This is a genomic window from Streptomyces sp. T39 (assembly GCF_008042045.1).
Classification (GTDB): domain Bacteria; phylum Actinomycetota; class Actinomycetes; order Streptomycetales; family Streptomycetaceae; genus Streptomyces.
Map to the genome: position 1 here is coordinate 121310 of NZ_RDBP01000050.1, position 57159 is coordinate 178468.

A 57159-nucleotide genomic window follows, 5' to 3' on the forward strand; every position below is an offset into this window, starting at 1 on the left:
CAGAGGTCGCGGTAGAGCCGGTGCACCCACATGTCGGGGTCCGGGCCGTCGGTCGCGTGGCGCGGGGTGTGCGCGTAGCTGAAGAAGAAGTAGGGAACATGTGGGTCCGTCCGCTCCGGTTCCTGGTTCACACCAAGCCCTTCCCCCACATGTCCGGCGGTCACAGTGTCCGCAGGAACAGAGCCAACTCGAGCATGTCCACCCGCTCATAGTCCTCCGGGCGGACCACGATCGTCAGCTCCTTGCACATGACCGACCGCCGGGACCTCGTGACGAAGGAGAGCAGGATCAGCTTGATGAGGCCGGCGTGGTCCATGCTGTCGATGCGGGCCAGGGCCGAGCCGATCACCGGCATGGCCACCGCCTCGCGGCGGCCGTGCAGGTGCACCGCGTCCCACAGGGCCTCCAGGCTGTTCCACACCTGGACGGGTCCCGATTCGACCGTCAGGTCGTTGCGCATGGTGCCGTAGGCGCTGAGGAAGCAGCGGCGCTGCGGGGTCCCGAGCACGGCGACCGTGCCCAGCGGGTAGCGGGCGAGCTTCCCCGCCCGCTTCGCCGCCCGGTCCTCCACGAGGACCGGCGGCACTCCCGCGAGTGCGGCGTCGATGTCGTCGTCGAGCCGGGCGGTCTCGCCCTCGTACAGCCGGTGCAGGAACTGGCCCTGGACGCTGCCGTGGACGATCAGCAGATCGTCCCGCGTGTCGGTGTCGAACACGTCGTTGCTGCCGACGACGAGATGCCCCGGTTGCTCGAAGAGGTCACCGACCTCGATCGTCACCTGGAACTCCGGGTGCCGGAACTCCTGGGTGAGCCGGGTCCGCGGCCAGGACATCAGGATGCCGCCGGCCAGCGAGAGGGCGACGACGGCGAGGAACGTCGTGAGGCGCGGCAGGGAGCTCTGCGGCCAGAACGCGAGGTACAGCTGGACGGCGCCGGACAGCAGACCGAACAGGACCGCGCAGGCGCGACCCGCCGTGGACAGGCCGAGACGGGTGCCGAAGAGCAGCCGCGCCTGGTGTCCCGTCATCCGGCTCATGCATGCCCCTCGTTGTCCATGGCCACGGCCGACGGCGGCGCGGGGCGTGACGCCTCCTCGTAGACGCCGGTGAACCTGGACCGGATCCTCGGCAGGCTGGTCTGTTCCTCGCGCAGCGCGGCGACGGTCTGTTCCAGATCGGTGATCCTGGTGATCTGCTCCCGCATGAGTGAGGTGAGGTCCTCCAGGATCTCCTCCGTGGACCGGCTCGGCAGCGCCTGCTCAGGAGTGTCCGCCGTCAGGTCGATCATGGCAAGGGCGTCGCGCAGTTCGGGCCACACCTTCCTGAAGAGGCCGTCGACCCGGGTGTTGTCGGGGTGCCGGTTGGCCGACTCGCGCAGGACGGAGTTGATGGTCCTCACCATGTTCAGCACGTCCTCCTCGTCGTGTGCCCGGGTCGACTGGAACTGGCGCAGCGGACTGCTCGCCGCCTCCAGGTCGTCGTGGCTGCCCTCCAGCAGGAAGGGCACGAGTTGGCCCTTGCGCTCGTCGACCTCCTTGGACAGGGCGCCCGATTCGAAGGTGATCCACGGGGCGTGCAGGTTCGCCCGGGTCACGCAGGCGATGCCGAAGGAGCTCTCGTCGAGCTGCTTCTTGATCTCGTCCAGTCCGCGGGCGCCCTTCCTGATGCTGTCGGAGGAGACGAAAGGCTCGATCTCGTCGCTGAAGTAGCGCAGCCACGACGCGAGCCGTTCGGCGCAGGTCCGGGACGGCAGTCCGGACCAGCTCAGGAAGATCTTCATATGACGCCCCCGCATCACACTTCACCGTGCGCATCGTCCCGACACAAGCCAACTTCCCATGCCGCGCGCCGACTAGCCCTTCGGCCGCCACGATTTTCCCGCCGCCCCGCGGACGGGCCCGGTCCGCCCCGAGCGGGCCGCCCCGAGGAGGCCGGCGCGACATGTTCAGGGGCGGGGCGCGGCCGGCGGTCCGGAGGTCAGGCGCGGCGGGCTGCCCAGACGGTGCGCTCGGTGCGTACCACCAGGTCGTCGCGGTGCAGGAGGCTGTGCCTGCTGCCGACGTCCAACAGTTCGTCGAGGGCGGCGAGGTCCTCCGGGTCGAGTGCGGGTGCGGCGGCGCCGCGGATGCGTCGCAGTGTGCCGTGGGCGTAACGGCCGATGGCCTCGCTCCGGTTGCCCTCGATGCCGACGGTGACGGTGTACTCGTCCTCGACGGCGAACCCGGCGGCGGTCAGCATCGGCCCCCAGTCGGCACCGCGGTGCGGGACGTGTTCGGCGTGGAAACCGTCGGTCGCCCGGTGGATGCGCTCCTCGAGTCCCGGCCGGCCCTGGGGAGCGTCGGGGGGCAGGAAGCGCGGAAAGCCGTCCAGTTCGACGACGGCGAACAGCCCGCCCGGCACGAGGAGTTCGTGGACCGTGCGCAGCGTGCGGTCGGGGTGGGCCATGTGGTGCATCGACGCGGAGGCCCACACCAGGTCCGGTGTCCCGAGGTCGGGCCAGTCGCCGGCGTCGAGGTCGGCCTGTACGGTGCGCACGCGGTCCGGGACGCCGCGGGCGCACGCCTTCTCGCGCAGGAGCTGCAGGTGACCGGCCGAAGCGTCGACCGCGGTGACGTGTGCCTCGGGGAAGCGCTCGAGGAGCGCGAAGGTGCCCGCACCGGTGCCGCAGCCCAGGTCCACGATCCGGCGTGGTTCGGCATTCAGCGGCAGCCGGGCGGTGATGGACGCGATGTGCTCGGCGAGGACCTCGGCGTCCAGGTCGAGGATCTCCGCCTGTCCGCCGTCGGCGTCCAGCGGATGGCCGCCAGGACCACCGCCGTGGCCGTGCCCGTGGTGGTGGCCACTGTCGCCGTGGGACGTGTGCTGGTGTGCGTGGGTCATGGCTCCACCGTAGAGCCGTCATGCGCCTGGCGCACAGGCGCTTGCGTCTTACGCAAGGAGATGGCCCGGCGCGCTGCCCGCGACGCAAGTCCGCACCGCCGCACGGGACGCTCGCCACCGGAGGGAGCCGCCTACGCGCCGGGCCCCTGGGCGCCGTCGGGTTCGTCGTGGCCGGCGGCCGGGTCACGCCGGTGGCCGCGCCGGGCGTCGCGGTCGAAGATGCCCATGATCTCGCACGGGCCGCCCTCGGCTCCGATCGCGTGCGGCATCATCGTCGGGAACTCGGCGGCCTGATTGGTCTCGATGCGGAACCGGCGGTGGCCGAGCATGAGGATGGCGGTGCCGGAGAGCACGACGAGCCATTCGCGGCCGGGGTGGGCGCGCATCCGGGCGGGATTGTCGGGCGGCGGTTCGGTCATGCGCTGACGCGTGACACTCATACCGGGGTCGCCCTTCACGGGCCAGCGCATCAGGCCGTGGGCGCCGTCGATCACCGGGCTGACGACGACGTCGTCGGCAGCGTTCTCCACGAGCTGGTCCAAGGTGGTGTCCAGAGCGCGGGCGAGGGTGACGAGCTGATCCAGCGCGAGGCGCCGCCGCCCGTTCTCGATCCGGCTCAGCGAGGACTGGCTGAGGTGGGCGCGGGTGGCCAGTTCCTCCAGCGACCAGCCCTGCGCGACGCGCAGCGCGCGGATCCGTTTGCGTACGAGGCTGTCCAGCGCTCCATCGTCTTGCGTCATGAGCATCAGCCTATGTCTGCATCGCAAGGCCGGTCGGCGTCCCGGGCGAGGGGCGCCGCCCTCGTCCACACCCTCGGCCGGCCCCGTCGGCCGGAGCACCCCACCCCGGCGGGCTGTGTACGACGGCGCCGTCGGGCCTCGTGCCAAGCCGACCGCCGACAACCGTACGGAACACCTCTCGCCCGGACGCTTCAGCGCCCGCGCCGGTGGAGCACCCCGACGAGGGCGGCGAGATCGGCGGCGCCGGCGGGGTCGTCGGCGTAGCGGGTGGTCTGGAGAGGACCGACCTCACGCAGCACGACGCCCTCCCGCGCGAGGACATGGACCAGGGTCAACAGCGCGGCGCGGGCGTTGCCGTCGGCGAAGGGGTGGAAGAAGGCCACATCGAGGTAGGCACGGGCAGCGCGGGCGGCCAGGGGGATGTGGGGGTCGGTCGTCTCGCGCAGGCAGGAATCGAAGTCGGCCCGCGTGTGAGGGGTCAGGCCGTAGCGTTCACGCCCGCCCTTGGCGTAGGCGTCGCTCACGCGGAACGGCGCCTCCGTCGCCGCGAGGACTTCGCGCTGCCAACCGGCCAGCACGGCGAAGTCCAGCGGGGTGCGGCGTGCGGCGTCCTCCCGGGCCAGGGCGTGCGCGGCGAGCAGACGCTCGGCGCGCATCGGATCGCGCCGCCGCACCGGCCCCTCGCACCACGCCCGGAACCCGTCGCGGCCGGGCGGGATCCGCCGCAGTACCGGCGCGTCGTGCCAGTCGGCCCGACGGCGCACGCGCAGCCAGACCGAGAGGCTGTCAGCAGCGGTCATGGAGATCCTCCAGAGCCGCCCTGTCGCGGTGATCGCGGTAGGGGGCGTGGCCGGTGAGGCCGACGGCGAGGTCTTCACCGACGGATTCGATCAGCGACGGCTCCGGGGCGACCCAGCTCTCGAACCGGCCACCGATCGCGCTCTCCACCGCTCGTGCGGCGTCGGCCCGGCCCATGCCGGTACTGGTGAGGAACCAGCTCAGGACGATCGAGGCCTGGCCGTGCCAGCCGCCCTCCGCGCCGGAGTCCAGCGCGTGGGTCACGAGGCGGACACAGGCCCGCTCCAGGTGCCAGCTGCGGTCCTCGGGCGAGGCGGCCGGCGGCGGCGCCAGTTCGCCGAAGCGCCGGGCCGTTCGCTCCAGCCACTGCCGCCACTCCAGCAGTGCCGATACGACGCGTCCCGCCGTCTCGTCGGGGGTGGTCACCGAACTCGGCCCGCCGCCCCAGTGACCGATGGGCCCGCCGTCGCGGTAGCACCAGTTCCATCCCCAGGCCCAGGTGCCGTACCGCTCCCGGATGATCCCGTCCACCTGACGTTCGCACCAGTGCTCGCCCTGCCACCAGCCGGCCATGCCGGAGAGCACGGGTGGCACCCACTCGCGGACCAGCGAGCGGAAGTGGGCCTCCTCGACGTCGTCCCAGACGAACGCGTGGCGGGCCGGGTCGAGTTCATCCCAGTTCCGGATGCCCTCGTAGGTGAGGGGCGGCACACGGTTCTCGGGGAAGGACGACGTGTCACGGTTGTACGTCAGCGCAGGTCACTCTTCCTGTCCGATGTGATCGACCCACCAGTGTCGGCTCCCGTCCCCTGGGACCGCGAGCGGTTTTCCCGGCCCGCAGCGTTGCCGGGTGCACCGGATTCAGGCGCCCCCGCGCCCGCTGCGCACGACGGACCGGCCCGAACCGCGGGCGGTCAGCGCCCTCGACGGCGCGGGACGGGGCTCCGTCGTGGGCAGGCACCGGCCGGAGGCCGCCGGCCGGGGCTGTGCGACGAGTGCGGCCGGCTCGTCGAGGTGGGCGGCCGCCGTCCGCCATGCGCTGGTGACGGCGGTACGGGCCAGCGTCGTGGCGACGGCGCTGCCGCCGGTCAGCACGACCGGGGCAGCCACGTGGACGTGGAACTCGGGACGGCGCAGCGGAGACGTGACGAGTCCCGCGATCTGCTTGACGGTGCCGCCCGACGTGACGCGGCGGGCCCCGGCCTGGCCGACGGGCACGACGGGAGCGCCGGTGCGCTCGGCGAGGCGGGCCAGGCCGGTGCGGAAGTCGCCGGGAGGTGCCTCCGCGGCGTCCCTGCGGCGGGGCAGGCCGCCCTCGGCGTAGATGAGCAGGTGCCGGCCCTGCTCGAGGGCGCGAGCGGCCACGTCGAGCGCGGCCGAGGCGTGCCGGTCGCCCCGGTGGACGGGGATGTGTCCTTCGCGGGTGAGGCGGCGGCCGAGCACGGGCACCCGCCACAGGCCGGCGGTGGCCATGACGACCGGTTCGACGCCCAGGCGGTGCAGTGCGGCGATCACGATGGCGGGGTCGGCGAGCGAGGTGTGATTGGCGGCGAGGATGCTGCCCGGTGCGAGGTCGCAGTCGGGATGAGTGGTCACGGTGAGGCGGCCGAAGGCGGGGACCAGGACGTCGGCGAGGCGGCTGAGCACGGGCGTTCTCCAGAGGTCGACGGTGCTGACCTCATCCTTGGCGACGGAGGCCCCCCGGACCTGAGGCCGCGTACTCATCCGCATGGTTCGCCGTACGGGGGTTGCGTCCGGCGGTACGTCGGCGCGCGGCCCGGAAGGTGCCGGTGGCCCCGGCTCGTCGCATCGTTCCGGGCCGGGGCGTGGGGGCCGCCGGCCGGGGCGTGGGGCACCCTCCACGGGGTAGGGCGCCCGGAATGGAGATTCTCTGGCTTTCCGCCCACCCCGAACCCGCTTCCCTCACCGCGCACCTCTCACGAGAGGGTGTCCGTGCGGCCCGCGCGTTGGGACACACGGTCACCGAATCCGATCTCTACGCCATGGGCTGGGATCCCGTCGTCACCGCCGCCGACTACCCGGACCACACCGGCCGCCTCCTCGTCGCCGACGCCTCGCACGAGGCGCTCGTCTCGGGCCGCATCGCCCCGGAGGTCCGCGCCGAGCAGGAGAAGCTGCTCCGTGCCGACGCGCTGGTGGTCCAGTTCCCGCTCTGGTGGTACGGCCCGCCGGCGATCCTCAAGGGCTGGTTCGACCGCGTCCTCGTCAAGGGCCTCGGTTACGGCACGGGGGAACGCTACGGAGCCGGCGCGCTCGCCGGGAAGCGGGCGCTGACCGTGGTCACCGCCGGGGCGCGGGGCACGTCGATGGCGCCCCGGGGCATCCACGGCTCGCTGTCGCAGATCCTCTGGCCGCTGCTGCACGGCACCTACTTCTACACGGGCATGGCGGCTCTGGAGCCCCTGCTCGTCCCCTCCGCCGACCGCGCCGACGAGGGTCACGCGGCCGAGGCGGCGGACCGGCTGGCGGCCCGCCTCGCCACCCTCTTCACCGAGGACCCGCTGCCCTACCGCAGCGAGAGCGGCGGCGACTACGACGAGGACCTGGTCCTGCGTCCGCACATCGCCCCGGGCGAGACGGGTCTGGAGGCGCACGAAGCAGCCCGCCGGGGGTGACGCGGGGCAGAAGGCGCCTCCCGCCGCGATGAGTTCGGGTGCCGGGACCGGTCTGCACCACCGAAGGTCACTCTCGATTCGGCTCCGGAGGAACGGTGAAGTTCTTGCTCACGTCGGGCGGCGTCACGAACCCGAGCATTCACGCGGCGCTGGAGGAACTGCTCGGCAAGCCGGTCGCCGAGTGCCACGCCCTGTGCATTCCGACAGCGCAGTGGGGCCACCCGATGTGCGGTCCGGCGTCGGTGCGGGGCTTCGTCGCCGCCGAGCCGGCGTGGCGGCACTTCTCCGGCCTGGGATGGGCATCGCTCGGTGTACTCGAACTCACCGCACTGCCCTCCATGGGCACCGAGCGGTGGGTGCCCTGGGTCCAGGAGGCCGACGTGCTCCTCGTCGACGGCGGCGACGCCACCTACCTGTGCCACTGGATGCGGGAGTCAGGGCTGGCCGATCTCCTGCCGTCGCTGCCGGACACGGTCTGGGTGGGGGTGAGCGCCGGCAGCATGGTGGTGACCCCGAGGATCGGCCCGTACTTCGTCGAGTGGCCGTCGGCACAGGACGACCGCACCCTCGGGATCGTCGGCTTCTCCCTCTTCCCTCACCTGAACGCGTGGCCGGGGAACATGCCGGCCGATGCGGAGCGGTGGGCGGCCGGTCTCGGTGTCCCGGCCTACGCCATCGACGAGCAGACGGCCGTCAAGGTCGTCGACGGCACGGTCGAGGTGGTCTCCGAAGGACAGTGGACCGGTTTCGGCTGGTAGCCGCCTGGCGTTGCCCCGGTCCGGGCACCGGGGTGTGCGTGGCGGTGCGTCGCGCGTCTTCTCGTCGTCCGGACCGGCGGGATCGGGCTCGCCGTTCGGCCGTCGGTCCGTCGCGGGGAGACCGACGTGTCCGTGCCCCGCGCTGGGAAGGCCCTACGCTGGCCGTCATGGCGATCCGGCTGCCGATCAGCGACGAACTGCGTTCCGCGCTGGGCTCCCCCACCCGGGCCACGCTCCTGGACAGCAGCCCGCGCTCCCGGGTGTGGCGGGTCGAACTGCGCGGCGGCGACCGGGTGATCGTCAAACAGATCGCCGACGGTGGGGGGACCGGACCGGACGGGGACGCGCGCTATGCGCGGGAGGTCGCCGCGCTGCGGCTCGCCGCGCGGGCGACCCGGCCGAGCGTGGCACCCGCACTCCTCGGCACGGACGCGCCCTCGCGCGTGATGGTCCTGGAGCACCTGGACGACCTCGGCGCGGCCGACGACTGGATGCCCGGCTACGCCGAGTCCCTCGCCCGACTGCACGCGCTCACCGGGCCGGGCGACAAGGGAACGCTCCCCGCCTGGTCCGGGCCGGCGGACGCCGACGCCGAGTCCTTCCTCGCACTCGCCGGGGCCCTCGACGTCCCCGTCCCACCCGGGGCGCCGGACGAACTCGCCGCCCTGATCGACCGGCTCGACCCGACGCCCCACCATGCGCTGCTGCACGGGGACCCCTGCCCCGGCAACGACCTGCGCACCGCCGCGGGCGTCCGGTTCGTGGACTTCGAGCAGGCGTCGCTGGGCAACGGCCTGGTCGAACTCGCCTACCTGCGCATCGGTTTCCCGACCTGCTGGTGCGCGATGGCGGCCACGGCCGCGCCGCTCGCGGAGGCCGAGGCCGTCTACCGGGCCACCTGGCGCGGCCTCACCGGCAGGGACGTTCCCGGCGATCTCGCCGACGCCTGCGCCGGCTGGCTGATCCGGGGCGACGCACTCGTCGAGCGCGCCCACCGCGGGTCCGTCGACCACCTCGCCCGGGTACCCGCCGAGGACTTCGCATGGGGCTGCTTCTCCGCCCGGGAACGCCTCGTCCACCGACTGGGCGTGGTCGCCGACCTGACCCGCGACCACGACCGTCTGCACGAACTCGGGCAGCTCAGCGCGGCTCTGGCCGTACGTCTGCTGGAACGATGGCCCGCACTGCGCGCACTGCCCAGTACACGGCCCCGGTACTGACGGCCTGTGTGGTCACCGCGTCTTCGCCGGGGGGCCGCGGTGCGGCCACAGCCGGCACGGGGTGACTGCGTGGCTCGGGCCAGGGGTTCGACGTGCGCCCTCTGCGCGGGGCAGAGGCCGCGGCGCCGCATCGTGAGGATCTCGCGGCGCACCGGATCGGCGGTGGCCGTCGCCACCTCGCTCCGTCCGCCCACACGGTATGCGTGATCCGGAGGTTACGCTTTCGCGGCTGCTCGTGCGGTTGCGGTCGCCCGGCGGCCCGCACCGGTGTGTCGGCCGCAGCTCTCACGGGTGCATGACGATCTTTCCCACGTGTGCCCGGCGGGCGAGTTCCTCCTGCGCCCGGCCGGCCTGGGCCAGGGGGAACGCCGCGGAGACGACCGGCTGGACCTCGCCGCGGCGGGCCAGGTCCATCAGGAGGGCGAAGTGGGCGGGCGTGTGCATCGACGAGCCGATCAGCTGGGCGTTGCGCAGGTAGAGACGGCGCACGTCGAAGGAGACGTCGTAGCCGCCCAGCGCGCCGGCGACGACCCATCGCCCGCTCTCGCGCAGCAGCGGCATCGCCTCGGCCACCAGTTCGCCGGCCACGACGTCGAGCACGACGTCGACGCCGTCGGGGGCGAGGGCGCGGACCTGGCCGGCGACGTCCCCGGCACGGTCGGCGACGTCGTGCGCGCCGGCCTGCCGCACGAGGTCCGCCTTGGTGCCGCTGGTGAGGGCGAGCACCCGCGCTCCACGGGCGCGGGCGATCTGCACCAGCGCGAGTCCGACACCCCCGGACGCTCCGGTGACGAGGGCGGTCTCCCCCCGGCGCAGCCGGCCCCTCTCGACCATGCCCAGGGCGGTGCCGTAGGCCGTCGGCAGCGCGGCGAGCTGATCGTCCGTCAACGGGGACGCCGTCATGTCGTGGACGCGCTCCGCCGGGGCGGTCACGTACTGGGCGTAGCCCCCGTCGCGCTCACTGCCCATCAGCCCCACCGGGTTCGCGTCCGGGCCGTCGGCGTCGTAGACCGCCGGATCGACGACGACGCGGCGCCCGGCGAGCCGCGGGTCCACATCGGTGCCGGCCGCCACGACATGGCCGGCCACGTCGGCCCCCTGGATGCGCGGGAAGGCGACCGGCCCCCGCCAGCCCGACAGCGCCTTCCCGTCCCCGGCCACGCCGTAGGCACCCTCCCGGGTCCACAGGTCCGTGTTGTTCAGCGCCACCGCGGCCACTCGGATCAGCACCTCCCCCGTCGCCGGGACAGGCACCGGCACCTCCGCCGGCTCGAGTACCTCCGGTCCGCCGTGCGCCGTGATGCGCACGGCCCGCATCGTCTCGGGTACGTCCACCGCTGGGCCTCCTCGCAATCGGGGTGCTCTTCAACTGTTCCACACCGGCCCCGACGCCCCGGGCACGGCACGCGCCCGCACGGCACGGCGCGCGGCTGCGAGGCGGCCGGTGCCGACGGCATCGCCTCCCTGACGAACCGCACCCCCGAAAGGTGACGACACTCCTTCCGCCGGCCTCCACGCACCGCCGCGCCCACCGGCGTCACCTGGCGCGGAGACGACGGTCGGTCACCCGGCTCGTGACTCATCTGCCGAACGGGGACATCGTCCCGCCGCGGGCGGCCGGCGGATCCGCGGAGAGGTCGAGGGTGAACGCCACCCGGTCGAGTCCTGGGCCGTCGTAGTCCCTCTGCACGGCCGAGGCCGTGAACCCGAGCCGAGTGTGGAATGCCCGCGACGCGGCGTTCTCCGGGCTGGTGATGCAGTGCACGTGACGGCGCCCGTGGGACTGGGCCAGCGCGAAGAAGGCCCGGTAGAGGGTGCTCCCGATGCCCTGACCGTGCAGTGCCGGGTCGACGCCGACGAAGTGCACATAGGCGGTGTCGGGCTGGGCCGGTGACAGGAAGCCGACCAGGAAGGCGGCCACCTCCCCGCTGTCGTGTTCGACCAGGAAACTGGTGGTGGTGAAATGCTGGAAGTACAGCCGGGGCAGAAGCAGCGCCCGTTCCGTCGACCCCGCCCGCCCTTTCAGGCCGCCCCACCACGTGTCCAGCACGGCGAGCACCCGGAGATGGTCCTCGTCCGCGAGGTGCCGAGCCGTCAGGCCGCCGGGGAGATCGTCGATCATCTCTTCAGTCTGCCATCAGCCCCTGCACGGCGCGGACTTGGCCGACGGTGGCGGCCGCCGCCGGAGGGTCGGGGTGGTCGACCCGCCTGCCGGGCCACGGCAGCGTCCCCGGACACCACCGGTACCGGGCGCCGAACCGGGCACCAGGCGGCAGGCGGCAGGCGGCAGGCGGCAGGCGGCAGGCGGCAGGCCATTGTCACAGCAACGCGGCGATGCCCTCCCGGTCCACGGGAAGCCCGGCCGCGCGGAACCACAAGCCGTTTCCGCCGATGCCGCCCGTCGCCTCGTCCCCGTCCACGAAGGCCCGCAGCAGGTCGCGCTGGGCGGAGGTGAGCGGGCGGGCAGGGTCGTGGCCACCGGGGAAAGCTCTGAGGAGGATCGGCCCGCGTTCGAAGTCGGTGACCGCCCCGCCGCCGGTGGCCACGATGCCGACGGCCACCGGCGCCACCTCCTCGAACGATTCGGCCAGGGCGAGCGCGGAACGCAGCACGGTGAACCGGAACCACCCGTCGAGCCCGGGCAGCGGCTCGGGGAACCAGCCGTCCGTCGTCCGCGGGTCCCGCAGGGCGTCGAGGAGGACGGCGAGAGCGCGCGGCCGGTCGGCGTGCGTGGGGCCGAGCGCGGCGCAGACCCGTACGGCCGGGTCGGAGTCGGAGAGCAGGTCGGAGGTGTCCGCCCCCCACATGCCGAGCGCCCGCGCCACCCCCGCTCGCTCGCGTCGGGCCTGCGCGGCACCCGGGCCGGCCCGCAGCAGGGCGGCGGCCCGCGGCACCCGGTCTGCGAGCTCCGGGGCGGAGAGGAGTGGCATCGCGGCGCCGAGCGCGGCCTCGCGGACGTCGGGTTCGGCGGCGGTGAGGAAAGGCTCGACGGCGTCGTACAGGGCGGGGCGCGCGTCCCGGCACGCCTGCAGTGCGGCGAGCTCGTCCGGGCCGGGCTCGCGGCGCATCTCGCCCTGCCAGGGCTCCCACAGCCAGTGGGTGCGGTCCCTCGCCGGGTCCTCCCCGTGGGCGGCGGACTCGGCCACCTGCCCCAGCCAGGCGAGCAGGGCGGCCCGCAGCCTGCGGGGCGGCCCGTCGTCCCACGGGACATGCCCCTCGTGCGCGGCCAGACCCATGGGGTGGTCGAGGATCGCGGCGACGAACAGCGCCGCGGGCGCGGTGACGGTGTAGAGCGAGCCCTGGTGCAGCACGGCCGTGTCCAGCGCGGCCAGCGCCGCGGACCGCCCCTCGGGATCCTCGTCCACGAGGGAGCACAGGGAGACGGGGACGTCCGCGGCGGACCCGTAGGCGTGGCGGAGGGCATCCCACTCCGTCTCCAGCAGCAGTTCGCGTGCAGCCGCCGGCAACCCGTTCAGGATCCGCGCCACGCGTGCGCTCTCGACCTCCGTGCCGGCAGGGACGGGCGAGGTGGAGTCGTCGGCCGTCACAGCCGCTCGCCCGCGCCGGAGCGGCGATGCACGGGCGGCTCGGGGTGGTGGGCCCCGCGAAGCGGGCAGCTGGGCCCGGGATCACTGATCATGGTGCCGGAGCCTAGTGACACGCTCCCGCGGCCCTTCCGCCGGGAGCCCCGCCCGGCGGGCCTGAAGGGTCGCCCGCGTGACGAGGCGACGCGCAAGGGTGCGACCATCCTCGGATGCGAGGGATCGACGAGTTGGCGGATGTGGACGATCCGGCGTGGCCGGAGCTCCAGGAGATGGTCGCGGCGAGTTCCGTGCATGTCCAGGTGCTGCCCGCCGACGTCGGCGAGGGACGCCGGAGTCTGCTGCAGATGCAGGTCGGTGCGCGATCGATGCTGGGTGCTCTGGCGTTGAACACCGGCGGACTGCTCGTGGACCACGGGTGGGTGCGCGTGTTCGGCGGGGGCTCGGCCGCGCAGCGGGGGCTTCCGAGTCTGGCGCGGGTCAACCGTTTCCCCACGGTCTTCGATCCGGTCTGGCATCCCGCGGCAGGTCTCGTCGTCGGCCTCGACGTCGTCGGTGGGGTGTTCGCGCTGAACGCTGGCGATCCCGCGGCGGCGGGCCGTCCGGGGGCACCCGGGCAGATGACGTACTTCGCTCCCGACACGCTGGCGTGGGAGGCGATGGAGATGGGGCACTCCGGGTGGGTCTCCTGGCTGCTCTCGGGCAGGCTGGAGACGTTCTACGACGGGCTGCGGTGGCCCGGTTGGCGTGAGGACGCGGCGGGCCTGGACCTCTCGCAGGGTGTGTCCGTGTATCCGTTCCTGTGGTCCGAGGAGGCCCATGCCGATCTGGCGGCCACGAGCAGGCAGCCCGTGCCGATGCGCGAGGTCATCGGCGTCGCCGCGGACTTCGCCCGGCAGGCGGGGCCGTCGGATCCCGGGTTCCTCGGCGAGGTGTGACGGGGGCGCCGCCGTTCGTGACCGTGCCGGACGAAGGGGCCCGTGGGCACCCGGAGTTGGGTGACGGCGGGATCCCGAGCGGCAGGTCCGGCGCGGGGTCTCCACCCGCGTACAACCCTCCGGTCGGGACGGACGTCACACAGGACGGCGCCGGCAGGATCCCGCGTCGATCCGATCCCAGGAGGAACCTTTGCTCTGCGTACGCACGGCCCGTGTCTCCGCCGCGATCACCACCGTCCTCGCCGTCACGCTCGGTGCGGGGGCCCTGTCCGTCCCCGCCTCCGCCGCGCCGCCGCCTGTCTCCGGGGCGGCCGAGGCGGGCACGGAGGGCGCCCCCGTCGCCTATCCGGTCGACGGGCACTTCCGCGCGGCCGGGGAGACCGGGTTCCTGACCGGCGGGCCCTACGGTTCCCAGCTGTTCCGGTGGACGCGGTTCGCGGACGGTTCGACGGCCACGATCAATGCCTCCGTGGTCGACTCCACCGCCTCCGACGTGGTCATGTCCGGGCAGGGACGGACCCTCCGCCGCTCCCTGGTCGTCACGCTCCACGACATGGCCGACGGCGGCCGGACCGTGACGATCGACCTCGGCCCGCTGAACGGCGTCTACGTGAAGGCCGTCTCCCGGGACACCGTGCTGGCGGAGGTGACGACGGCGGACGGCTCCGTGGAACTGCGCCTCGTCACGCGCACCGGCGACACCGTCACGCAGCGGACGGTCGACGGCATCCCGCCCGGGGCCTCGTCCATCACCGCCACGCCAGCGCGGGACGGCTCGGTCCTCGTCGACTACTACCTGGCGAGCGGGTCCCCCACGACCTGGCGGACCGAGTACGCCGTGGTGGACCTCGCCGCCGCCGCGGTGGTCTCCACCCACGAGACCGCCGGCTCCTACAGCGGCCAGGGCGAGTACAGCGCGCTCTCCGCCACGCACCTGGCCTGGACGGGGGACGAGGGCACGTACTACACCGTGGACCGTGCCACCGGCGTCGAGTCCGAGATCGGCATCGACTACGACTTCTACGAGGGTGAGCGCGCCGCCGTCGGCCTGCTGGGCTCCTGGGCGATGTACGGCACCCCGGCGACACTCGCGGGCAACGGCACGGGTGACACGCGCAAGCTGGTCCCTTTCACGGCGAAGTCCCTCACCTCGGGCGAGACGGTCGAGCTCCTCGACTACGTCGAATCGGTCAAGCCCGGCCCCCACAACACCCTTCTGGCACGCGGCGGCACCGTGGCGCACGGCGAGGGTCTCTACCGGATCGCCCTCGGCACGGACGGCACGCCGGCCGCCGAAGCGGTCGCCTCCACCGGGGAGCCGACGAAGCTCCTCTACCTCGGCCAACAGTTCCCCCTGACGGTCGACGTCACCTCGCCGATACCGCTGAAGTGGAGACTGTCCCGGGAGAACGCCGACGTCCACCTGAGGATCAGGCACCGAGCCACCGGCGTGACCTTCGCGAAGACACTGCACCTGTACAGCGAGTCCGCCGGCAGCGAGTACTACTACGGCGACGGGGTCTTCGGCATCACCTGGGAGCAGATCGAGGCCGGGACGGGTGTGGCCGCCGAACCCGGGGAGTACGAGTGGTCCTTCGTGGCCTACCCGCAGAACGGCGTCGGGCCGGACGTGGAGGCCACCGGCACCATCGATGCCGCCGAGGGCCTCCCCACCGCGCACGACCTGGACTGGAACGGCACCCCGGACCTGCTGGCACGTGACGCGCAGGGCGTGCTGTGGCAGGTCGACACCACGTACGACGCCGCGAGGAAGACCCTCGTGCCGACGCCCTACGGGCACGAACGGGTCGGCCCCGGCTGGCAGGTCTACGACCGGATCGAGACCGTCGGCGGCATCGGTTCCGGCGCCGCCGACTTCGTCGCCCGGGACCGGAGCGGTGTCCTGTGGCTGTACGACGTGACCGGCAACGGATACGCGGCGAAGTTCGCGGCCCGCAAGTCCCTGGGCGGCGGCTGGAACACCTACACCCAGATCACCGGCGGCAGCGATCTGAACGGTGACGGCCGCTTCGACCTGATCGCCGCCGACAAGGCCGGTGTCCTGTGGCTCCACCCGGGCACCGGCAACCTCGGCGCCCCCTTCGCCAAGCGGCAGAAGATCGGCACCGGCGGCTGGGGCGTCTACAACCAGATCACCGCGACCGGCGACATCGGCGGCGCCGCGGCCGGTGACCTCGTCGCCCGTGACAGGGCCGGTGTGCTCTGGCTCTACCTCGGCAGGGGCGACGGCACCTTCGCCGCCCGCAAGCGGATCGGCGGCGGCTGGCAGGCCTACACCGACACCATCGGGATCGGTGACGCCGACAACGACGGCCGCCCCGATCTGTACGCGTACGGCCCGGGCGGCACCGGCTGGTTCTACAAGGGGACCGGCATGTGGGAACGGCCTTTCGCCGGCCGGGTCTCCAGCCCCGCGCTGACCGGGGACCGCGCGTACAACCACGTCTTCTGATCCGCCCCACCGGCGGGGTCCACCGGGACGCCTCCGGCCGCAGGGGCATCTCCGGCGGCCGGGTGCCGCCGCCCGGCCGCTCCGGCCCCGCCGCCGACCCGGGCAGCTCAGGCGGGGCCGTCGCCGGACCGGCCGGCCCCGGCGCCCCGCTCAGCGGGCGGTGGTCGGTGTCGTGGTGGCGCGGCAGCCGGGGTCGCGTACGGTCCGGGCAACACCGGCCGGCTCCACCCCGGGTGACGACCGTCGCCGAGGCGAGCCTCCGCGCAGAACGGCGGGCCACGACCCGTGCGGTGCACCGAGCCCCGTGCGGGCGGTGAAGCGGTCAAGGGGGGTTCCGGAGTTCCCCGGGGTGGGGGCGAGACCGGTGATTCGCGCGATGCGGGGGCCGTGCGCGGGCTCGACCATGTGGTGACCCTGTCACCAACCCACGCGGAGGCACCGATGCCCGGTCCGGACACGAGGCACATGGCAAGGACGGCGGGAAGCCCGCCGTCGTGGAGGCGCCGTTTACGGGGCGTGCTGGCGAGCGCGCTCCTGCTCTCCGCGGCCGGTCTGGGCACCGTGCCCGCCGCGGCCGCCCCGCGGGCCGACGACACGACCGTCACCACCCGCTACGGGCAGGTGCGGGGCACCGCGGGCGAGAGGGCCGACGACTACCTCGGCATCCCCTACGCCGCGCCTCCGGTCGGCGGCCTGCGGTGGAAGCCGCCCACCGCGCCCGCACGCTGGACGGGCGTCCGGGACGTCAGGACCCCCGGCAACCCCTGCATGCAGACCAACTCGTCGACCCCCTGGGGCGATCTCGCCGGACCCGGCACCCCCAGCGAGGACTGCCTGTACCTCAACGTCCATGTGCCCGCCGAACGCTCCCTGCGCGACCGGCCGGTGATGGTCTGGGTCCACGGCGGCGGCTTCACCATCGGCTCCGGGACCTTCTACGACGGCGGAGAGCTGGCCCACCGGGGAGACGTGGTCGTCGTCACCCTCAACTACCGGCTGGGAGCGTTCGGTTACCTGGCCCACCCGGGGCTGGCAGGCGAGTCGGCGGACGGCGTCTCCGGCAACTACGGCCTCCTCGACCAGCAGGCGGCCCTGCGCTGGGTGCGGCAGAACATCGCCGCCTTCGGCGGCGACCCGGGCAACGTCACGGTCTTCGGCGAGTCGGCCGGCGGCGGCAGCGTGTGCCAGCACCTGGTCTCCCCCGGCGCGACCGGTCTCTTCGACCGGGCCATCGCCCAGTCCGGTTGCGGCTTCCCCCTGCCCACCCAGGAGTCGCAGCAGCGCAACGGCGCGTCCTGGGCCGGCTCACTGGGCTGCACCGACGTCGCCTGCCTGCGCGGCAAGCCGGCGGGCGAGCTGCTCGCCGCCTCGGTGAACCCCACCGCCCGCTGGGTTCCCAACGTCGACGGCCGGGTCGTCCCGCTGCAGATCGCCGACGCGCTGGAGAGCGGCAGGTTCCACCGGGTGCCCGTCCTCCAGGGCACCACCGCCGACGAGGGCCGCCTGACGGTGGCGTCCACCTACGACCTGGCCGGCCGCCCGCTCACCCCGGCCGGCTACCCGGTGGCCGTCCGCGCGCTCTACGGCGACCGGGCCGACGCGATCCTCGCCCGTTACCCGCTGTCGGGCTACGGCACCCCCGCCGAGGCTCTCGGCGCGATCTTCACCGACTCGCAGTTCGCCTGCCTCCAGTCCCGCTCGGCGCGGCTGATGGCCGGCCACACCCGCTCGTACCAGTACGAGTTCGCCGACCCCGGTGCCATGGACCACCTCGATCTGCCGGTGAGCTTCCCCCTGGGCGCCCCGCACGGCTCCGAGATCCGGTACGTCTTCGGCGGCGTCTCGGGCACCCCCGCCCAGAACACCCTCGCGGACCGGATCCTCGGCTACTGGACCACCTTCGCCCGCACCGGCATCCCGTACGCGACCGGCGCCCCCCGCTGGAACCAGTACCCGAAGGTGCAGGTGCTCGCCCCCGACGCGATCACGGCATCGACGACCTTCCCCGAGGACCACAGGTGCGACCTGTGGCTCCCGGGGGCTGCGGCCCGCTCCTGACTCCGGCGGGGTCCTGCCCCTGACCGCCCGACCGGTGCGGGGCCGCCCCGCACGAGGTGCCGCGCCCGCCGCGGCGTCCGCCCGCGTGACCGCCCCGGAGACCGGCAGCGCTCACGCGGGTGGCGTCCGCGCGTCGCCGGCGCGGACGGGCAGCGCCCTGCCGGGCGGCGGCATGGCCGGCGGGCCGAGAGCCCGGCGCTCGCGGCTCAGGGGCGTGGGCCGGCGCCGTGGAGAAGGGTGTCGACGATGCGGGCCGCAAGGGCGTCCGGGTCGGCTTCATCCGGGTCGGCGTCGTCGGTGCCGCCGTGCAGGCATGCGCCGAGGAGCGCGTAGTAGACCCGGCGCACCCAGTCGAGGTCGGCCGCTTCATCGATGAGCTTGTCCGCCTGGGCCCGTCGCAGCACGTCGGTGCAGCGGCGGGCGATGTCCGCGTGGAGGACGGCGGCCTCGCTGTCCGGATCGGCCGGCAGTTCGAGGGCGAACGCCCAGGCGCTCTTCACCTGGAGCACGTTGGCCGTGATCCGGTGCATCGCCACCAGGGGCGGCGCGGTGGCCGGCCTGCCGTCGTCCACCGCTTGGGCGAGCTGCCGTGCCGCCGAGACGGCGAGCGCCTCGATCAGCGCCTGCCGGCTGGCGAACCGCCGGTGGATCGTCGTGCGGGCCACTCCGGCGGCCGCGGCGATCTGTTCCATGGAGGCTCCGGGCTCCTCGGCGAGCACACGCTCGGCCGCCTCCAGGATCGCCCGCACGCTGCGCTCCGCGTCCGCTCGCAGGGATCGTGCCGCCGTCTCACTCATCATGCCTCCCAGCAGACCGGTTGCCCGGGCAAACAATACACCGGTGCAGCACTGCGCAGGTTATCTGCAACAGACCTGTTGCGACTGACGGCATTACTGATACTTTCTGCTTTCAGTTGACGCCCAGTCATGGAGGAAACCCATGAACAGCACTGCCCTTGTCACCGGCGCGTCGTCCGGCCTCGGCGCGGAGTTCGCCGCGCAGCTGGCCGCCCGAGGACATGACGTGATCCTGCTGGCGCGCTCCGCATCCCGGCTGGCCGCCCTGGCCGAGCGCCTGACCGCCGAGCACGGGATCCGCGCCCATGTGGTGGTCCAGGACCTGGCCGAACCGGACGCGGGCCGTCGCGTCGCCGGAGAACTCGCCGACCGCTCCCTGACCGTCGACCTGCTGGTCAACAACGCCGGCTTCGGCACCTGCGGCCGCTTCGAGGAGATAGCCGGGGCCCGCGACCACGACCAGCTGATGGTCAACGTCGTCGCACTCGTGGACCTCACCCACGAGCTGCTGCCCGGCATGCTGGAGCGGGGCGGCGGCTCGGTCGTCAACGTCGCCTCCAACGCCGCCTTCCAGCCGTCTCCGTACTTCGCCGTCTACGGGGCCGCCAAGGCCTTCGTGCTGAACTTCGGACTCGCGCTGCGCGAGGAGTACCGGGGGCGCGGCATCCGCGTGCTCACCCTGTGCCCCGGCCCGGTCGAGACGGCCTTCTTCGACACCATCGGCACCCGCCGGGCGGCCGTCACCGGCTCCATGACCACCCCGGAGCCCGTCGTACGCGCCGCGCTGCGCGCTCTCGAGCGCGACCGCGGCTATGTCGCCCCGGGCCTCGGCAACGCCCTGACGGCCCATCTGGCACCCCGCCGCCCCCGGACCCTGGTCGCCGCCATCGCGGAACGCATCACCCGCAAGGTGCTGGCCGCCCCGGCCGCCGCCGCCCCGAAGCCGGAGAAGCGCGCCGCATGAGCCCCCCCTCCGCGCCCGTCGCCGGGGCCCCGCTGGTGGCGGCCGGCCTGCGGCAGCCCGCGGGGACGTGACACCGCATCACGGCGGCGCCGGGGCGCGCGAGTCCCACCAGGGCGTGCTGCGACCAGCCGGGGGCCCCGCCCGGACACCCGGGGGCGACATCCGGCCGATCCGCCGTCCGCGACGGCGCCGGGCGCCCATCCGCCCTATCGTGTAGGCGACCTGACGAACACTCATGAACGCACGGCCGCGTGACGCGGACGAGCTTGCGCGGTAACCCTCGCGCGACTTAGGTTAGGCTTACTTAACCTAGCGAGGGGGAGCTCATGCCTGCCCGGGATGCTCAGGTCGTGGGCTCGGTGGCGTTGGTTACCGGCGCGGCCAGTGGAATAGGCGCGGCCGTCGTCGACGGACTGGTCCGTACGGGCGCGACCGTCGCCGCCGTCGACATCTCCGCCGAGGGGCTCACGGAACTCGCGCAGCGTTCGCGGGGGCGCGTCGTCCCCTTCGTCGCGGACGTCTCCGACGCCGCCGCGGTCGCCGGCGTGGTCGACCGCGTCGAGCGGGACATGGGTCCGGTCGACATCGGCGTCAGCGCGGCCGGGATCCTGCGGCCGGGATCCCTCACCGACACCACGGACGCGGACTGGGCGGCCACCTTCGCCGTCAACACCGACGGTGTCTTCTTCGTCCTGCGCGCCCTCGCCCGCCGCATGGTGCCCCGGGGGCGCGGCTGTCTGGTGACCGTCGCCTCCAACGCGGCGGGGGTCCCCCGTACCAACATGGGCGCGTACGCGGCCTCCAAGGCCGCCACCACCATGCTGACCCGCTGCCTGGGGCTGGAGGTCGCCGCCCACGGCGTCCGGTGCAACGTGGTCTCCCCCGGCTCGACCGACACGCCGATGCAGCGTCAGCTGTGGACGGGCGAGGACGACCGCGCCCGGGTGATCGCGGGAACCCCCGAGGAGTTCCGGGTGGGTGTGCCGCTCGGCCGCATCGCCGACCCGGAGGACATCGCCGACGCCGTGCTGTTCCTGGTCTCCGACCGGGCCCGGCACATCACGATGCAGAACCTGTTCGTCGACGGCGGCGCAACCCTGCGCGCCTGAGAGAGGAATCGCTGACGTGACCATATCCGCTGTGGAGCGCCCGCGGCCCGTGCACCGGGCCGCCGACCTGCTGGCCGCCTATCTGCCCGGCTCCTTCTACTTCTCCTCACCACGTGGCACTCTCCTGGCCGACGGCGTCCACTCCCGGGTCCTCCCGGCGGACGGGTCCCATGCCCGGGGTGCCGCCGCGGCCCTCGCCGCCGCGGCCGCGGCCGGAGTCCCGGAACCGGTCGTCGCCGGGGCCGTCGGATTCCGTCCCGGGGCGGAATCCGGACTGGTGGTTCCCTCCGTCGTCCGGCGTGCCGGGGCCCCCGGTGCCGTGCGCGCTCCGGACGCGGAGGCGGGAGCGGCCTGGTCCCTCAGACCGAAGCCCGAACCCGACGGCTACACCGACGCGGTGCGCCGCGCGCTGGAGCTCATCGACCGCGGCGAGCTGCGCAAGGTCGTGCTGGCCCGGTGCCTGGAGGCGACCGCCGACGCGCCGGTGTGGGTTCCCGCGCTGCTGGCCCGCCTGGTGCGCGCCGACCCCGCCGCGTACGCCTTCGCCGCCGACGTGACCGCGGCGGGCGACCCGGCCCCGCGCACCCTGGTCGGTGCCAGCCCCGAACTGCTGGTCTCACGGCGCGGGACGACCGTGGTGGCCAACCCGCTGGCCGGCTCCGCGCCCCGGACGGGCGACGAGGCGCTCGACCGTGAACGGATCGCCCGCCTGCGGGAGTCCGCGAAGGATCTGGGCGAGCACGCCCACACCGCCGGGCAGGTGGCCGAGGTGCTGGGCCGCTTCTGCGTCGACCTCGAGGTGCCGGACGGCCCCGAGGTGATCGGGACGCCCACCATGTGGCACCTGTCCACCCGAATCACCGGCCGGCTCGCGGACCCCGCCGAACCCGCGTGCTCGGCGCTCGGACTCGCCGAGGCCCTCCACCCGACGCCCGCCGTCTGCGGCGTTCCCGCCGGCGCCGCGGCCGAGGCCATCGCGCGCCTGGAGCCGGAGGACCGCGGCTACTACGCCGGCATGGTCGGCTGGACCGGCCTCGACGGCGACGGCGAGTGGGCGGTGACGATCCGCAGCGCCGAGGTCTGCGATCGCACCGTGCGGCTGTTCGCCGGCGCGGGCGTCGTCGCCGGCTCCGACCCGCGGGCCGAACTGGCGGAGACCGCCGCCAAGTTCCGCACGCTGCTGCGTGCCGTCGGTCTGGAGGAGCCCGTATGACCGCCGGTCACGTGCCCTGGCCGCCCGAGGCCGCCGCGCGCTACCGTGCGGCCGGCCACTGGCGGGGACAGACCTTCGGCGCCCTGCTGACGTCGCTCGCCGCGGCGTACCCGGACCGGACCGCCGTCGTCGGCGGGGACACCCGGTGGACCTTCGCCGAACTCGACGACCGGGCCCACCGGATCGCGTCGGGCCTCGTCGCGGCGGGCTTCGCCCCGGGGGAACGCGCCGTCCTCCAGCTGCCGAACATCCCCGAGTTCCTGCCCGTGGTGTTCGGCCTGTGGCGCGCCGGGGTGCTGCCCGTCTTCGCCCTGCCGGCGCACCGCGGCAGCGAACTGCGGCACATCGCCGGGCAGAGCGAGGCGGCCGCGATCATCACGGTCGGCGAGCACGAGCGCCACGACCACGCGGCGACCGCCCGCGAGGTCGCCGCGGACACCGGCTCCGTGCGCCGGGTGCTCGTGGTCGGATCCGGGGAGTTCGACGGGCTGGCCGCGACCGCGCCGCGGGAACTGCCCGACCCGGACCCGGCGGGAGTGGCGTTCCTGCAGTTGTCCGGCGGCAGCACCGGCCTGCCGAAGCTGATCCCCCGCACCCATGACGACTACCTGTACAGCGTCCGGGAGAGCGCCAGGATCTGCGCCCTGCGCCCGGACAGCGTGTACATGGCCACGCTGCCCGTGGCCCACAACTTCCCGCTCAGCTCGCCCGGGGTGCTCGGCGCGCTGCACGCGGGCGCGGCGACCGTCATGGCCCCGCGGCCCGACGCCGACACCGCGTTCCGGCTGATCGAGGCCGAGGGGGTGACGATCACCGGTGTGGTGCCGCCGCTCGCCGCCGCCTGGGTCCAGGCCGCGAGCCGCACCGAGCGCGATCTGTCCTCGCTGGAGGTCCTGCTCGTCGGCGGCGCCAAGTGCGGCCGGGAGCTGGCCGAACGGATCGGTCCGGCGCTGGGCTGCCGTCTGCAGCAGGTGTTCGGCATGGCCGAGGGCCTGGTCTGCTACACGCGGCTGGACGACCCCGAGGACATCGTGCTGGAGACCCAGGGCCGCCCGATCTCCCTCGACGACGAGGTCCGCGTGGTCGACCCGGAGACCGGCGCCGACGTGGCCGACGGGGAGGCCGGTGCGCTGCTGACCCGGGGGCCCTACACGATCCGGGGGTACTACCGGGCCGAGGAGCACAACGCCACCGCGTTCACCGAGGACGGCTTCTACCGGACGGGCGACCTGGTGCGCCGCATGCCCGGCGGTCAGCTCGAGGTCGTCGGACGGGCCAAGGAGCAGATCAACCGGGGCGGGGAGAAGGTCGCGGCCGAGGAGGTCGAGAACCACCTGATGGCCCATCCGGGCGTGCTCGACGCCGCCGTCGTCGCCGTGCCGGACCCGTACCTGGGCGAACGGACCTGCGCCTACGTGGTGCCCGTAGCGGGTGCCGGACCGACCGGCCCGGAGCTGCGGGCCTTCGTGCGGCAGCGCGGCGTGGCCGCCTTCAAGGTGCCGGACCTGGTGCAGGTCGTCGAGGCGTTCCCGGTGACCGGTGTCGGCAAGACCAGCAAGCGAGAGCTGAGGGTGGCCCTGGCCGCCCTCGCGCGAGAGGAGTGATGAGAGTGTCCCTGCCCGAAATCCGGCCGTACGCCCTCCCCGGGGCCGGTGAACTGCCCGCCGGCCGGGTGCGGTGGCGGCCGGACCCGGCCCGCGCGGCGGTGCTCGTCCACGACATGCAGCGGTACTTCCTGGCGCCGTACGCCGGGTCGCCCGTGCCCGAGGTGACGGCGAACATCGCGGGGCTGCTCCGGCTCGCCAGGCAGCAGGGCGTCCCGGTGTTCTACACCGCGCAGCCCGGCAGGCAGGACCCGGCGGACCGGGGGCTGCTCACCGAGTTCTGGGGCGACGGGATCGGCAGGGTGATCGACGCGGACCCGCGGGCCGCCGACGTCGTCGACGACCTCGCCCCGGAGGCGGACGACACCGTGCTCGTGAAGTGGCGCTACAGCGCGTTCCAGCGCAGCACGTTCGCCGAACAGCTCGACGGGCTCGGGCGCGACCAGCTGCTGATCACCGGCGTGTACGCGCACATCGGCGTGCAGGCGACCGCCGTCGAGGCGTTCATGCGCGATGTGCAGCCCTTTCTGGTGGCCGACGCGGTCGCCGACTTCTCGCGCGAACGCCACGACCAGGCGTGCGAGTACGTCGCCCAGCGGTGCGGCGTCGTGACCACCACCGCCGACGCGCTGACCGCTCTGTCCGCACCGATCCCCGCAGGAGTCCGCCGATGACCGCCCCGCTCACCTCCGAACGCGTCCGTGCCGACGTCGCCGAGCTGCTCGGCTGCGACCCCGCGGCGATCGCGCCCGACGACAACCTTCTCGACCTCGGGCTGGACTCGATGCGCATCATGACGCTGGTGGAACGGTGGCGTGCGGACGGGGCTCCGGCGCTGGAGTTCCCCGATCTGGCCGAACAGCCGGAGCTGGGCCGCTGGACGGAACTCGTGACGGGTTCGGCCGCGTGACGCGCCTCGACCACCGGCACCGGCATCTGGAGCGGATCGCGGAGGTCCGCGCCGGGCGGGTGCCGGAGAAGGTGGGCTACCCGATCCGTGTCCGGGAGACGGAGGTCGTGCGGACCGCCTGGATCGGTGACGGCCTGCTCCGCGTCACCCTGGGCGGGCCCGGCACCGAGGGCTTCGAGGCGCACGCGCCGGACGAGCACGTGAAGCTCGTCTTCCGGGAGCCGGACGGTTCCCTGCGGCTGCCCGAGCCCAACGGGACGATGCTGAAGTGGCCGCGTCCGGCGCCCACGTCGCGGGAGTACACCGTCCGCCGCTACGACCCGGTCGCCGGGGAGATCGACATCGACGTCGCCGCGCACGAGAGCGGCCTGGCGTCGGACTGGGCGCGCGGGGCGCTGCCGGGTTCCGTCGTGCATGTCGCGGGCCCGCCCGGGGGCCTGATCGTGCCGCACGCGTACGACCGCTATCTGCTGGCCGGTGACATCACGGCCCTGCCGGCGATCGCGCGGTGGCTGGAGGAGCTTCCCCGGGACGCCCGCGGCTGGGTGTTCGCCGAAGTGGCGGGCCCCGGCGAGGAGATCGCGCTGTCGGCGCCGGACGGCTTCGAGGTGCGGTGGCTGCACCGCGGCGACCGGCCGGCGGGCACCGGTGACGAGCTGGCGCGGGCCGTGACGGGGGTGGAGATCCCGGAAGGTGAGCGGGTGTACGTGTGGGCCGCGGGAGAGGCGGGGCAGATCAAGCCGCTGCGCCGCTGGGTGCGGGACGATCTCGGCCTGGACCGGGCCGACCACGACATCACGGGTTACTGGAAGCGCGGCGTCGCCGACTTCGACGAGGACCACTGACCGCCGGCCCCGCGCCTGTCCGACGGGACGACACCTGCCGTCGGTCGCACGGTGGTTGGCGCCCGGACCGGCCGGATGCCGGGGCGTATCAACAGGTGGAACACGGCTCCCGATGGCCGAGAATCTACTAAGGTAAGCCTTACCTATCTACGAGGAGTTGTGCATGTCCATACGCAGACCGTCGGTTCTCGTCGGAGCCCTGGCCCTGGCCGTGGCGCTGACCGGATGTGGTGCGTCGTCCGATGGGGACAAGGGGGAGACGGGCTCGGACTCCGCCAAGTCCGGTGGCGGGACCAGGGTGTTCGAGGCCGACAACGGCAAGATCACCATTCCCTCCGCCCCGAAGCGCGTGGTGGCCACCGGCTACGCCGTCCCCGTGCTGATCGAGGCCGACGCACCGCTGGTGGGCATCTCCTCGTGGAAGCGCGGCGAGCCGCTGATGAGCGAGGAGGACCTCGCCACGTACAAGAAGCTCACCAAGGTCGCCGGTGAGCTCGCCACCGAGACCAACTACGAGGCCATCGCGGCGGCCGAGCCCGACCTCATCGTCATCGGTGTGCCCGCACCGGTCCTCGCCGACGTCGACGTCAAGCGGCTGGAGACCATCGCCCCCGTCGTCGCGATCGGCCCGACCGTGCCGTCCGCCTGGCGCGACCTCTCCCGCAAGCAGGCCGACGCCGCCGGTGCGCTCGGCGAGTTCGACACCCGCAAGGCGGCGTACGAGGCGAGGGCGTCCGAGCTGGCCGCAACCTACAAGGACGTGCTGCCCCAGCTGAAGGCAGGCCACGTCGGCGCGTACGGCGAGGTCGCCAAGGGCAACTTCCACCGCGAGTTCAGCGGTTCCTGGGGCACCAACATCGTGGAGGACATCGGCGCCGTCTACTACGGCAAGGTCAAGGAGCCCGGACCCGGCTCCAAGTCCGTGAGCGAGTACCCGTCCATCGAGGAGCTCCCGGACTCCCTCGGCGAGGCCGACGTCATCACGTACTCCGTACAGGCCGACGGCTCCGTCCCCGAAGCGGTGAAGTACGTCCTGGACTCGAAGCTCTGGGCCAACCTGCCGGCCGTGAAGGCGAAGAAGACCTTCCCGATCCGGTACACCGAGGCCGCCTCCTACGGCCAGGCCATGAAGACGCTGGACGCGATCGACGAGGCGCTCGCGCCGCTGCTGGACCAGTGAGCGCCGCAGGTCACGCGCCCGAGGTGACCGAAGCAGGGCGGTCCGCCCCCAGGGCCGCCCTCCTCGTCGGCGGGCTGGTCCTGCTCGGGGCCGTCGCCGTGCTCAGCATCGGCGTCGGCGCCCGCTCCGTCCCTCCCGGCGAGGTCGTCCGGGCACTGGTGGACTTCCAGGGCACGGACGACCAGGTGATCGTCCGCGACGTCCGGGCGCCCCGCGCGCTGCTGGCCGTCGCGGTCGGCGCGGCGCTCGCCGTGGCGGGCGCGCTGATCCAGACGCTCGCCCGCAACCCGCTGGCCGAACCGGGCATCCTCGGCGTCACCGCGGGTGCCGGGTTCGCGATCACCGTCGGGTCCGCGCTCGGCGTGGTCTCCGGCCAGGCCGGGCAGCTCGCCTTCGCAGTCGCCGGATCGGTGGCCGCAGCGCTCCTGGTCGCCGCCGTCGGACGGCGTTCGCCGCTGCGGCTCGTGCTCACCGGTGTCGCCCTGACCGCGGTGCTCAGCGGTGTCACCCTGGGTCTGCGGCTGATGCTCCCCGACACCTTCGACCTGTACCGGTTCTGGTCCGTCGGCTCGCTCGCCGCCCGTGAACAGGCGCCCCTCGCCCTGCCCCTGACCGCGATCGTGTGCTCGCTGGCCGGGGCGCTCGTGCTCAGCCGCACCCTCGACGTCCTGACGCTCGGCGAGACCGTCGCCCACACCCTCGGCGCCGGGGTCAACCGGGCAAGCGCCGCCGTGCTGGTGCTCATCACCGTGCTCTGCGCCGCGGCCACGGCGATCGCCGGCCCGATTCTCTTCGTAGGACTGATCGTGCCCCACCTCGTCCGCAGGGCCGCCGGAGGGTCGGTGCCCTGGCTGGTCCTCTACAGCACGGTGCTCGGCCCGGTGCTGCTGCTGATCGCCGACGTCGGGTCGCGCGTCCTGCTCCCCACCGGTGAGGTACCGGTCGCCGTCGTCACCGCCTTCCTCGGCGGACCGATGCTGATCTGGGCCGTCCGGCGCTACGGGACGGGGTCGCTGTGACCGCGTACGCCCTGCGGCCCGAACGCCGCACCCTGGTGCTCGCCGCCCTGATGACCGTCCTGCTGCTCGGACTCGGCCTGCTCGGACTCTGCTACGGCGCGACCTGGGCGACGCCCGGCGAGGTGCTCGCCGTGCTGAGCGGCGCCGAGCAGTCCGTGGTGATCCTCGACTGGCGGCTGCCGCGCGTGCTCGCGGCACTCGTCTTCGGCGCCGCGCTCGGCGTCGCCGGCGCGATCTTCCAGAACATCACCCGCAACCCGATGGGCAGCCCGGACGTCATCGGACTCGACGCGGGCGCCTACACCGGTGCCCTGGTCGCCCTCACCGTGCTCTCGGGCACCTCCGCCCAGCTGGCGGCCGGCTCGGTGATCGGCGGACTGGCCGTCGCCGCCGCGATCTACTTCCTCGCGTTCGACCGGGGGTTCTCCGGGATGCGGCTGGTCGTCATCGGCATCGGCATCAACGCCATGGTGACCGCGTTCAACTCCTGGATCGTGCTGCGGGCCGAACTGGAGGTGGCGATCGCCGCCGTCGGCTGGAGCGCCGGCTCCCTCAACGGCGTCGGATGGGACGACCTGACGATCCCCTTCGTGATCATCGGCGCGCTCCTGCTGCTGATGACCCTGAGCGCACACGCCATGCACCAGGCGGCGCTCGGTGACGCGGTCGCCGTGACCACCGGCGTCGGACTCGACCGCCTGCGCCTGCTGATGGTGTTCGTCGGCGTCGGCTGCACCGCCACCGTGACCGCCGTCGCCGGTCCCGTCGTGTTCATCGCGCTCGCCGCCCCGCAGATCGGCCGCCGGCTGGCGGGCGCGGCCGGCGTCCCCCTGCTGCCGGCCGCGCTCACCGGGGCCGTGCTGCTCCTCGGCGCCGACCTGCTCGCCCAGATGCTGCTCGCGCCCGTCGCGCTGCCCGTCGGCGTGGTGAGCACCGCGATCGGCGGCTGCTACCTGATCTGGCTGCTGACCAAGGAAGTGAGGCGAGCGTGACCGCACGCCTGAGAGCGCGGGACATCTCCCTGCGCTACGGAGACCGGGTGGTGTCCACCGCGCTGAGCGTCGACGTCCCGGACGGCGCCTTCACCGCCGTCGTGGGCCCCAACGGCTGCGGCAAGTCCACCCTGTTGCGCGCGTTCGTCCGGCTGCTCGCCCCCGCCTCCGGCAGCGTCGAACTCGACGGCCGCGAGGTCGGCGGCTACCCGAACAAGGAACTCGCCCGTCAGCTGGGTTTTCTTCCCCAGGATCCGCAGGCGCCCGACGACATCAGGGTCCGTCAGCTCGTCGGCCGGGGACGCTTCCCGCACCAGGGCCTGTTCGCCCTGTGGTCGCCCGCCGACGAGAAGGCGGTCACCGGGGCGATGGAGGCCGCGGGCGTCACCGGCCTCGCCGACCGCCATGTCCAGGAGCTCTCCGGCGGCCAGCGCCAGCGCGTGTGGATCGCCATGGTCCTGGCCCAGCAGACGCCCTACCTGCTGCTCGACGAGCCCACCTCGTTCCTGGACATCACCCACCAGTACCAACTGCTCGGCCTGCTGACCCGGTTGCGCGACGAAGGCCGCACCGTCATCGCCGTCCTCCACGACATCAACCAGGCGTGCCGCTTCGCCGACCACCTGGTCGTCATGAAGGACGGACGCGTCGTCGCCGAGGGCCCGCCGGCGGACACCGTCGACGCCGCGCTGATCAAGGACGTGTTCGACCTGCCGAGCGTCGTCGTCCCCGACCCGGTCACGGGCACGCCGATGGTCGTCCCCACACTGCAAGGAGAGTGAGTTGGCCACCGCAAGCGGGTCCTCGCACGGACTGCTCCCCCTCACCGGCGCCCAGACGGGCATCTGGAACGCACAGCGCCTCGAACCGGACTCGCCGTACTACGTGGTCGGCGACGTCGTGGAGATATCCGGCGACGAGCCGGTCGACGCCGAGGCGCTGGCCGAGGCGGTCCGGGCGACCACCGAGGAGGCGGAGACCCTGCGGCTGCGGGTCCACGACACCCCGGACGGGCCGCGCCAGACGGTGTGCGCCGACCCCGTCCCCCGGCCGCGGGTGGTCGATCTGAGCCGCGAGAGCGACCCGGTGGCCGCCGCCCACGCCCTGGTGGCCGCCGAGCGCGCCAGAACCGGCGAGGAATGCCGGGGGATGGTCGACCGGCCGCTCTGCTCGCGCACGGTGGTACGCCTGTCCGACCGCGAGGTCTGGTACACCCAGCTCGGCCACCACCTGGTCTTCGACGGCTACACCGCCGCGATGCTCGCGCGCCGCACGGCCGCCCGCTACACGGCCCTCGTCCGCGGCACCGAGCCCCCGGCACCGTCGTTCGGCGCCTTCGCCGACCTCGTCGCCGCCGACCTCGCCTACCGGGACAGCGAGCGCTTCGCCGAGGACCGCGCGTACTGGGTCGAACGGTTCACCCCGCTGCCCGACCTCGGCGAGACGGGCACCGCCGCCGGTCCGCCCGAGCGGACCGTGACGGCCCGTGCCGTCGTCACCGCCGAGGAGACCGCCCGGCTGCGCGCCTTCGCCGACCGCGAGGGCGTCAGCTGGGGCGAGGCGCTGATCGCCGTCTACGCCGCGTTCCTGCACCGTGCCCTGGGCCGCACGGACGTGGTGTTCGCCCTGCCGCTGATGTGCCGCTCCGGCTCGGCCGAACTGCGCACCCCCTCCATGGCCGTCAACGTGCTCCCGCTGCGGGTGACCGTCGGGTCCGGCGACGGTCTGGGCGACCTGAGCCGCCGCGTCGCGGCCGCCATGCGCGAGATGCGCGCGCACCAGCGCTACCGGGGCGAGGACCTGCCCCGGGACCTCGGCGTGCCGGGTGCCGGCGCGCTGCTGCACGGGCGGGGCATCAACCTCAAGGCCTTCGACCTCGCCATCGACTTCGCCGGCGCCACCGGCATCCTGCGCAACGTGGCGGGCGGCCCGCCCGAGGACATGGGGCTCAGCGTCCTGCCGACCCGCGACGGCGGACTGCTCCTCGGCTTCGAGGTCGACGCCCGTGCCGGCGGCCAGTCCGCCGTCGACGCGAAGCTCGCCGGTCTGCGCGCCCTGCTCACCGGCCTCGTCGACGGGCTTCCGGTCGGCCGGGTCGCCCTCGCCGACGACGTGGACGCGATCCTCGGCGCGTGGTCCCCGCCGGCCCTGCCCGGCGAGCCGGCCCCTGTGCCCGCCGCCCTCGACGCCCTGGCCGCGGCCCACCCCGGGCGCACCGTGCTGGTGTGCGGCGGCGTGCGGCTGACCGCCGCGGAACTCGCCGGACGGGTGCACGGGCTGGCCCGCGCCCTGCGCGCCCGCGGCATCGGCTGCGACGACGTCGTGGCCCTGGCGCTGCCCCGCTCCGCCGACGCGGTCGTGGCCCTGCTCGCCGTCATGGACGCGGGCGCCGCGTTCCTGCCGCTGGACGCCGCGTACCCGGCGCAACGGCTGCGCGAACTGGTCTCGGACACCCGGCCGGTCCTGGTCCTCACCGACGGCGCGGGCGACGCCCCCGTCGGCGGACTGCCCTGGACGGCCCTGCTCGCCGAGGCCGAAGGTCTCTCCCGGGCGCCGCTGACCGAGGCCGAACTCGCCGCCCCCCGGCACCCCGACCACCTGGCCTACGTCATCCACACCTCCGGATCGACCGGCCGCCCCAAGGGCGTGCTCGGCCGCGTGGGCGGCCTCGCGGCGCTCGTGCACCACCAGCGCAACACCGCCGTCGCCTGCGCCGAGTCCACCCGCGAACGGCCGCTCCGTGCCGCCCACACCTACTCGTTCGCCTTCGACTCCGCCTTCGAGCACCTGGTGTGGCTGCTCTGCGGTCACGAACTGCACGTCTACGACGCCGGGACCACCCGTGACGCCGACGCCCTGCTCGCCGTGTTCCGGCGCGACGGCATCGACATCGTGGACACCACCCCCTCCATGGCCGTCCCGCTGCTGGACGGCGGACTCCTGGACCTCGACCCCGCGCTGCTCGTCCTCGGCGGTGAGGCCACCGGGCCCGCGCTGTGGCGGCGCGTCGCCGCGTCGGGTGTCACGGCGCGCAACATGTACGGACCCACCGAGGCCAGCGTCACCAGTACCGCCGGCCTCGTCGCCGGCGACGAGCCGACCATCGGCGTGCCGCTCGCCGGAACCCGCGTCTACGTGCTCGACGCCGCGCTGCAGCCCGTGCCCCACGGGACCCCCGGCGAGTTGTACCTCGCGGGCCCGCACCTGGCGCGCGGCTACCTGGGCATGCCGGGGGCGACCGCCGAGCGGTTCGTCGCCGACCCGTTCGGCGCCCCGGGCGAGCGGATGTACCGCACCGGCGACCGCGCGAGCTGGACACCGGGGAAGGGGCTGACCTACCTGGGCCGCGGCGACGGCCAGGTCAAGGTCCGCGGCCACCGCGTGGAGACCGGCGAGGTGGAGGCGGCGCTCGCCGCCCTGGACGGGCGTGACGGGGCTGGTGGCCGAGGGCGTTCAGGTCGCGCTGCTGGAGGGTACGGTCGCTGCCGCTGTGCCCGGCCTGCGAAGCGGGCGCCCCGCACGCCCCGAAGGTCGGACAACCCGGTGGCCACCATCGTGATGCTCGTTCTCGGCGGACTGGCCGTAGCAATCGCGATCGTGCGGGAGGTGAGGAAAGGAAGACGGCGCTAGGGTCGCCGTGCTTGGCCTCCCCCGACTGCCCGCACCGCCTCAGCCGTGACTCCGGCACCCCGCCTGGGACGCCGTCGGCGGCCCCACCGCCGATGATGTTCGAGGCCGGCCCGAGGATCTACGGCAACAGCACCACTGCTGCCGCACCGGCGGTGCCGTCGAGGACCTCACCGACGGGCAGATCGTGGACGCGATCAAGCTGATGGCCCGCGCCGAGGGCATCTTCACAGAGACTGCGGGCTGTCCGACCTTCGGGGCGTGCGGGGCGCCCGCTTCGCAGGCCGGGCACAGCGGCAGCGACCGTACCCTCCAGCAGCGCGACCTGAACGCCCTCGGCCACCAGCCCCGTCACGCAGGCGACGCCGTCCGCCCACCGCTCGACCCACCAGCGGCGGTGCGTGACGGCGCCCTGCACGAGGGGGCCGGCATCCGCATCCGCTACGGCGGCAAGGACTACGGCACCCGTTGGCGTTGTCGCCGTGCCCCGCCGCGGAGGCAGCGGCGTCGGGTCGGTCCCGTCCAGCCCGCCCGAGGCGGGCGGCTACTGCTGGTGAAGCCCTCGGCCGGCAAGCGTGAGGAAGGCTTCTCCCACCGCCTCCGAGAGCGTCGGGTGGGGATGGACGTAGCGGGCCACGTCGGACGGCTCGGCGTCCCACCCCACGATCAGTTGGCTCTCCGCGATCATCTCCGACACGTGCGGCCCGACCATGTGCACCCCCAGCACCCGTCCGCCCCGCTCCGCGACAACTTTCACCGTGCCGCCCTGCCCGTGCACCATCCCCTTGGCCACCGCGGTCAGCGGCATCGTGTTCACCACCACGTCGTATGCCGCCTCGCGCGCCTGCGCCTCAGTCAACCCCACAGCGGCGGTCTGCGGCGCCGAGTAGGTGACCCGCGGCACCGTCGCGTAATCCACCGGCGCGCTCGCCACCCCGGCCAGTGTCTCGGCGACGAGCAGCCCCTCCGCGAAGGACGCGTGGGCCAGCCCCGGCGAGGGCGCCGGCAGGAGGTCGCCGACCACGTGGACGCCAGGGACGGCGGTCTCCAACCGGGACCAGTCGGCCGGCGCCACGAACCCCCGCTCGTCGGTGGCCAGCCCGGCAGCCGCGAGGTCGAGCCCGTCGGTGACCGGGACCCGGCCGACCGCCACGAGCAGGCGCTCCGCCGTCAGCTCGCGCAGTTCCCCGCGCGCTGTTCGCACGGTTGCGCGGACGACCCCGCCCGCCACCGCCGCGCCCTCCAGCCGGGCGCCCGTCTGCACGTCGATTCCGCGCTTCTTCAGGCCGCGCGCCAGGTGCCGGGACACGTCCGCGTCCTCCAGCGGCACCAGCCCGTCCGCCGCCTCGACCAAGGTGACCTCGGCCCCCATGGAACGGTGGAAGGAGGCGTACTCCACGCCGATGGCTCCGCCGCCCAGCACGATCACCGAAGCCGGCAGACCAGGCGCGAACAGCGCGTCGTCGCTGGTGACCACCGTCTGCCCGGCTGACTCCAGCCCGGGCAGTGTGCGCGGCCGGGACCCGGTGGCCAGCACGAGCCCCCGGGTGGCGGTGTACTCCCGTCCATCCTCGGCCCGGATGGACCGCGGGCCGGTCAACCGGGCGCCGCTGCGCAGCACCCGCACCCCGGCGTGCTCCAAGTGGCTCTCCACACCCCGGTGATTGCGGCCGACGATGTCGTCCCGGGTCGCGCTGAGCACCGCCCAGTCCACCGACTCCACGCTCGCCCGCACACCCCAACGCCCGCGCGCCTCGGCTATGCCGTCGACGAGTTCAGCCGCGTGCAACATGGCCTTGCTGGGGATGCAGCCGCGGTGCAGGCAGGTCCCGCCGACCTTGTCACGCTCGGCGAGCAGCACGGTCAGTCCGAGGGCTGAGGCGCGCAGCGCGGTGCTGTAGCCGCCGGTGCCGCCGCCGACCACGATCACGTCCACGGTGCCGTCGCCGAAGCTGTTGCTGTCGTTGCTCATGTACCAAGCCTGTACCGGCTGTTCCTCGCAGTCCAAGGCAAAGATGTTCTGGACTCCATGCAGGCTCCTTATGCTTGCCGATCATGAGCTTGCGTCAGATGGAGTACTTCCTCGCCGTCGTGGAGGAATCCTCCTTCACCCGGGCCGCCGACGCCCTGCACGTCACCCAGCCCGCCCTCTCCCACCAGGTCAAGGCATTGGAGACAGCCGTGGGCGGCGCGCTGCTGGAGCGCATGCCGCGGGGGGTCCGGCTCACCGCCATGGGCCGCGCCTACCTGCCGCACGCGCAGCTCGCCGTCCGCAGCGCCCGCCAAGCGGAGCGGGCCGCCCGGGCGGCGGCCGGGGTAACCGGCGGCGAACTGCACATCGCCACCGTGCACGCCATCGCAGTCGGCATGCTCCCGGGCATCACCGCCCGCTGGCGGTCCCTGCACCCCGAGGTCTCCCTGGTGCTGCGCGAGTACGGTTCCACAGAAGCCCTGGAGGAGCAGCTGGAGCGCGGGGCCGCCGACCTCGCCGTAGGCCCCGAACCCAAGGACTGGAAGGGCCCCCTGGTGCGGGTGGGCCGTGAGGAGTTGGTCATCGTCGTCCCGTTCGACGACCCCCTCGCCGGGCGCGGGACCGTCCGCCTCACCGAGCTCGCCGACCGCGACTGGATCCGCTGCGCGATGGAACCGCTGGTGGACGGGCAGCCCGTCCTGGACTGGGCCTGCGGGGCGGTGGGATTCACCCCGCGCACGGTGCTGCGTACAGAACACACCTCCACGGCCGTGCGAATGGCGGCCGTAGGGGTGGGCACCGTCATGGCCCCCGCCCACATGGTCCGGGGCGCCGTCGGAGAAGACTGTCTTCTGCTCTCGGTCGACCCGCCGTGGCACCGCCCCCTGGCGGTGTTCTCCCGTGTCCCGCTGACCGGTGCGGGGGCCGTCTTCACCGAACTGACCGCCAACAGCCAGGCTGTCGTCGACTCCGGCACGTCAGACCGGGGGCAGTAACCTCCCGTGGAACCGGCGAGCGTCGTCCCTCGCGGGGGCCCCGGTCCCGGCGGGGGACGGGAAGGTACCGGCTGCTTGTCGACGGCCCGTCGGTGGTGCGGATGGTGCTGTTCCGGGACCGGAGCCTGCTCGACGCCCTCGGCGCCGCCGTGCTGAGCACCCGGACATATGCAGCGGCCCGTGTGCTGGGCGGCAGTCGGTCTCACATGGCGACCCACAGGGAACGGGCTTTCGGTTCGGGGTGGGTGGGCATGCTTCGGCGCGGCCCGGGAGAGAGCTGCCGGTGGAAGCCGCCCGCCAGTAGCTCGACGTCGTACGTGCGGGGCATGTGCACGGCCGTCTCGTCGGGCAGTGGGCTCGTCTGGCAGTGGGCAGGCCTCACGGCCTCACGGCGTGCTGGGACTTGCTGATGCGCCGGGTCCTGAGCAGAACGGTCGGGGACGGCGTCCTCACCGCGGCGGTCGAACGCGAGCGCCGGCACCCCCCAGCCGGCCCGCAGACGTGGTGGTCCTACTGTTTATCGGCCCTGTATCCGCAGGTGCGCGAGAGGATCGCCCACCGCACGGACCCCGACCCCGTCGAGCGCGGCGCCCTCGCCACCAACCCGACCCCGACCCGAAGGTGCGGCTCGCCCTGTCCGTGCACCAACGCTGCAGCGCCTGCCACGGAGAGGGCTGCGTGCCCAAGTGAGGCCACCGGGCGGGAACGGTCAGGGCTGGGCCAGCTTCTGGAAGAGCGTGTCGATCTCTGCCGGGTCGGCGACCAGCGGGAGGGTGTCGAAGTACAGTTCCCACTCACCGCCAGGGCCGAAGCGTTCCACGATCCCGAACGGGATGTTCTCACCCTTCGGTCCGGAGACCGTGCCGTGCCACTCCACGTAGGTCGTGGTCCTGCCGAAGGCGGCTTGGCCGGCCTTGAACCGGACGTCCGCGGTGCCGAAGAACCGCTGGAGGTAGGCCCGCTTGCCGGCGTCCGTCGTGAGCGGCGCGCGCAGACCCGGCCCCGACAGTCGTGCGTTGCCCGTCCGGGCGAGCAGGGCGTCGGTGTTCTCCCCGTTCCATGCCGCCAGCCGATGCGGGATCTCCACAGCCCTCAAGTGCGCAGGCGCCGGGCCCCGGGACGGCGTCCGGCCGGAATCTGCGATCCCGTCGAACAGGCTCGCGGGCACCAACTCGGGCACCGTGTCCTTGAACAGGGCGTAGCGGTCGTAGTAGCGGCGGGCCTGGAGGGTCTTGCCGTCGTCCCCGAGGACATTGCGGGCGATCTGCGGGTAGGCCACCTTGTGGCCCTTCAGCGTGGCCTCGTTCCACTGGCCGAACATCATTACACCGCCGTCGGCCACCACGTCCGTGCCCCGGTAGCGCAGGTCGGGTACCAGCCTCAGGGATCCGGTGATGGAGGTGCCGATCACGGTGTGGCCGCGCTGCGGGGCGCTGCCCGCCTCCCAGAGAGTGGCTTCCTCGTCGAAGATCTCGAGATAGGCCTTCACCCGGGGGTGGCTCAGGTCCCCGACGGCCGGCGGGGTGGCCGTCGGCAGCTCGCCGAAGGCGATCTGCCGACGCATGAAGGCGCAGGCGTTCGGGGTGATCCTGCCCTCCAGTCGTTCGACCTTGGCGCGCACCTCCGGGCAGTCGCCCTCGGCGGTGGTCTCCTTGCCCGCCGGCAGCGCCGCCGCTGAGGTCACCACCCCCGCGACGACCGCCAGCACCGCGACTCCCACCACACCACGCCGACCCGTGAACATCCTGTACCTCGTCTCGTTCCCGCCCGATGCGGCCCGCTGCCGCCCGTGGGAACCAAACTGCCTGTCCGCCGGAGCAGGGTCGATTACGCCGGGGGTAATGGCCCAGGTCACAGGAGGATGGGAGTCTTTTCCGCACGCTTTGGAAGAGTGCCGAAATCGAACCGGCATCGCTCTCTGAACCGCTGAGGCGAACCTTGCGTCATCTCGGAGGAGTACCGAAAGGAACCCGCGCGGTGGGCGCAGGCGGTCGACAGCATCACGGCGTCCCGTCCTGCACGTCGCCCGAGCGTTCTCGACATGCATCGGGCGGGGAGTGGGGGAAGGTGGTCCTGGCAGCGTGGCGGCGCGGTACGCAACTGATGCGCCGGCGACGCCCCGCCGGCAGACGGCATATCAGGTGAAGAAGTTCCCTGTGCGAAAGCAGGGTGTGGAGGGGTTGACGACATGACTGAGCACTCTGGACATCCCGGCCACGACCGGAACATGCGGAGAGAGCCCGCGCATGCCCAGGCCAGTGAGCTCCTGGCCGCCGACGACGACCGTGACCGCGTCGCCGAGAAGGTGCGGATGGCCGTCGCCGCCGGCCGTCTGGAGGTGGACGCTCTCGACGCCCGGCTGACCGAGGTCTACCAGGCCAGGACGCACGGAGAGCTCGACGTGGCCGGGCGCGGTCTGCCGGACATCGGCCCCCGGGACGCCCTCGTGGTGGACCGTGCGCCCACTTCGCGCTTCGCCCTAGGCATGTTCGGCGGGTTCCAACGCCGGGGCGAGTGGGTGGTTCCGCCGCGCTTCACCGCCTGGTCGATGTGGGGCGGCGGCCAACTCGACCTCAGCGAGGCGCGGTACGCCGAGCAGGAGACGGTCATCCGGGCCGTCGCGCTGTTCGGCGGCACCGAGATCGTCCTCCCCGACGACATCGAGGTCGAGGTCAGAGGTTTCGGACTCTTTGGTGTGTTCGGAAAGCGCGGGGCGCGGAAGCACACCAAGCCGGGCACCCCACGCGTGCTCATCAAGGGCCTCGCGATGTTCGGTGGCGTTGTCACCAGGACCAGACGGATGGACCGCTCCATCGAGAAGCAGTCGCGACCGGTGTGAGACCCCATGTACGGTCTCGTCTCGTCGTCGGCCAGGTCCGGCCACGGCACCCGGCCGGGACGGTCGAAGAGCCCGGCAGTGGACGAGGCCGGATCCGACGGGGACGGAACGGGGGACCACCCGGTGCCCGGCGGGCCTGCCACGCACCTTGCTCCGGCCGTCCGACTGCCCCGGCAGGCACCCCCCGCCACGCGCTCGTGCTCAGCCTGCCACGGACTCGATCAGGGAGAAGGGAGCCGCCTCCAGCAGCGGGGTCACCGACACGACGGTCAGCCCCGCGCGGTGGCACACTTCTTCGAAGTCCTTGCGAGTGCGCTCTCTCCCGCCCAGGTTCACCAGCATGTTGAGGTCGCTGAGATAAGTGATCCCGTCGTCCGAGGCGTGAGCAGCGGCACCCGGAGAGACGACCTCAGGAAGCACTGGCTCCACGACCAGCACGCGCCCGCCGGGCGGCAGCACCTCGCGGCAGTGGCCGAGGATCGTGACCGCCTGATCGTCCGACCAGTCGTGCAGGACGCTCTTGATCAGGTACAGGTCCGAGCCGCCGGGAACGGAACGGAAAAAGTCGCCCGCAGCCAGGGAACAACGGTCCGCCACCCCGTGCCGGTCCAGCGTCCCCGGTGCCTGGGCAAGGCCGTCCTCGGTGTCGTGGAGGACACCGGTGAGCGACGGGTGCGCGGCGAGTACGCGGGCCAGGACGCTTCCGTCGCCGCCGCCGACGTCGGTGACCGAGGTGAAGCGGCCGAAGTCATAGGCGTGCGGCAGCACGGAGGCCGTCTCCTCGGATGCCTGGCTCATCGCCGCGTTGAAGTCGGCGGAGAGCCCGGGGTGTCGGCCGAGATGGCTGAAGAAGTCGGTGCCGAAGACGGCGTCGAAGGCGATCTCCCCGGTCCGGACGCTGGTGTCGAGCCCGTCCCACGCCCGCACGATCGCCGGGTCGGTGAACATCCGGACGAAGGAGACGAGCGAGTCGGGGCGGCCGGAATCGAGAAGGGCGCCGGCGGCAGTCACCGAGAACGCGCCGGGTTCGTGCTCCTCCAGAAGGCCCAGACCGGCGAGGGCCCGCAGCAGTCTCGTCATGGGCTGGTTCTCGGCTCCCGCCTCGGCGGCCACCTCAACGGCCGGCCGCCGGCCGCTGCCGATCAGGTCGAAGACACCGAGTCGCACGGCGGTGCGCAGGGTCTGCGAGGCCATGCTGCCGAACGCGAGCCGGACGATCAGACCTCGGTCGGACATGGCTTCTCGGGCGGCGGCTGTGTCCATGGTGCTCACGGATGGTTTCCTTCCTCGTCGGACGGGGGCTGTGGTGTCCGGGGCGGGTCAGAGGCCGGCCAGGGCAGCCGGCGTGCATCCGGCGAAGGCGAGGACGTCGCGGTGGAGGTGGGACTGGTCGGCGAATCCGTGCGCCAGGGCGACGTCCGCGGCGTTTCCGCCGGCGCGCAGCGCCCGGGCGGCACGGTCGAAGCGGACGAGCATGGCGGCGCGCTTGGGCGTGAGGCCGATCTGGGCACTGAACCGCGACCACAGTCGCTTGCGGCTCCACCCGCAGGACGCGGCGAGGTCGTCGACCCGTACCCGGCCTCCGCGCGCCATGATCGTGTCCCATACACCGGCGACCTCCGGTGTCATCGACGCCCCCCGAGCGGCCCGGCGGGCGAGGAACTCGCCGACCAGCAGGAAGCGTTCCTGCCATGCGGTGGCGGCGGCCACCCGTTCCCGGAGCTGCCGTTCCTGCCGCCCCCACAGGTCCTCCAGGCCGACGACCGACCCCCGCAGTTCGTGCGGCGACACACCGAGCAGCGTGTAGGCGGCAACGGGAGACAGGCACATCTCGACGCACTCGACGTTCCTGCCGCGGACCCGCGCGGGACCGGGTGACAACGAAGCGACCAGACTCGGATTCGGTTTCGGGCCCGTCGAGGGCCGCTCCCCGATGCCCGCTTCGACCGTGAACGGGTCGTCCCCGAGACCGATGACGACGACCACGGCGGGCTGGGGCAGCACCCGCAGGTCCAGGGACCGGCCGGCGCGATCCCGGAATCCGGCCATCCGGACACCGCTGACGGCAGTCGCGCTCCCGGGCCGCGTCACTTCCCACCTGCTGCCGGCTCCCTCGCCGCCATCGGGACCGTGTGCCACGGCCACGGCTCCTGCATCCACTGCGTCGCTCTGCATGCCCCCACCCTGACGGACGTGGGCGGCCCCGTCTTGGAAGAATGTTCCGCCGGGGCCGGGTCGCCGTCGCCCCGGCCCCACGAGGCCTGCGGTGCCCGGATAGCGGGCACGGCAGGAGTCTTCCGGGCCGGGTACGAGGCCGCGAGAACCGCGCTCGATTACGCCGCCGCAACGAATCCCGCGCTCTCGACTGCGATCTCTCGGGCTGGAGTTGCCGGCGGCGAGGGTCGGTCGTGTCGGTCCAGGGGAGGGTGTCCAGACCTTGGGTGCCGGTGATGCCCTCAGAATCCGGCGCTTGCCCCATGGCGACGGAGCCGTGCTGACCCGGGACGGGAGGGACTCGCCGAGCGGTTCGCCACCGGTTGCGGTGGAGGAACCGGAGACGGAACAGGTCCCGGCTCCCCGGCCCAGGCTGTCGGCCGAGCTTCACTGCAGACGGCCGGCGCGGGCCGGCACGCCGCTCGCCGCCCCCGCTCGTGCGGCGCCCGGCGTGCGCCGCTGCCCCAGCCTTGCAAGCAGTGGTGGCCTTGCGGGCCGCTCACGAGGGGCCGCGGGTGTGCTGCCTGCGGGGACCACGGCCGCGGAATGCGGCGGGGTGACGGCTCGATGGCCTATTGGATGAGGTCGGTGTGGGGATGCTCGGGAGAGGTCGGGCAGACGTAGATCTGCATGTTGTCGGTGCTGCCGACTTCGACCTTGGTCGGCTGGGAGGGGTTCTGGCCGCAGCAGCGGCTGTTGGCTGCGGCGGCGGTCTCCTGGTCTTCGGGGGGCGCCCAACTGCGCCCCTCGCGGCCGTCCCATTCGAAGGACGCGATGGTCAGCAGCGGGATCATGTGCGCATCACAGGCGGTGCAGTATCGGGGGTAGGGGTCGGTGCGGCCCCAGGGGGGCCAGCCGCCGACCTTCCATCCGGGCGCCTCTGCCAGATGTACGTCGTAATACCCCCGCGGGTAGTCGGCGTAGGAGCTGTCCACGCCGGCGCCGGCGGCCTGCCATCTGCTCCAGTCGTCCACCATGAGCCGCATCTGTGGGCTCAGATCGAGGCTGTTGGGGTAGTCGGTGATCGCTTCCGGTGCCAGAGTGCACGGCTCCGGCAGGTAGCCCTCGTAGTTCACCTCGTACGGCTCTGGCGGGGCGGTGAGGACGTCGGTGACGTCGGTGGCCGACCGCCAGAACAGGGCGGTCGACGGCTTGTTGTCCGGATCGTGGTCGTAGGGGCACCACAGGACCTGGAGCAGGTCGGCTCCCCGTGGAGGTCGCAGGAGCGGTACGTCGCGCAGGTACAGCTGGGCCACGGGCAGCATGGGGACCGGGCAGTCCGCAGGCTCCGCGCAGAGGGCTTCGAGTTGCGCCGCGAGCGCCGCGGCGTCGGGCTCCTGCAGCGCCTCCCCCTCCGGCGCCACCGCGGGGCCGCCGTGAGCAGCGTGCCGCCGAGCCCGCATGCGCCTTTCGAGACGCACTTCGGCGGGTGGTTGGCGGAAGCCACTGTCCAGGTGCAGGTGGGCAGCCTCGCAGTGCGGCCACGGCTCCTCGGCCGGCCACAGCAACGGGCCTCCGACCGAGCTGTCCGCGACCGTGGGCGACCCGGGACGGGGGTGCAGCCGGACAGCAGGACGCGCCAACGGCGCCAGTTCGGGAAAGACCGCGGTCACGTCCACGGGCCGCGGCGGGGTGCGTACGAAAGCCATGCGAGTGATCCTGCCACCGGGCACTGACACCCCTGCCTTCGCCACCAGATGTGATGACACCGGGGGACCGGGGCAGGTCCCACGCCGCCCTCCTGTGCGCCGACGACACTGGAGCTGGAGAGTTGTTTCGTCCATGGAGACGACGGGACGCGCGCTGCGTGTCGATGCTGAGCGGCGGTGCGGACAGTCCTGGAGGCGGCTGAACGCGTGCTGGCCGCCGACCCGGCGGCCGCCATGGAGCAGATCGCGGCGGCGGGGCCGGGGTGGCGCGCACCACCGTGCACCGACGCTTCGCTACCCGTGAACAATTGGACGAGGCGCTGGCGACCTGGACGACTCAGCGCTTCCACCAGGCCTCGCAGGCCGCCCGCCCGCCTACCTTCCCGCCGCTGGTGGCCCTGCATAGGGCGGGCTGGTCGTCTCCACCAGCGCCCGCTTCGGCTTCGAAGCGGCCGACGGTACGACCGACGATGCCCGGATCCGGGCCATTGCCCAGGCCCTGCCGCCCGAGTACGCCGCCCAGCTGTTCACCGCACGCGAGCAGGGCGCCGACGAGGACCAGCTTCGGCAGACCGCCGCCGATGGCCTTGCCCGGATGTACTTCCGCGCCGACAACACCCGCGCCCACGGCCTGGACGTGGAGCTCACCGCTGTGGAGCGACCCGACGTCGAGCTGTAGGCCGGCTCCCGCACGAGCGGCGCGTCCCCGGCATGGGAGCTGCCGGGGACGCGGCGCTGGGCATCCTGCGGAAGATCCGCAGCGGTCAGCCCTTACGCGTGGCATGGCGTCGGCAAGCGAGGGAGGGTCGCCCGTCGGTGCTCTCCATGCCCACAGTCAGTCCGGTCGGCCGTTCGTCACTCTGCCTCACGAGCCCGGGCTCCAGGGCCTGCAGGTTCGGTAAGCGGCAGTGCGCGGCGGAACTCGCCTTCCACCGCGTGGGTGAACCAGGGCGGGCCAACCCGGCCGTTGTCGCGGCCCTGCGGGAGGGTGGATCCGCGCCACAACCAGCCCGTGGAGCGGCAGTCGTGCGGACGGTGCCGCGAGCGCGGTCGAGCGGCAAGTCGGGCCGCACGGGCATCCCGCGGGCTGGACAACCATGCGGAAGGACTCCACACATGAGCTACACGCCCGACGGCTACGGCCAGATCAGCGTCGGTATCTACAACTGTCTCCAGCCCGACCGTCAGGTCGGCTATACCGCACCCGAGGAGATCTATCTCAAGCGGTGCCCGAAGGTCGAGTTTTTCAGGGCGGGCCCCGCGTTCCGGGCAAGCTGGGACTATTCGGTGACGGCGGCCGAGATCGAGGCCGAGTTTCCGCGGTCCGAGGCATACGAGAAGTTCGGGATCGACGAGAGCCAGGTCGCCCAAGTCCACAAGGACTGGACCGAGTGGGCCATCGGAACGGATGAGCGCTACAAGCAGTCTGCATCTTGGGCCGCGCCGTACGGGCCGGTCGCCCTGATGTCGATCGCGAGAGCGGACCTTCTCCACTTTGCTGGGAGGCGTGTGGCGGTCGCGCCGTTCATCTGCGGATCGACCCCGTTCGAGGGGGTGCAGAACAAGTCCTACGTGGATGAGGCGAGCATCACGGTGACCGACTCCACCACGGAAGGATGGGAGTTTGGCCTGTCCGCTGAGGCCGGCATGGAGAAGAAGGACGGTCCAGGCGTCAAGGCGACCGCCTCGTTCCGCTGGTCGAAGACCACCACGCACACCACCGAGGTCCGCAAGAGCCACACTGAGTCCACGACCATCCCGGGCAAGGAAGGGCAGTGGACGAAGCTGGACATGCGTGCCTGCGCCGGCGTCTACTCCGGCTGGCTCAGGTATCCCCTCCCCGGCGGCAACAAGTTCGGCATCTACCCGATGCGGGTCCCCGTCCAGGCCCCCGGCTTCCCCAACCCCGTGGCTGAACATCAGCTCCGCGCCCCCGCCGACTTCTACAGCGATACCGAAGCCACCCTCCTGAGGGCCTACCACCAGGCTGTGGAGGAGTACGCACAGGCGCTGCAGAACACCACCACTGCGGGTCCCTCCGCCAGCGGTGAAGGCATTTTCGCCGGTGCCAACCTGCAGCTGATGGAGGCCGATGCTGAGCGCCGCCGTCTCGAGGCAGCCATCGAGGCCCTCGGAATCTGACCCGCTGCACCCATCAGCCTCATCACACTGCGGCCCGACTCGCCCTCATTGGCGCGCCGGGCCGCTGAGCTGCCGGCACCGAGGGCCCGTCGCCATGTCCAGGGCGTTGAGGGCTTCCTCAGAGGAGTGGCCCACCCCGCCTGGCCCGGGGTGGGCGCGCCCGATGGCGACCTGGCTTCCGTCGGTGGTGACAGGGGCCTGAGGGCGAAGAACGTAAGGATGTCCTTCTGGTCTCCGGGAGCGGTGCAGACGAGACGGCCGTCCTTCGTTGTGACGGTGATCCGGCGGTCCCCGTAGCGGGCGATCAGCGCTTGCTCCACCTGGCGAAGCACCGGTCCGGCTTCTTCGTACGCCCGGGAGCTGCCGCCCGCGCCCGTCACGGCATGGGTGTGCGACAGCCCCGGCCCAAAACCTCCGCGCATTCGGCCAGTCTGCTGAGGTCGCTGCCCCCGCACAGCAGATCGTCGAGGACCTGCGCCTGACCTTCCGCCGTCGTTCCCGGCCGAGTGCACACGGCGGCGGTCCACGGGCGCGTGCGATGGCGTCGTCTGGGGCGGCTACGTCCTGTACCCGCAGCTGCTGACCGCGCGCGGGCCCTGTGGGCGCCGGAGGTGGCGAGAGATCGGAGAGCAGACGCTCCCCAGTCTTCGCGTCATATGCGGCACCGGTAGTCGACAGCCGCATCTCCCGGGAGCGAGATCGTGTCCGCAGGTCCCAGCTGTTGCCCCCGATCGCCACCTGCACGCTCACATCAGCCAGCGCGTCATTGACCGGCGAAACGATCTCACGGTCCTCGGGGAACCACCCATTCCTCCTCTTACTGCTGGCAGTCTCACCGGCAGCCTCCGGGCGACGGTACGGGGCGTTGCGGTCGAAGAACGAGAGCAGCAGCGCGCGACACGAGTCCTGGCGTATCTCCCGCAAGACCCGCTGCTGGCTCAACCGCATGACCGCCGTCGCCGCAGCCGTCCTCGCCTTGCAGCGCCGACGCTGAACATGCTCAGTGTGCCGACGGGCCCAGGCGTTCCCTGGCGTTCCTCAGATCGGCGGTCAGCGCGTCGCTCATCGGATCCCCGGCTCGCTCCAGTATGTCGACGAGACCGGCCGCTCCGGCCAAGGCGCTCTCCTCGGCCTCGCGCAGCGGCACGGTGGCGGTGGAGTCGCCGGTGTTCAAAGTGGCCCAGCGGCGGGCGGCATCGCAGAGGAGCAGTGCCTCCCAGAGTACGCGCAGGGCCGCGGAAAGGCGGTCGGATGCCATCAGCTGGTGACCGACCCGGGCGAGCGAAGTGACCTGGCGTGGCACAGCGTTGACCACGCTCATCCGGCCAGTGGCCGAGAACCTGGCTCCGTCCCCGCCGCAGAGGGACAGTCGCAGCGTCCGGATCTCCAGCGGATCCAGCGGATCCATCGCGCCGGCCCGCACGCCGCCCGCGAGCCTCGTGGACTCCGCCCGCTCCGCTTCCAGCAGTGCCTCCCGCAGACTCGGCGCAAGTACCGACCCGAACTCCCGCTCCATCTCCGCGATCCGATCGTGCGACCCGCGGGCGGCCATGGCCAGATGCCCGGCCGCCTCCGCGTCCCGCCCGGCCTCTCGCAGGTGGACACCGATCCGGGCATGAGCCCCGGAAGTCCCGGCCCGGCCGAGTTCTGCCGCCTCCAGAATCACGCCGTCCACGGCCAGCGCCGCGTCCCACTGCCCACGCGCCGCCTCCAGCATGGAGACGACCGGGGCGGCGAAACCGATCGCGTACGGGATCGCCTCAGGGCCGATCCGGCCCATCTCCTGGTATCGGGCCAAGGACTCGTGGCCGCATTCCAGAGCCAGTTCATGGTCCCCTACGCGCAGTTGAATCGCAGCCCCGACCGCGAGGATCCGCGCCGCGTCCCCGGATCGGTCCGAGAGGGGAGCGAAGGCTCCCGCCCGCATGTACCCACCGATCGACATGTCCAGATCGCTGAGGGCGCTGAAGGGACGGCCCCACTCGGCATAGGCCCGGGCCCTGCGCAGCCGGACATCGGCCGTCAGCAAGACCGCGGGAACGGGACCCGTTTCCTGCCGGTCACCCCGCTGCTCACCCTCCTTCTGGGTGGCGAGCTGCTCCGACTCCATCCGCTGGTACAGCTCCTCGGCCTGGTCCAGGGCTGCGACTGCACCGGTCGCGTCTCCGACATCGGTCCGGGCCCGTCCCATGGCGTAGAGCAGTCCCGCTCTGGCCTGGGGAACCTCAGGCAGGTCCAGGGAGGCGGCGTCCAGACGGTCCAGGGCGTGCTGCGCTCGCGCGAACTCGGCCAGCGCCTGTGCCGGCTCCTGGCTCTGCTCGGCGGCGAGCCCCCGTTCGTAGGCCGTCCGGTACTCCTGGATCGCCTGCTCGGTACGATCCCGGTCCTGAGAGGCTCCACGCCGCCGAAATATTCTCATTTTCCCTGTGTTCCCCTTGAGTTGACTGCATCCGGCCGTCCGGTGAAACGTCGGCATCCTGTCACGGCGTCTCCACCGGACGCCCTCGTTCACTTCGACGGGGTCTCTCACAGGGCCTGTCACAGGTTCCCTGGCAGCAGGACGAACTCCGGATCAAGATCGCGCAGCGAGCCGGGTGTTCACGGCGGTGACCTACGCGTGGGCGGTGCCGACGGATGTCACGAAGCCGGATGCGAGCCGGGTTACGGGTGTCGTGGTGGCGTAGGTGCACCAGAGCGACGAGCGCCCGCTGATGCGGCGGGTACTTGCACCGCTGGTCACTCTCACGGTGACGATGTCCTGGGGTTGGGCTGCGCGGGACGGGAGGACGCCGTCACACGAACACGTCTCGTCGCGTCTCGGCGGCTGCGCGTCGGTTGACGGCCCAGACAAGGAGTGCGCCGAGGGCGAAGGCCGCACCGAGAAGGCTGGATCCTGCCCACCCCGCGGCCGAGTACACCGCGGTGGTGCTGGTTGCTCCGACGGCGGAGCCAACGGAGTAGAAGAGCATGTAGCCGCCGATGACGCTGCTCGTCTGGTGCGAGTACGCGGCCGTGAGCAGGTGCTGACTGCTGACGTGCACTGCCTGCACCGCGAAGTCGAGGACGATCACGCCGACGACGACCGGCCAGAGGGACCAGGACGCTTGTCCGGTCGCCAGCCACGAAGCGGCCAGCAGCGCAAGCGCACCGCCGGTGATGGCGTTGGCGCGGCCGGCGTCGGCCCCCTGCCCGGCTCGGGAAGCGCCCAGCGCCCCGGCGAGCCCGGCGATCCCGAAGAGACCGATCTGGACCGTGCTCAGGTGCCATGGCTCGGCGGAGAGCGGCAGAGCCAGGCCGCTCCACAGCGAGCCGAAGGAAGCGAACAGGAAGAACGCAATCAGTCCGCGTGAGACGAACAGGCGCTCACGGAACAGGTGACGCAGAGAGCTCAGCACCGCGCCATACGTGGCCCGGCGGTCGCACGGGTCGGGTGGCAGGAGCTTCAGGGTGAAGCAGGTGAGGACGAGGAGGAACACGGCGAGTACCACGTAGATGCTTCGCCATCCCCAGAGCCCAGCGAGACCGCCGGCGAGAACGCGCGCTCCAAGGATCCCGACGATGACACCGGAGGTCACGGCGCCGAGCGTGCGGCCGCGTTCCGATGCCGCGGACAGGTCGACGGCGAAGGCGACCGTGGTCTGAACGACGACGGCGAACAGGCCGGCGAGGGCCAGCCCGGCAAGCAGGAGCCACAACTGGGCAGCGACTGCGGCCACAACCATGCCGACCGCGGCGAGGAGAAGATGTCCGGCAATGAGCCTGCGCCGGTCGAACATGTCCCCCAGAGGGACAAGAAGAGCCAAGCCGGCCAGGTAGCCGAGCTGCCCCGTGGTGACGATCCATCCCAAGTCGGCTTCCGGCAGGCCCAGGTCACCACCGATCCGGGTGAGTACGGGCTGCGCCACGTAGATCGTCGCGACCGCGACGGCGCAGATCACGGCGAACAGCGTCCTCCGGCCAGACGTGAGACTCACTGACACACCCCCGATGAGTAGCAGATTGCAACCAAAATGAAGGTACGGCAGAATGGTTGCGATCCGCAACTCTTCAGGAGGAGTCATGGCTCGCACTGCGCCTCGTGCCGAGGGGGTCTCCTGGACCGACCCTCCCTGCCCCGTCGCACGCACGCTCGACCTGGTCGGAGACCGATGGAGCCTGCTGATCATTCGTGACGCGATGGACGGCGCGCGAGCGTTCACCGACTTCCAGCACCGCACCGGCATCGCACGCAACATCCTCACCGACCGCCTGCGACGCTTGATCGAACGAGGAATCCTGGAGCGCCAGACCGCCCCGACTGGACGGCGACAGAACTACGTCCTCACAGATGCGGGCCGAGACCTCTTCGCCGTCATCGTGGCTGCGCGTCAGTGGGGCGAACGGCACGCGTTCTCACCAGGTGAAACCCACTCAGTTCTCGTTGACGACAGCGGTCTCCCGCTCCCAGAGCTCCGTCCTGTCGACGCGCACGGCAGGCCCGTGGACGTCGATACGACCTCTGTGCGGCACGAGCGCTGACGGCAGGGGAAGCCATCCGACACCTCCAGCGGGTGCACTGCCGAGGGGCCTCGTGCCCGCTGATTCCCTGACCGCGACCTGATGCGGCCGGGGCGGGGGAGGGGCGGCGGGCCCGCTCCGGCCTCCGGCTTCGAGGGGTGAGCCCCACGAGCGGTTTGGTCGAACCCCGTTGCCACGTAGCCGTCGGCATCGGTCTTGTCGACGACGGCCGAGGAGAGGGTGACGGAAGTGATTCACAACGTCGCTCACATGACGCCCACCCTGCCCGGGCAGCCATACGAGGAGCGAGGCTGGGCCCCACAAGTACGCCGTGCTGCAACCGCTCCTCCCCGAGCAGGTCGGGCGCTCCCTCACGGCTGTGACCGGCCCGGCGGCACACCTCATCCTCGCCCTCGCCCTCGCGGCGATTCACGCCGCCCGGCCGCCCAGATCGCCACTTTCATGCTCGACGTCGTCGATCTCGGCAACCGTCGACAGACCACCGCGGGACGCGCCCGCCTGCTCGACGAACACCCTGCGGCTCCTGACGGACTGGCTGGACCGCCGGCGTCACCGCTGGCCGAGCTCCGCGAATCTTCACCTGCTGATCAACAACCAGGCCGCCAACACGACCCGCCGGGCCAGTCATCACTGGATCAGGGCACCGAAGCGCGGACAGGACGCCACCCCGGAGCGGCTCCGCGTCGACCGCCAGGTCGAACCGGCCCCTGGCCCACAGGCCCGACCCGCTCCACCTCGTCGAGGTGCTCAACCTCGACGAAAACCGCGATGGCTGAGCGGACTCCGCACGAGCCTTGCTGAAACAGGCCGCTGACCAGCTCCTTCGAGGAAACCGGCTCGACCGCGACGCACCATGAAGGAGATCATGGACACGTGATGTCGACTGAAGCAGCAGCACTCGCCCTGCAGCACCGTGCCCTCCTTTGGAGCATCGGCGAGATCCGGGCAACCGATGTCGTCACCAGCGCCTGTGATGCACTCGTCGCCGGACTCGACAGCCCTGCCCTGCGAACCCTGGCCGCGTGCACACGCGCCGAAGCTGACAACGACATCCTTGAGCTTCTTCCTCCAGCACTCAACGAGCTAGGTCTCGAACCCTTCTACCCGGGCATTGCCGGAAAGGAAGCCGAGGCACGAGCCCTTGCCGCCTGGATGCTGGCCGACGAGCTGACACCACGTGAGCTGGCCTTCCGGATCCACCGACGCTTCGGGCATGAATTGCCCTTGGCCGAGCGTCTCGCCGAACTGGACGACGAGTACGACATGCTCGAATACGGCGACGGAGCAGCCGCACAGGTCGACGCCGACGTTCTGGCGGAAGCTCTTCGGCTCGCACAGCATCCTCGTGTCACTCCCGAACCCACGGATCCACTGACCTGCAGCACACGGGTGGACTCCTCCTGCCTGGAGTGACCTGCGGCCGCCGTTGATCATCAGCGTGTCAGGACAGACGATCATGCGAGGGTCGCACGTAACAGCGTAGGCCCTGCCCGCTGGCAGGAAGCGCTTGATGGCCTGATGGGGCGCATAGCAGGACAGTTCGCGTGGGTGGAGGCCCGGCGCCGGGCGGTTACGGATGGTACGCGGGCTGTTTTCGGACTTGCCGCGCACTGCTGAACGATCGGGCGCCTGAGGCAACTGCCGTTCTGGCATGCGGTATTCGGCACCTGGGCGGAGAATGGAAACAGGGATTTCCGCCCCGTCCCGGTCGGCGGCGGCCACTGGACCCGCCAGCCGCCTGCTCCGAATTCCTTCGGTCGGGATCATTCTCGCCGAGGGCAGGGCGCTGACGCCGGATTTGCGGGCCGGGGTGGGAAACCGGTTCATCGCGGATGACGTCCTTGCCACCGTCACCGTCAATCTCGGGCTTCGAGGCGATCGGTGGACTTGGAGAACACCCTCCAACCGGGGGACAAGCTCTTCGTGTGGATGCTCAACCCCGACGGCACCATCGACGCCAGCTGCGGCTCGCTCCCGGTGGAAGCATCGGGCTCCGCTACCGCGCCCTTCCTGGTCGGAGATCTCCATCGAGAAAACCGCATCTTTGGGGCAGAACGCCAGAGTGAGCAGGGGCTGCAGGATGCGCAACTCTTCACGCGGCCGCTGGTGAACGTAACCCACGTTGAGCTCTTCTGATCCAGCGGTCCAGTACTCCACGCTTCGGCGACCCCGTCAAGCTGCTCGGGCCAGACAGCTACTACATGACAGTGGAAAATGGCCGGCGTGTAAGAGTCGTTTCCTCCACCTAAGGCAGGCAGGAGCGTGTCATGAATGGGAAACCGGCAAGGTCGGACGAATCCGGCCAGAACCATGCCGACAGGGCTCGGGCCTCGATCGAGGGGCGGAAAGGGAGTCAGGAGCCGGTGGACGCGAAGCCGGCCCCCAAGCGTGCAAAGGACACCCGTCCAACAGCAGGGCTGGAACTCGACACGGGTGAAGACAACGACCGTAAGGGAATTCCTACAGAACGTGAGGTCTGAGAGGGGCCCGTACAGCAGGGCCCCCGACGATCGTCGCGTACTGGCGCATGCACCAGGCTAAGGCCCGCGAAGTTTTAGGCTGGCAGTCGAGCGCAACGGCAACAGTCAGGCTCCAATTGGCAAAGCTCAGTGACCCAGGGTGATGGAGTCATGGGAATTTGCAGTGAGTCAACGACGCTGGGGATCTCTGGGAATTTTCAGTCGGCATCCGACGGACGCTTTTCCAGAGCTTTCCACGCCGCAAAAGGGAAGTCCGTCAATGTGGATGTTTCGGCATCGTTCGCCTCGGGCGACAGCAATCCCGCGCTGGGCACATTCGGCGTTGAACTTTTTCAGTGCTGTACGGTCAGTGACTCTCGACTGGCGGGACAGTTCGTCAGCGAAATAGGTTCCCCTTCCTCACCCGTACACGTCAGATTCAGCCACACACTCACGGACGAGTGCACCTTCTCCACGCAAGTGAACAGCGACTTCGTCTACTTCCTGAGAATCTTTGTGGCGCACCCCGACCCCGTGCATCTTTCGTACTCGGTCAGTTAGATCCGCCCGAATCCCTGTCCGCGGGCGAAGGCCGCTGGCCCGGGGCTTGAGTGGACCGCCGAATCGCCGCGTTGCCCGTGGAGGTGGCGTTCACCGGGCGCGAGGTCGAACCTGCGGTGACGACGCTGGACGAGCCGCCCCGGTTCTCCCGGTTTCTGGAGAAGGTGGAGATCGAGGAGCCCGGGAGACGGAAGACCCCCGCGAGCCGCGGGCAGATGATCCTGGACGCCGACCTGGAGTCCGTCCGGGCGACCGGGCGGGGGGTGGGCCGCCGGGCGGTGGGAGGCGATCTCAACGAGGGCCGGATGGGCCTGTTGCAGCACAAGATCGCCGAGAGATCAAGAACAGGCGGTGCCCGCACAGGAACCGAGTCGCAGGGGATCACGACCCGACCACCACTCACCAGCCGACACACAGGCTCGAACCAGCAGTCGGAGGCCTCGCCATGGCTTTGGATGAACGCATCGCACTGACTCTCTACGACAGCATCTATCAGGTGATCAGCGGCTCGGACCCGGCGGCGGGACTGCCGTCGGCCTTCGACAGCGCCACCACCGCCTTCGTGATGGCGCAGCGCGGCATGGTGCTCAAAGGCGCCGACTACCGCAATCCCTGGTCCCCAGGCAACACCGAGGGCAGCATGTCCGCAGCCGCCAACATCGCATCGTTGGTGGACGAGATCCCGGGCCCGGGGCCGGTCTACGCGCCGATCGGCGGCACGGTCTCGGACGTTTACCGCAAAATCATCAAGGGCGTGCAGAACCACGAGCCGCCCCCGTCTCCCGTGCTGGAGGCCAAGCGCGCGGAGCTGAACAAGGTGCTCGTGGAGGAGGGCAAGGACGAGGAGGGCCGTCCGACCCTGAAGCCTACAGCGCTGGCGGACGCCGAGCAGAAGGCGTTCAACAACTACCAGGACACCTATACAGCCTACGTGGGCGCATGGGCCGCGGCGCAAAAGGACCCGACGCTCAAGCCGATGTGGCCGATCGTGGGGGCGCAGGCACTGCAGAAGCCGAAGCGGGCGTTTGCCGACTGGGGCGCTGCGGGCCGCGACCAGATCGAGTCCACTAAGGCCCAGCTGGCGACCCTCAACGAGGGCCAGGTGGCCCGGGCCTTCGCCGACGCGCAGTTCCGACTGAACGCCTTCGAGATAGTCAACGACCTCACGGAGACGTTCCTGCGGACGAACATCGCGCCCTCGGACTGGGCTAGCGCCGACGCCTCGACCTGGCCGGGCTACCACTTCAACGAGTCGACGTTCGCCAGCGAGTTCACCACGGAGGCGAACGTATGGGGTGGCGGGGCCAACGTGCAGGCGGGCCTGTGGAGCTTCGGCGGCGGCGTGGACCATTCCGACAGCCGCCAGGCGATGTCGCAGGACACCACGAACATCGGTGTCAGTTTCAAGTGGCGGGTCTGCCCCATCTACCGCAAGTGGATGGATGCCTCCCTTTTCCGGCTGCCCAACTGGAGCCTGGGCTCACTCGGCGGTCCCGGCGTCATCTCCGGCGGTCTGATGCCGCTGATCCCTATCGCGCTGGTGATCGTCCGTGACGTGGAGGTCATCGCCGACTGGAGCCACCAGGACTCCGAAAAGCTCACCGAGGCGACCTCTGGCTCGGCCAGCGTCGGCTGGGGCCCGTTCGCGGTGTCAGGTCACTACAGCCACAGTTCGACGAGCGACAAGTTCTCGGCGAAGGCGTCGGACAAGGGATTCGATGTGCCCGACATACAGGTGCTGGGATTCGTGTGCCTGCGCGTCCCGCCGTGCCCGCCCATGTGACGGCACGAGGGGATCGGGAAGTCACACTGGAATCGCGCGGTGAGGAGTAAGCGGTGACAGGTACGGCCGGTGGTCAGCTCTTTGCCCAGTTGGCGGCCTTGCTCGCGCCGCAGGGCGTCGGCGATGCCTCGGCGCTGGTGATTCTCGAACCGTCGGGCAAGGACGTGGGGGCCGGCGGAGCAGGAACCCCAGCCGCCGCCGAGGCGCTGGCGGACCTCGCCAACACCGTTCCCGCGGCCGCCGCGACTTTCTTGGACACCGGCGGCACATACGACGACCTGTGGGACTTCGTCCTGCGCAGTGCCGTGCCGACCGGCCCGGCTGGTGATCCGGCGCGCGTCACGCTGGCTAACCTGGTCAACGACAACCGGGCCGACTTCGAGCTGATGGCCCGCGCCCGGATGGGCTCCGTCGGCGATCTGTACCACCCCGTGCTCGCCGAGCCCGCCGACTGGCTCAGCGAGCAAGGCTGGACCAGCGCCTCGTTCCGCGTCGGCGGCCACGACCCCAACCCGGCTCCGTCCCCCGGCGTCCAGATTCCCCACGAGCTTCCGGAACTGGAATGGCGGCTGATAGCCGCCCGCGAGAACATCCAGCCGCAGCGGCTCTGGCAGGAGCCGGAGCTTGCGGCGGCCGACCGGATCCAGACCGAGACGTTCGCCGACCCGGACCGTGTCGTGGACGTCACGGCGAAAGTGGCCCCGGCGGTGACCGACACGCCATCAGGCGTCGAACTTTCGTTCCAGTACCGCGTCATAGGGCTGCAGCGCCCGTGGCTGCGCGCGCACCTGTGCCAGCTCAAAGGCTGGGCGATCCCCGGTCTGCCTGCCGGCAGACTGTCCAACGGAATGGCGGAGGGCAATCCGGGGATCCTGCCAGTGCTCACCACGCGCATGCTGGTCGTGCGCAACCTGGCGGCGAAGGCACACTGGAGCGACACCGACCGGGCCCGCGCCGCGAGCGCCGAGACCCTTGCGCTCGGTCCGTTCACCCTTGCTGGCGCGGACCGCGACGGTTCCGTGCTGACGCGCCAGGCACCGCAGGTCGTGGCCTGGCTCGCGGCCGTGCTGCCCGCCTGCCCGCCGGGCGAGGCGAACGATGCGGACACGCCCGCGGCCCTGGGCAAGGTGGTCTCACGCGGGCCACTAACCGTCCGCAGCGACCACACCACCAAGGCCGCCATGGTCGGCAGTCTCAACGCGGGTCAGACGGTAGCCCTGGCATGCAAAGTGAAGGGCGAGCCCGTCGACGGCAACACCGTCTGGTACCGGCTGGGCCAGGACCCGCGGGGCTGGGCTGCTGCGCGCTACATCAAGAATCTGGGCCCCGTCCCGCCGTGCCCCGCCCCATGACGGCTCGCCCGTCTCTGCCCCGAGGGGCCGGGAGGCCGTCAGGCGACGCGGCGGCCTTCGGCCCGGCTGTTGATGTTGAGGGTGCCCTGGCCAGCGATGAGCCCCTCGGCTTTGAGGGCGGCCGCCCCGGCACCACCGTCACCCTCACCCGCCTGGACCCCGGCGCAGAGCAGCCTGTGACGCTCCCGCCCACCACGCTCGACGCGAATGACACTTTCGCCCTCATCGACCGCGCCACCGCCCGCGGCTACACCACCTACACCGCGTCGTTCGCCGGTGACCCCCTCCACCTGCCGTCCAGGACGAGCATCGAGGTCTACATCCGCTGACCACCGCTGCCGCCGGGTGCACGGGGGCCTTGATCACCTCTCCCGGGTGCCCGCAGCTGCTCAGATCCGGCGCACCCGGGGGAGCGCTGCCAAGCCAGTCGGGTCGGCACGCACGCGTACGAGGGGGGCGGGCAGCTTCCACCGGGCCTGGCCGGTCACGGGGGCCGGCGCAGGTCCGCGGTGTGCCTCACTGCTGCTGCGGAGGGAGATCGCGCCGACCATCCCGCCGTTCCTTGCGTAGACGCAGGACGCCCAAACCGACGGTGATGACCGTAATGACGACAATCATGATCGCTCCGCCGGGCCAGAAGCTGGCTCTCTGCTGCGCGAGTTGAAGCAGTTCCCTCGTTTCCTCCTTTGCAGGCCAAGCACCGGCATCTACGCCCTGTCTTTCACCTCACCCTTCATCTTTTCCCCTTTCTGGCTTCCCGGCGCTGACGGAACATCGTCCCCGCGGCAACGCCGGCTACCGCGATGACACCGAGGGCGATGGTCGCCCCCTACGTGATCGGCCGGTCTGTCCCCTTGCGGCCCCAGTGCGGCTCCTCCATCAAGGTCTCATGCCTGTCGGGCAGGTGGGGTGGGATGCATCACCGCCGACGAAGCACGGCGCGTGACCGCCGAAGGCATTGCCGCGTGCACGGGGTGCCGACCGGGCTTCGCGTTCAACGCGCCCGAGTGACGGGCACGCTGTGGGCATGGGTAGGCTCCGGATCTTATGAGTGCTATGCGCCCATGGGGCCAGGCCAAGCTCGCGGGCATGCCTGTGACTGCGATCGTCGTTCTCTGTGACGTGCTTGTGTGTGCCCTGCTGCTTCTGGCATCCATAGGGCTCATCGGTACGGAGCCAACCACTCGGGCGGAGGAGACCGCGGCTTGGCAGTCTGCCGGTCAGCTGTATTTCGGTTGGCTGGGGGTAGGTGCGACGGCTTTCGCCGTGTTTGGCATGCCGAAGGCCCTGCTCGCGCACGTGTCGACGATGTTGCTCTCGCCCATTGCCCTGTTCGTGCTTCTGTTGCTGCTTTCGTCTGGTGTCGGTTGATCCCGGGCGTGCGGGTGCGGCTCGAAGTAGCAGGCACGACGGTCACCGCCTCGCAAGCCCCTGCGGCGTGCTGGTGGAGTCGACGCTGACCTGGCTCCAGTCCAGACGGCCCTCCGCGTCGACCTGGGCCTGAACGGCTTGCAGGATCCGTCGGCGGACCAGCGCCGATGGCGCTCATAGACGGTCTTCCAGTTCCCGTAACGCACGGGCAGATCCCGCCAGGGGACGCTCGTACGCACACGGAAGTAGATGCCGTTGAGCACTCGCCATTGGTCGCTCCACTGCGCGCTCCACTGCGCTCCCCGGCCACCGTTCACCGGCAGGTGCGGCAGCCTCGCTGAGCACCGCCACACCGGCCCAGGCCCTGGGGACCATGCCGCTCGCCGACGCAGTTGAACTGCTGCCCGTGGTCGTCGAGGACCGCGCCGGCTACATCCGCACCTCGTTCAAGCACTGGAACTCGGGCGCCGACGCCGGCGACGGCTGCAACACTCGCCAGGAGGTGCTCCTCGCCGAGGCCACTGTGGCGCCGGAGGTCGGCCCCGGCTGCGCCATCAGCGGCGGATCGTGGACCAGCTACTACGAGAACCAGACCGTGATCGTCCCCGGTTCCCTCGACATCGACTCGTGCTGGGTGCGGGTGTGATCGGGGCTCAGTCGGCGAGTTCACGGGCGGTGACGTGCAGGCATGCGGCGACGAGGACGATGTTCTTGAGGACGTACTGGCCTTCGAGGCTCGGCACGATGGCGTAGACGTGCCACATCTCATGTGCCAGGACGAGCAGGGACAGGAAGACGCCGGCCATGTGGACGAAGAAGGCGGCGAGAGCGCTGCGCAGGAGGAATCCGGTGATGAGGCCGAGGCCGATGGCGGTTTCGAGCACGGCGAGCGTCGGCAGGGATACGGCGGCGGGTACGAGTCCGAGGGTCATTCGCGTCATCGCCCGGACGGCGAGGTCCTCCGCGGCGCTGGCGGCGGGGAAGAACTTCAGGACGCCGAAC

General features: G+C 71.9%; 52 protein-coding genes and 3 pseudogenes (2 of these 55 only partly in view). 31 read left to right on the forward strand and 24 right to left on the reverse strand.

What is annotated here, in order from left to right; all coding sequences use genetic code 11:
* From EAO77_RS30870 to EAO77_RS30905, 8 genes are all read right to left on the reverse strand, one after another.
* Positions 1-131, reverse strand: partial view of a TIR-like protein FxsC gene (locus EAO77_RS30870; protein WP_147991632.1) — the beginning only. Its footprint begins 1153 nt before the window's first position; 131 of the gene's 1284 nt are visible here — the first part of the coding sequence; it begins with the start codon at positions 129-131; the stop codon falls past the left edge of the window.
* 29 nt (positions 132-160) lie between these two features.
* Positions 161-1036 (reverse strand): macro domain-containing protein, encoded by an 876-nt coding sequence (locus EAO77_RS30875; protein ID WP_147991633.1) that lies wholly within the window; start codon positions 1034-1036, stop codon positions 161-163.
* Positions 1033-1779, reverse strand: a complete 747-nt coding sequence (locus EAO77_RS30880; RefSeq protein ID WP_187283489.1) for a toll/interleukin-1 receptor domain-containing protein — start codon at positions 1777-1779, stop codon at positions 1033-1035. The genes EAO77_RS30875 and EAO77_RS30880 overlap by 4 nt, the downstream gene beginning before the upstream one ends.
* 197 nt (positions 1780-1976) lie before the next feature.
* A complete protein-coding gene (locus EAO77_RS30885; protein WP_147991635.1) occupies positions 1977-2879 on the reverse strand; it encodes a class I SAM-dependent methyltransferase in 903 nt (300 codons plus the stop codon).
* Between the two features lie 131 nt (positions 2880-3010).
* On the reverse strand, positions 3011-3619 hold the full coding sequence (locus EAO77_RS30890) for an XRE family transcriptional regulator (protein ID WP_147991636.1): 609 nt from the start codon (positions 3617-3619) through the stop codon (positions 3011-3013).
* Positions 3620-3810: 191 nt separating this feature from the next.
* Complete coding sequence (locus tag EAO77_RS30895; protein WP_261994211.1) at positions 3811-4419, reverse strand: Fic family protein; 609 nt, start codon at positions 4417-4419, stop codon at positions 3811-3813.
* Positions 4406-5128 (reverse strand): hypothetical protein, encoded by a 723-nt coding sequence (locus EAO77_RS30900; RefSeq protein ID WP_147991637.1) that lies wholly within the window; start codon positions 5126-5128, stop codon positions 4406-4408. Before EAO77_RS30900 ends, EAO77_RS30895 begins: the two co-directional genes overlap by 14 nt.
* 150 nt (positions 5129-5278) lie before the next feature.
* On the reverse strand, positions 5279-6064 hold the full coding sequence (locus tag EAO77_RS30905; protein ID WP_147991706.1) for a lysophospholipid acyltransferase family protein: 786 nt from the start codon (positions 6062-6064) through the stop codon (positions 5279-5281).
* 233 nt (positions 6065-6297) lie between these two features.
* Here EAO77_RS30905 and EAO77_RS30910 point away from each other — a divergent pair, with 233 nt between their 5' ends.
* The 3 genes from EAO77_RS30910 (at position 6298) to EAO77_RS30920 (ending at position 9031) form a co-directional block, all read left to right on the forward strand.
* On the forward strand, positions 6298-7053 hold the full coding sequence (locus tag EAO77_RS30910; RefSeq protein ID WP_147991638.1) for an NAD(P)H-dependent oxidoreductase: 756 nt from the start codon (positions 6298-6300) through the stop codon (positions 7051-7053).
* 95 nt (positions 7054-7148) lie between these two features.
* Positions 7149-7811 (forward strand): Type 1 glutamine amidotransferase-like domain-containing protein, encoded by a 663-nt coding sequence (locus tag EAO77_RS30915; RefSeq protein WP_147991639.1) that lies wholly within the window; start codon positions 7149-7151, stop codon positions 7809-7811.
* Between the two features lie 167 nt (positions 7812-7978).
* The gene (locus tag EAO77_RS30920) at positions 7979-9031 is read left to right on the forward strand and encodes a phosphotransferase (protein ID WP_147991640.1); all 1053 of its coding nucleotides are present in this window, start codon (positions 7979-7981) and stop codon (positions 9029-9031) included.
* A gap of 285 nt (positions 9032-9316) precedes the next feature.
* Here the strand turns inward: EAO77_RS30920 and EAO77_RS30925 are convergent, their stop codons facing one another.
* The 3 genes from EAO77_RS30925 to EAO77_RS30935 all read right to left on the reverse strand — a co-directional run bounded on the left by EAO77_RS30925 (position 9317) and on the right by EAO77_RS30935 (position 12498).
* Positions 9317-10366, reverse strand: coding sequence for a zinc-binding dehydrogenase (locus EAO77_RS30925; RefSeq protein WP_187283490.1), 1050 nt, complete (start codon positions 10364-10366; stop codon positions 9317-9319).
* 244 nt (positions 10367-10610) lie between these two features.
* Complete coding sequence (locus EAO77_RS30930; protein WP_147991641.1) at positions 10611-11153, reverse strand: GNAT family N-acetyltransferase; 543 nt, start codon at positions 11151-11153, stop codon at positions 10611-10613.
* A 196-nt stretch (positions 11154-11349) separates the two neighbouring features.
* A complete protein-coding gene (locus tag EAO77_RS30935) occupies positions 11350-12498 on the reverse strand; it encodes a hypothetical protein (RefSeq protein ID WP_261994212.1) in 1149 nt (382 codons plus the stop codon).
* Between the two features lie 287 nt (positions 12499-12785).
* Between EAO77_RS30935 and EAO77_RS30940 the strand changes: the two genes are divergently transcribed.
* The 3 genes from EAO77_RS30940 (at position 12786) to EAO77_RS30950 (ending at position 18042) form a co-directional block, all read left to right on the forward strand.
* Positions 12786-13511, forward strand: coding sequence for a DUF2625 family protein (locus EAO77_RS30940; RefSeq protein WP_147991642.1), 726 nt, complete (start codon positions 12786-12788; stop codon positions 13509-13511).
* 190 nt (positions 13512-13701) lie between these two features.
* Positions 13702-15984, forward strand: a complete 2283-nt coding sequence (locus tag EAO77_RS30945) for an FG-GAP repeat domain-containing protein (protein ID WP_147991643.1) — start codon at positions 13702-13704, stop codon at positions 15982-15984.
* A 516-nt stretch (positions 15985-16500) separates the two neighbouring features.
* A complete protein-coding gene (locus tag EAO77_RS30950; RefSeq protein WP_261994213.1) occupies positions 16501-18042 on the forward strand; it encodes a carboxylesterase/lipase family protein in 1542 nt (513 codons plus the stop codon).
* Positions 18043-18248: 206 nt separating this feature from the next.
* On the opposite strand, the gene EAO77_RS30955 is transcribed toward EAO77_RS30950, so the two are convergent.
* The gene (locus tag EAO77_RS30955; protein WP_147991644.1) at positions 18249-18842 is read right to left on the reverse strand and encodes a TetR/AcrR family transcriptional regulator; all 594 of its coding nucleotides are present in this window, start codon (positions 18840-18842) and stop codon (positions 18249-18251) included.
* A gap of 139 nt (positions 18843-18981) precedes the next feature.
* On the opposite strand from EAO77_RS30955, the gene EAO77_RS30960 reads away from it, so the two are divergent.
* The 12 genes from EAO77_RS30960 (at position 18982) to EAO77_RS31015 (ending at position 32305) form a co-directional block, all read left to right on the forward strand.
* Positions 18982-19803: an SDR family NAD(P)-dependent oxidoreductase gene (locus EAO77_RS30960; RefSeq protein ID WP_147991645.1), complete on the forward strand. Its 822-nt coding sequence runs from the start codon at positions 18982-18984 to the stop codon at positions 19801-19803.
* 326 nt (positions 19804-20129) lie between these two features.
* The gene (locus tag EAO77_RS30965; RefSeq protein ID WP_147991646.1) at positions 20130-20912 is read left to right on the forward strand and encodes a 2,3-dihydro-2,3-dihydroxybenzoate dehydrogenase; all 783 of its coding nucleotides are present in this window, start codon (positions 20130-20132) and stop codon (positions 20910-20912) included.
* A 16-nt stretch (positions 20913-20928) separates the two neighbouring features.
* A complete protein-coding gene (locus EAO77_RS30970) occupies positions 20929-22125 on the forward strand; it encodes an isochorismate synthase (protein WP_147991647.1) in 1197 nt (398 codons plus the stop codon).
* Positions 22122-23729: a (2,3-dihydroxybenzoyl)adenylate synthase gene (locus EAO77_RS30975; RefSeq protein ID WP_147991648.1), complete on the forward strand. Its 1608-nt coding sequence runs from the start codon at positions 22122-22124 to the stop codon at positions 23727-23729. Before EAO77_RS30970 ends, EAO77_RS30975 begins: the two co-directional genes overlap by 4 nt.
* Positions 23730-23734: 5 nt before the next feature.
* Positions 23735-24403: an isochorismatase family protein gene (locus EAO77_RS30980; RefSeq protein WP_187283491.1), complete on the forward strand. Its 669-nt coding sequence runs from the start codon at positions 23735-23737 to the stop codon at positions 24401-24403.
* Complete coding sequence (locus EAO77_RS30985; RefSeq protein WP_147991650.1) at positions 24400-24639, forward strand: phosphopantetheine-binding protein; 240 nt, start codon at positions 24400-24402, stop codon at positions 24637-24639. Before EAO77_RS30980 ends, EAO77_RS30985 begins: the two co-directional genes overlap by 4 nt.
* Entirely contained in the window at positions 24636-25484 is an 849-nt protein-coding gene (locus EAO77_RS30990) for a siderophore-interacting protein (protein WP_147991651.1), read from the forward strand. Before EAO77_RS30985 ends, EAO77_RS30990 begins: the two co-directional genes overlap by 4 nt.
* A 163-nt stretch (positions 25485-25647) precedes the next feature.
* Positions 25648-26664 carry an ABC transporter substrate-binding protein gene (locus EAO77_RS30995; RefSeq protein WP_147991652.1) on the forward strand — a complete coding sequence of 339 codons (1017 nt, stop codon included), beginning with the start codon at positions 25648-25650 and terminating at the stop codon, positions 26662-26664.
* Entirely contained in the window at positions 26661-27683 is a 1023-nt protein-coding gene (locus EAO77_RS31000; RefSeq protein ID WP_147991653.1) for a FecCD family ABC transporter permease, read from the forward strand. Before EAO77_RS30995 ends, EAO77_RS31000 begins: the two co-directional genes overlap by 4 nt.
* A gap of 50 nt (positions 27684-27733) precedes the next feature.
* Complete coding sequence (locus EAO77_RS31005) at positions 27734-28675, forward strand: FecCD family ABC transporter permease (RefSeq protein ID WP_147991710.1); 942 nt, start codon at positions 27734-27736, stop codon at positions 28673-28675.
* Positions 28672-29457, forward strand: coding sequence for an ABC transporter ATP-binding protein (locus EAO77_RS31010; RefSeq protein ID WP_147991654.1), 786 nt, complete (start codon positions 28672-28674; stop codon positions 29455-29457). Before EAO77_RS31005 ends, EAO77_RS31010 begins: the two co-directional genes overlap by 4 nt.
* Before the next feature lies 1 nt (position 29458).
* Positions 29459-32305, forward strand: coding sequence for an amino acid adenylation domain-containing protein (locus EAO77_RS31015; protein WP_261994214.1), 2847 nt, complete (start codon positions 29459-29461; stop codon positions 32303-32305).
* Between the two features lie 118 nt (positions 32306-32423).
* On the opposite strand, the gene EAO77_RS31020 is transcribed toward EAO77_RS31015, so the two are convergent.
* Positions 32424-32720 carry a hypothetical protein gene (locus EAO77_RS31020; RefSeq protein ID WP_147991655.1) on the reverse strand — a complete coding sequence of 99 codons (297 nt, stop codon included), beginning with the start codon at positions 32718-32720 and terminating at the stop codon, positions 32424-32426.
* 126 nt (positions 32721-32846) lie between these two features.
* Positions 32847-34274, reverse strand: coding sequence for a dihydrolipoyl dehydrogenase (gene lpdA, locus EAO77_RS31025; protein ID WP_147991656.1), 1428 nt, complete (start codon positions 34272-34274; stop codon positions 32847-32849).
* An 83-nt stretch (positions 34275-34357) separates the two neighbouring features.
* Between lpdA and EAO77_RS31030 the strand changes: the two genes are divergently transcribed.
* Positions 34358-35269, forward strand: coding sequence for a LysR family transcriptional regulator (locus EAO77_RS31030; protein WP_147991657.1), 912 nt, complete (start codon positions 34358-34360; stop codon positions 35267-35269).
* Positions 35270-35978: 709 nt separating this feature from the next.
* Here the strand turns inward: EAO77_RS31030 and EAO77_RS31035 are convergent.
* Positions 35979-37013 (reverse strand): hypothetical protein, encoded by a 1035-nt coding sequence (locus EAO77_RS31035; protein WP_147991658.1) that lies wholly within the window; start codon positions 37011-37013, stop codon positions 35979-35981.
* A 444-nt stretch (positions 37014-37457) separates the two neighbouring features.
* Between EAO77_RS31035 and EAO77_RS31040 the strand changes: the two genes are divergently transcribed.
* Entirely contained in the window at positions 37458-38108 is a 651-nt protein-coding gene (locus EAO77_RS31040) for a DUF1707 domain-containing protein (RefSeq protein WP_222723714.1), read from the forward strand.
* A gap of 201 nt (positions 38109-38309) precedes the next feature.
* On the opposite strand, the gene EAO77_RS31045 is transcribed toward EAO77_RS31040, so the two are convergent.
* The 3 genes from EAO77_RS31045 to EAO77_RS31055 form a co-directional block, all read right to left on the reverse strand.
* Positions 38310-39380, reverse strand: coding sequence for a methyltransferase (locus EAO77_RS31045; RefSeq protein ID WP_410088739.1), 1071 nt, complete (start codon positions 39378-39380; stop codon positions 38310-38312).
* Positions 39381-39428: 48 nt separating this feature from the next.
* Positions 39429-40157 carry a helix-turn-helix domain-containing protein gene (locus EAO77_RS31050; RefSeq protein ID WP_410088740.1) on the reverse strand — a complete coding sequence of 243 codons (729 nt, stop codon included), beginning with the start codon at positions 40155-40157 and terminating at the stop codon, positions 39429-39431.
* 737 nt (positions 40158-40894) lie between these two features.
* Positions 40895-41971 (reverse strand): hypothetical protein, encoded by a 1077-nt coding sequence (locus EAO77_RS31055; RefSeq protein ID WP_147991660.1) that lies wholly within the window; start codon positions 41969-41971, stop codon positions 40895-40897.
* Positions 41972-42383: 412 nt separating this feature from the next.
* On the opposite strand from EAO77_RS31055, the gene tpg reads away from it, so the two are divergent.
* Together tpg and EAO77_RS31065 are read left to right on the forward strand one after the other, a co-directional pair.
* Entirely contained in the window at positions 42384-42650 is a 267-nt protein-coding gene (tpg, locus tag EAO77_RS41515; RefSeq protein WP_410088741.1) for a telomere-protecting terminal protein Tpg, read from the forward strand.
* Positions 42651-43087: 437 nt separating this feature from the next.
* Positions 43088-44113 carry a hypothetical protein gene (locus EAO77_RS31065; protein WP_147991661.1) on the forward strand — a complete coding sequence of 342 codons (1026 nt, stop codon included), beginning with the start codon at positions 43088-43090 and terminating at the stop codon, positions 44111-44113.
* Between the two features lie 90 nt (positions 44114-44203).
* Here the strand turns inward: EAO77_RS31065 and EAO77_RS41520 are convergent.
* The 4 genes and pseudogenes from EAO77_RS41520 to EAO77_RS31080 form a co-directional block, all read right to left on the reverse strand.
* Positions 44204-44588, reverse strand: a pseudogene (locus EAO77_RS41520) (PucR family transcriptional regulator); the annotation flags it as partial.
* 525 nt (positions 44589-45113) lie between these two features.
* Complete coding sequence (locus EAO77_RS31070; RefSeq protein WP_187283493.1) at positions 45114-46589, reverse strand: hypothetical protein; 1476 nt, start codon at positions 46587-46589, stop codon at positions 45114-45116.
* A 65-nt stretch (positions 46590-46654) separates the two neighbouring features.
* Positions 46655-46860, reverse strand: a pseudogene (locus EAO77_RS41525) (transposase family protein); the annotation flags it as partial.
* A 45-nt stretch (positions 46861-46905) separates the two neighbouring features.
* On the reverse strand, positions 46906-48051 hold the full coding sequence (locus EAO77_RS31080) for an MFS transporter (RefSeq protein WP_261994215.1): 1146 nt from the start codon (positions 48049-48051) through the stop codon (positions 46906-46908).
* Positions 48052-48172: 121 nt separating this feature from the next.
* Between EAO77_RS31080 and EAO77_RS31085 the strand changes: the two genes are divergently transcribed.
* The 8 genes from EAO77_RS31085 (at position 48173) to EAO77_RS31120 (ending at position 56157) form a co-directional block, all read left to right on the forward strand.
* Positions 48173-48631 (forward strand): winged helix-turn-helix transcriptional regulator, encoded by a 459-nt coding sequence (locus EAO77_RS31085; RefSeq protein WP_147991664.1) that lies wholly within the window; start codon positions 48173-48175, stop codon positions 48629-48631.
* 876 nt (positions 48632-49507) lie between these two features.
* Positions 49508-50044, forward strand: a complete 537-nt coding sequence (locus EAO77_RS31090) for a hypothetical protein (protein WP_147991665.1) — start codon at positions 49508-49510, stop codon at positions 50042-50044.
* A 474-nt stretch (positions 50045-50518) separates the two neighbouring features.
* Positions 50519-50767 carry a hypothetical protein gene (locus EAO77_RS31095; RefSeq protein WP_147991666.1) on the forward strand — a complete coding sequence of 83 codons (249 nt, stop codon included), beginning with the start codon at positions 50519-50521 and terminating at the stop codon, positions 50765-50767.
* Positions 50768-51722: 955 nt separating this feature from the next.
* On the forward strand, positions 51723-52124 hold the full coding sequence (locus EAO77_RS31100; RefSeq protein WP_187283495.1) for a hypothetical protein: 402 nt from the start codon (positions 51723-51725) through the stop codon (positions 52122-52124).
* Positions 52097-53434, forward strand: a complete 1338-nt coding sequence (locus tag EAO77_RS31105) for a hypothetical protein (protein ID WP_147991668.1) — start codon at positions 52097-52099, stop codon at positions 53432-53434. The genes EAO77_RS31100 and EAO77_RS31105 overlap by 28 nt, the downstream gene beginning before the upstream one ends.
* A 53-nt stretch (positions 53435-53487) precedes the next feature.
* Positions 53488-54786, forward strand: a complete 1299-nt coding sequence (locus EAO77_RS31110) for an SH3 domain-containing protein (RefSeq protein ID WP_147991669.1) — start codon at positions 53488-53490, stop codon at positions 54784-54786.
* A 176-nt stretch (positions 54787-54962) separates the two neighbouring features.
* Positions 54963-55115 carry a hypothetical protein gene (locus EAO77_RS31115; protein ID WP_261994216.1) on the forward strand — a complete coding sequence of 51 codons (153 nt, stop codon included), beginning with the start codon at positions 54963-54965 and terminating at the stop codon, positions 55113-55115.
* Positions 55116-55875: 760 nt separating this feature from the next.
* Positions 55876-56157, forward strand: coding sequence for a hypothetical protein (locus tag EAO77_RS31120; protein WP_261994217.1), 282 nt, complete (start codon positions 55876-55878; stop codon positions 56155-56157).
* 69 nt (positions 56158-56226) lie between these two features.
* Here EAO77_RS31120 and EAO77_RS31125 read toward each other — a convergent pair.
* Positions 56227-56510, reverse strand: a pseudogene (locus tag EAO77_RS31125) (transposase); the annotation flags it as partial.
* 20 nt (positions 56511-56530) lie between these two features.
* Here EAO77_RS31125 and EAO77_RS31130 point away from each other — a divergent pair.
* Positions 56531-56803 (forward strand): hypothetical protein, encoded by a 273-nt coding sequence (locus EAO77_RS31130; RefSeq protein ID WP_147991671.1) that lies wholly within the window; start codon positions 56531-56533, stop codon positions 56801-56803.
* 7 nt (positions 56804-56810) lie between these two features.
* On the opposite strand, the gene EAO77_RS31135 is transcribed toward EAO77_RS31130, so the two are convergent.
* Positions 56811-57159 carry the 3' portion of a DoxX family membrane protein gene (locus EAO77_RS31135; RefSeq protein ID WP_261994218.1) on the reverse strand. It continues 158 nt past the right edge of the window, so only the last 349 of its 507 coding nucleotides appear in the window; its start codon lies off the right edge, out of view; the stop codon is at positions 56811-56813.

Excerpts from the sequence above, each read along its gene's own strand:
- EAO77_RS30875 (WP_147991633.1), bottom strand. The coding sequence starts at position 1,036 with ATGAGCCGGATGACGGGACACCAGGCGCGGCTGCTCTTCGGCACCCGT.
- EAO77_RS30880 (WP_187283489.1), bottom strand. The coding sequence starts at position 1,779 with ATGAAGATCTTCCTGAGCTGGTCCGGACTGCCGTCCCGGACCTGCGCC.
- EAO77_RS30885 (WP_147991635.1), bottom strand. The coding sequence starts at position 2,879 with ATGACCCACGCACACCAGCACACGTCCCACGGCGACAGTGGCCACCAC.
- EAO77_RS30890 (WP_147991636.1), bottom strand. The coding sequence starts at position 3,619 with ATGACGCAAGACGATGGAGCGCTGGACAGCCTCGTACGCAAACGGATC.
- EAO77_RS30895 (WP_261994211.1), bottom strand. The coding sequence starts at position 4,419 with ATGACCGCTGCTGACAGCCTCTCGGTCTGGCTGCGCGTGCGCCGTCGG.
- EAO77_RS30910 (WP_147991638.1), top strand. The coding sequence starts at position 6,298 with ATGGAGATTCTCTGGCTTTCCGCCCACCCCGAACCCGCTTCCCTCACC.
- EAO77_RS30920 (WP_147991640.1), top strand. The coding sequence starts at position 7,979 with ATGGCGATCCGGCTGCCGATCAGCGACGAACTGCGTTCCGCGCTGGGC.
- EAO77_RS30930 (WP_147991641.1), bottom strand. The coding sequence starts at position 11,153 with ATGATCGACGATCTCCCCGGCGGCCTGACGGCTCGGCACCTCGCGGAC.
- EAO77_RS30940 (WP_147991642.1), top strand. The coding sequence starts at position 12,786 with ATGCGAGGGATCGACGAGTTGGCGGATGTGGACGATCCGGCGTGGCCG.
- EAO77_RS30955 (WP_147991644.1), bottom strand. The coding sequence starts at position 18,842 with ATGATGAGTGAGACGGCGGCACGATCCCTGCGAGCGGACGCGGAGCGC.
- EAO77_RS30960 (WP_147991645.1), top strand. The coding sequence starts at position 18,982 with ATGAACAGCACTGCCCTTGTCACCGGCGCGTCGTCCGGCCTCGGCGCG.
- EAO77_RS30965 (WP_147991646.1), top strand. The coding sequence starts at position 20,130 with ATGCCTGCCCGGGATGCTCAGGTCGTGGGCTCGGTGGCGTTGGTTACC.
- EAO77_RS30975 (WP_147991648.1), top strand. The coding sequence starts at position 22,122 with ATGACCGCCGGTCACGTGCCCTGGCCGCCCGAGGCCGCCGCGCGCTAC.
- EAO77_RS30985 (WP_147991650.1), top strand. The coding sequence starts at position 24,400 with ATGACCGCCCCGCTCACCTCCGAACGCGTCCGTGCCGACGTCGCCGAG.
- EAO77_RS30995 (WP_147991652.1), top strand. The coding sequence starts at position 25,648 with ATGTCCATACGCAGACCGTCGGTTCTCGTCGGAGCCCTGGCCCTGGCC.
- EAO77_RS31005 (WP_147991710.1), top strand. The coding sequence starts at position 27,734 with ATGACCGTCCTGCTGCTCGGACTCGGCCTGCTCGGACTCTGCTACGGC.
- lpdA (WP_147991656.1), bottom strand. The coding sequence starts at position 34,274 with ATGAGCAACGACAGCAACAGCTTCGGCGACGGCACCGTGGACGTGATC.
- EAO77_RS31030 (WP_147991657.1), top strand. The coding sequence starts at position 34,358 with ATGAGCTTGCGTCAGATGGAGTACTTCCTCGCCGTCGTGGAGGAATCC.
- EAO77_RS31035 (WP_147991658.1), bottom strand. The coding sequence starts at position 37,013 with ATGTTCACGGGTCGGCGTGGTGTGGTGGGAGTCGCGGTGCTGGCGGTC.
- EAO77_RS31040 (WP_222723714.1), top strand. The coding sequence starts at position 37,458 with ATGACTGAGCACTCTGGACATCCCGGCCACGACCGGAACATGCGGAGA.
- EAO77_RS31050 (WP_410088740.1), bottom strand. The coding sequence starts at position 40,157 with ATGGCCGGATTCCGGGATCGCGCCGGCCGGTCCCTGGACCTGCGGGTG.
- EAO77_RS31055 (WP_147991660.1), bottom strand. The coding sequence starts at position 41,971 with ATGGCTTTCGTACGCACCCCGCCGCGGCCCGTGGACGTGACCGCGGTC.
- EAO77_RS31065 (WP_147991661.1), top strand. The coding sequence starts at position 43,088 with ATGAGCTACACGCCCGACGGCTACGGCCAGATCAGCGTCGGTATCTAC.
- EAO77_RS31070 (WP_187283493.1), bottom strand. The coding sequence starts at position 46,589 with ATGCCGACGTTTCACCGGACGGCCGGATGCAGTCAACTCAAGGGGAAC.
- EAO77_RS31085 (WP_147991664.1), top strand. The coding sequence starts at position 48,173 with ATGGCTCGCACTGCGCCTCGTGCCGAGGGGGTCTCCTGGACCGACCCT.
- EAO77_RS31090 (WP_147991665.1), top strand. The coding sequence starts at position 49,508 with ATGTCGACTGAAGCAGCAGCACTCGCCCTGCAGCACCGTGCCCTCCTT.
- EAO77_RS31105 (WP_147991668.1), top strand. The coding sequence starts at position 52,097 with ATGGCTTTGGATGAACGCATCGCACTGACTCTCTACGACAGCATCTAT.
- EAO77_RS31120 (WP_261994217.1), top strand. The coding sequence starts at position 55,876 with ATGCCTGTGACTGCGATCGTCGTTCTCTGTGACGTGCTTGTGTGTGCC.
- EAO77_RS31130 (WP_147991671.1), top strand. The coding sequence starts at position 56,531 with ATGCCGCTCGCCGACGCAGTTGAACTGCTGCCCGTGGTCGTCGAGGAC.